53 protein-coding genes (1 of these 53 running past the window's edge) are annotated in these 57,671 nt (G+C 49.1%); 28 read left to right on the forward strand and 25 right to left on the reverse strand.

All coding sequences use genetic code 11. From position 1 onward, the window contains the following. A partial coding sequence (locus HQ41_RS08875; RefSeq protein WP_152567381.1) for a transposase occupies nt 1–387 on the forward strand: 387 nt, incomplete at its 5' end. 339 nt (nt 388–726) lie between these two features. Here HQ41_RS08875 and HQ41_RS08880 read toward each other — a convergent pair. The 11 genes from HQ41_RS08880 to nusB all read right to left on the reverse strand — a co-directional run bounded on the left by HQ41_RS08880 (nt 727) and on the right by nusB (nt 12,239). After that, nucleotides 727–1,989, reverse strand: coding sequence for a site-specific integrase (locus tag HQ41_RS08880; protein ID WP_044190697.1), 1,263 nt, complete (start codon nt 1,987–1,989; stop codon nt 727–729). 12 nt (nt 1,990–2,001) lie between these two features. Further along, nucleotides 2,002–2,556, reverse strand: coding sequence for a helix-turn-helix domain-containing protein (locus HQ41_RS08885; RefSeq protein WP_044190699.1), 555 nt, complete (start codon nt 2,554–2,556; stop codon nt 2,002–2,004). Between the two features lie 210 nt (nt 2,557–2,766). Next, on the reverse strand, nt 2,767–4,674 hold the full coding sequence (gene dnaK, locus HQ41_RS08890) for a molecular chaperone DnaK (RefSeq protein ID WP_044190701.1): 1,908 nt from the start codon (nt 4,672–4,674) through the stop codon (nt 2,767–2,769). A 275-nt stretch (nt 4,675–4,949) separates the two neighbouring features. Continuing rightward, entirely contained in the window at nt 4,950–5,648 is a 699-nt protein-coding gene (pgl, locus tag HQ41_RS08895) for a 6-phosphogluconolactonase (protein WP_044190703.1), read from the reverse strand. Nucleotides 5,649–5,652: 4 nt separating this feature from the next. Then, nucleotides 5,653–7,245 carry a glucose-6-phosphate dehydrogenase gene (gene zwf / locus HQ41_RS08900; protein WP_044190705.1) on the reverse strand — a complete coding sequence of 531 codons (1,593 nt, stop codon included), beginning with the start codon at nt 7,243–7,245 and terminating at the stop codon, nt 5,653–5,655. An 80-nt stretch (nt 7,246–7,325) separates the two neighbouring features. After that, nucleotides 7,326–8,423 carry an A/G-specific adenine glycosylase gene (gene mutY / locus HQ41_RS08905; RefSeq protein WP_044190837.1) on the reverse strand — a complete coding sequence of 366 codons (1,098 nt, stop codon included), beginning with the start codon at nt 8,421–8,423 and terminating at the stop codon, nt 7,326–7,328. A 6-nt stretch (nt 8,424–8,429) separates the two neighbouring features. Then, entirely contained in the window at nt 8,430–9,059 is a 630-nt protein-coding gene (locus HQ41_RS08910; RefSeq protein WP_044190707.1) for an HAD family phosphatase, read from the reverse strand. 97 nt (nt 9,060–9,156) lie between these two features. Then, nucleotides 9,157–9,756, reverse strand: a complete 600-nt coding sequence (gene coaE / locus HQ41_RS08915) for a dephospho-CoA kinase (protein WP_052405372.1) — start codon at nt 9,754–9,756, stop codon at nt 9,157–9,159. Between the two features lie 6 nt (nt 9,757–9,762). Then, entirely contained in the window at nt 9,763–10,785 is a 1,023-nt protein-coding gene (locus tag HQ41_RS08920; protein ID WP_044190708.1) for a YbbR-like domain-containing protein, read from the reverse strand. Between the two features lie 54 nt (nt 10,786–10,839). Then, nucleotides 10,840–11,142 carry a preprotein translocase subunit YajC gene (gene yajC, locus HQ41_RS08925; protein ID WP_044190711.1) on the reverse strand — a complete coding sequence of 101 codons (303 nt, stop codon included), beginning with the start codon at nt 11,140–11,142 and terminating at the stop codon, nt 10,840–10,842. A 50-nt stretch (nt 11,143–11,192) separates the two neighbouring features. Beyond that, nucleotides 11,193–12,239 (reverse strand): transcription antitermination factor NusB, encoded by a 1,047-nt coding sequence (gene nusB / locus HQ41_RS08930; protein WP_044190714.1) that lies wholly within the window; start codon nt 12,237–12,239, stop codon nt 11,193–11,195. A gap of 794 nt (nt 12,240–13,033) precedes the next feature. Between nusB and HQ41_RS08935 the strand changes: the two genes are divergently transcribed. The 13 genes from HQ41_RS08935 (at nt 13,034) to HQ41_RS08995 (ending at nt 23,352) form a co-directional block, all read left to right on the forward strand. Beyond that, entirely contained in the window at nt 13,034–13,687 is a 654-nt protein-coding gene (locus HQ41_RS08935; protein WP_044190717.1) for an O-methyltransferase, read from the forward strand. Nucleotides 13,688–13,749: 62 nt separating this feature from the next. Next, a complete protein-coding gene (hemB, locus tag HQ41_RS08940; RefSeq protein ID WP_044190721.1) occupies nt 13,750–14,724 on the forward strand; it encodes a porphobilinogen synthase in 975 nt (324 codons plus the stop codon). A gap of 1 nt (nt 14,725) precedes the next feature. After that, entirely contained in the window at nt 14,726–15,238 is a 513-nt protein-coding gene (locus HQ41_RS08945) for a bifunctional adenosylcobinamide kinase/adenosylcobinamide-phosphate guanylyltransferase (RefSeq protein WP_044190723.1), read from the forward strand. Between the two features lie 26 nt (nt 15,239–15,264). Continuing rightward, the gene (gene cobT, locus HQ41_RS08950) at nt 15,265–16,305 is read left to right on the forward strand and encodes a nicotinate-nucleotide--dimethylbenzimidazole phosphoribosyltransferase (protein ID WP_044190726.1); all 1,041 of its coding nucleotides are present in this window, start codon (nt 15,265–15,267) and stop codon (nt 16,303–16,305) included. Beyond that, complete coding sequence (locus HQ41_RS08955; protein ID WP_044190729.1) at nt 16,305–17,075, forward strand: adenosylcobinamide-GDP ribazoletransferase; 771 nt, start codon at nt 16,305–16,307, stop codon at nt 17,073–17,075. Before cobT ends, HQ41_RS08955 begins: the two co-directional genes overlap by 1 nt. A gap of 230 nt (nt 17,076–17,305) precedes the next feature. Further along, the gene (locus HQ41_RS09585) at nt 17,306–17,725 is read left to right on the forward strand and encodes a SoxR reducing system RseC family protein (RefSeq protein ID WP_161780604.1); all 420 of its coding nucleotides are present in this window, start codon (nt 17,306–17,308) and stop codon (nt 17,723–17,725) included. Nucleotides 17,726–17,731: 6 nt separating this feature from the next. Next, complete coding sequence (locus tag HQ41_RS08965) at nt 17,732–18,703, forward strand: Fe-S cluster domain-containing protein (protein ID WP_044190733.1); 972 nt, start codon at nt 17,732–17,734, stop codon at nt 18,701–18,703. Between the two features lie 31 nt (nt 18,704–18,734). Then, nucleotides 18,735–20,069, forward strand: a complete 1,335-nt coding sequence (gene rsxC, locus HQ41_RS08970; protein WP_044190736.1) for an electron transport complex subunit RsxC — start codon at nt 18,735–18,737, stop codon at nt 20,067–20,069. Nucleotides 20,070–20,074: 5 nt separating this feature from the next. Further along, a complete protein-coding gene (locus HQ41_RS08975; RefSeq protein ID WP_044190842.1) occupies nt 20,075–21,052 on the forward strand; it encodes an RnfABCDGE type electron transport complex subunit D in 978 nt (325 codons plus the stop codon). 3 nt (nt 21,053–21,055) lie between these two features. Next, on the forward strand, nt 21,056–21,733 hold the full coding sequence (locus HQ41_RS08980; protein WP_044190739.1) for an RnfABCDGE type electron transport complex subunit G: 678 nt from the start codon (nt 21,056–21,058) through the stop codon (nt 21,731–21,733). A gap of 3 nt (nt 21,734–21,736) precedes the next feature. After that, nucleotides 21,737–22,330: an RnfABCDGE type electron transport complex subunit E gene (locus HQ41_RS08985; protein ID WP_044190741.1), complete on the forward strand. Its 594-nt coding sequence runs from the start codon at nt 21,737–21,739 to the stop codon at nt 22,328–22,330. A gap of 30 nt (nt 22,331–22,360) precedes the next feature. Then, nucleotides 22,361–22,942 (forward strand): electron transport complex subunit RsxA, encoded by a 582-nt coding sequence (gene rsxA, locus HQ41_RS08990; RefSeq protein WP_044190742.1) that lies wholly within the window; start codon nt 22,361–22,363, stop codon nt 22,940–22,942. A gap of 146 nt (nt 22,943–23,088) precedes the next feature. Beyond that, nucleotides 23,089–23,352, forward strand: a complete 264-nt coding sequence (locus tag HQ41_RS08995; RefSeq protein ID WP_044190745.1) for an HU family DNA-binding protein — start codon at nt 23,089–23,091, stop codon at nt 23,350–23,352. Between the two features lie 154 nt (nt 23,353–23,506). Here HQ41_RS08995 and HQ41_RS09000 read toward each other — a convergent pair whose 3' ends face one another. The 5 genes from HQ41_RS09000 to HQ41_RS09020 are packed head-to-tail and all read right to left on the reverse strand — an operon-like array spanning nt 23,507 to nt 29,279. Further along, nucleotides 23,507–24,865 carry a TolC family protein gene (locus HQ41_RS09000; protein WP_044190748.1) on the reverse strand — a complete coding sequence of 453 codons (1,359 nt, stop codon included), beginning with the start codon at nt 24,863–24,865 and terminating at the stop codon, nt 23,507–23,509. An 11-nt stretch (nt 24,866–24,876) separates the two neighbouring features. Beyond that, nucleotides 24,877–25,983, reverse strand: a complete 1,107-nt coding sequence (locus HQ41_RS09005) for an efflux RND transporter periplasmic adaptor subunit (protein WP_044190751.1) — start codon at nt 25,981–25,983, stop codon at nt 24,877–24,879. A gap of 27 nt (nt 25,984–26,010) precedes the next feature. Next, complete coding sequence (locus HQ41_RS09010; RefSeq protein WP_044190845.1) at nt 26,011–27,285, reverse strand: ABC transporter permease; 1,275 nt, start codon at nt 27,283–27,285, stop codon at nt 26,011–26,013. 22 nt (nt 27,286–27,307) lie between these two features. Beyond that, complete coding sequence (locus tag HQ41_RS09015) at nt 27,308–28,597, reverse strand: ABC transporter permease (protein WP_044190754.1); 1,290 nt, start codon at nt 28,595–28,597, stop codon at nt 27,308–27,310. 25 nt (nt 28,598–28,622) lie between these two features. After that, complete coding sequence (locus HQ41_RS09020; protein WP_044190757.1) at nt 28,623–29,279, reverse strand: ABC transporter ATP-binding protein; 657 nt, start codon at nt 29,277–29,279, stop codon at nt 28,623–28,625. Between the two features lie 1,176 nt (nt 29,280–30,455). On the opposite strand from HQ41_RS09020, the gene lon reads away from it, so the two are divergent. The 8 genes from lon (at nt 30,456) to HQ41_RS09060 (ending at nt 38,337) form a co-directional block, all read left to right on the forward strand. Continuing rightward, nucleotides 30,456–32,843, forward strand: coding sequence for an endopeptidase La (gene lon, locus HQ41_RS09025; RefSeq protein WP_235316962.1), 2,388 nt, complete (start codon nt 30,456–30,458; stop codon nt 32,841–32,843). Nucleotides 32,844–32,849: 6 nt separating this feature from the next. Further along, complete coding sequence (locus HQ41_RS09030) at nt 32,850–33,395, forward strand: DUF1599 domain-containing protein (protein ID WP_044190760.1); 546 nt, start codon at nt 32,850–32,852, stop codon at nt 33,393–33,395. Further along, nucleotides 33,392–34,687 (forward strand): BT_3928 family protein, encoded by a 1,296-nt coding sequence (locus tag HQ41_RS09035; RefSeq protein ID WP_044190763.1) that lies wholly within the window; start codon nt 33,392–33,394, stop codon nt 34,685–34,687. The genes HQ41_RS09030 and HQ41_RS09035 overlap by 4 nt, the downstream gene beginning before the upstream one ends. 33 nt (nt 34,688–34,720) lie before the next feature. Next, entirely contained in the window at nt 34,721–35,470 is a 750-nt protein-coding gene (gene tpiA, locus HQ41_RS09040) for a triose-phosphate isomerase (RefSeq protein WP_044190767.1), read from the forward strand. A 142-nt stretch (nt 35,471–35,612) separates the two neighbouring features. After that, a complete protein-coding gene (locus tag HQ41_RS09045) occupies nt 35,613–36,140 on the forward strand; it encodes an SPOR domain-containing protein (RefSeq protein ID WP_044190770.1) in 528 nt (175 codons plus the stop codon). Continuing rightward, a complete protein-coding gene (folE, locus tag HQ41_RS09050; protein ID WP_044190773.1) occupies nt 36,133–36,729 on the forward strand; it encodes a GTP cyclohydrolase I FolE in 597 nt (198 codons plus the stop codon). Before HQ41_RS09045 ends, folE begins: the two co-directional genes overlap by 8 nt. A 15-nt stretch (nt 36,730–36,744) precedes the next feature. Further along, nucleotides 36,745–37,365: a methylated-DNA--[protein]-cysteine S-methyltransferase gene (locus tag HQ41_RS09055; RefSeq protein WP_052405376.1), complete on the forward strand. Its 621-nt coding sequence runs from the start codon at nt 36,745–36,747 to the stop codon at nt 37,363–37,365. Between the two features lie 9 nt (nt 37,366–37,374). Then, nucleotides 37,375–38,337 (forward strand): hypothetical protein, encoded by a 963-nt coding sequence (locus HQ41_RS09060; protein WP_044190776.1) that lies wholly within the window; start codon nt 37,375–37,377, stop codon nt 38,335–38,337. A 7-nt stretch (nt 38,338–38,344) separates the two neighbouring features. Here the strand turns inward: HQ41_RS09060 and HQ41_RS09065 are convergent, their stop codons facing one another. The 3 genes from HQ41_RS09065 to HQ41_RS09075 form a co-directional block, all read right to left on the reverse strand. Next, complete coding sequence (locus tag HQ41_RS09065; RefSeq protein WP_044190778.1) at nt 38,345–39,091, reverse strand: CPBP family intramembrane glutamic endopeptidase; 747 nt, start codon at nt 39,089–39,091, stop codon at nt 38,345–38,347. A gap of 1 nt (nt 39,092) precedes the next feature. Then, a complete protein-coding gene (locus HQ41_RS09590) occupies nt 39,093–39,722 on the reverse strand; it encodes a helix-turn-helix transcriptional regulator (RefSeq protein ID WP_161780605.1) in 630 nt (209 codons plus the stop codon). Nucleotides 39,723–40,342: 620 nt separating this feature from the next. After that, nucleotides 40,343–43,144 (reverse strand): TonB-dependent receptor, encoded by a 2,802-nt coding sequence (locus HQ41_RS09075; protein ID WP_044190783.1) that lies wholly within the window; start codon nt 43,142–43,144, stop codon nt 40,343–40,345. Between the two features lie 672 nt (nt 43,145–43,816). Between HQ41_RS09075 and HQ41_RS09080 the strand changes: the two genes are divergently transcribed. Beyond that, the gene (locus HQ41_RS09080; protein WP_044190785.1) at nt 43,817–44,275 is read left to right on the forward strand and encodes a helix-turn-helix transcriptional regulator; all 459 of its coding nucleotides are present in this window, start codon (nt 43,817–43,819) and stop codon (nt 44,273–44,275) included. A 134-nt stretch (nt 44,276–44,409) separates the two neighbouring features. Here the strand turns inward: HQ41_RS09080 and HQ41_RS09085 are convergent, their stop codons facing one another. Beyond that, nucleotides 44,410–45,441, reverse strand: coding sequence for a branched-chain amino acid aminotransferase (locus HQ41_RS09085; protein WP_044190788.1), 1,032 nt, complete (start codon nt 45,439–45,441; stop codon nt 44,410–44,412). Nucleotides 45,442–45,716: 275 nt separating this feature from the next. Here HQ41_RS09085 and HQ41_RS09090 point away from each other — a divergent pair, with 275 nt between their 5' ends. The 5 genes from HQ41_RS09090 to HQ41_RS09110 all read left to right on the forward strand — a co-directional run bounded on the left by HQ41_RS09090 (nt 45,717) and on the right by HQ41_RS09110 (nt 50,382). Further along, nucleotides 45,717–45,965 (forward strand): hypothetical protein, encoded by a 249-nt coding sequence (locus HQ41_RS09090; protein ID WP_044190791.1) that lies wholly within the window; start codon nt 45,717–45,719, stop codon nt 45,963–45,965. Between the two features lie 590 nt (nt 45,966–46,555). Next, nucleotides 46,556–46,846 carry a hypothetical protein gene (locus HQ41_RS09095; protein ID WP_044190793.1) on the forward strand — a complete coding sequence of 97 codons (291 nt, stop codon included), beginning with the start codon at nt 46,556–46,558 and terminating at the stop codon, nt 46,844–46,846. Nucleotides 46,847–46,958: 112 nt separating this feature from the next. After that, the gene (locus HQ41_RS09100; RefSeq protein ID WP_044190794.1) at nt 46,959–47,942 is read left to right on the forward strand and encodes a hypothetical protein; all 984 of its coding nucleotides are present in this window, start codon (nt 46,959–46,961) and stop codon (nt 47,940–47,942) included. Nucleotides 47,943–47,977: 35 nt separating this feature from the next. Further along, a complete protein-coding gene (locus HQ41_RS09105; protein ID WP_044190796.1) occupies nt 47,978–49,645 on the forward strand; it encodes a formate--tetrahydrofolate ligase in 1,668 nt (555 codons plus the stop codon). 227 nt (nt 49,646–49,872) lie between these two features. After that, the gene (locus HQ41_RS09110; protein ID WP_044190798.1) at nt 49,873–50,382 is read left to right on the forward strand and encodes a hypothetical protein; all 510 of its coding nucleotides are present in this window, start codon (nt 49,873–49,875) and stop codon (nt 50,380–50,382) included. A 123-nt stretch (nt 50,383–50,505) separates the two neighbouring features. On the opposite strand, the gene HQ41_RS09115 is transcribed toward HQ41_RS09110, so the two are convergent. From HQ41_RS09115 to HQ41_RS09135, 5 genes are all read right to left on the reverse strand, one after another. Then, the gene (locus HQ41_RS09115; RefSeq protein ID WP_052405378.1) at nt 50,506–52,521 is read right to left on the reverse strand and encodes an OmpA family protein; all 2,016 of its coding nucleotides are present in this window, start codon (nt 52,519–52,521) and stop codon (nt 50,506–50,508) included. Between the two features lie 12 nt (nt 52,522–52,533). After that, nucleotides 52,534–53,127 (reverse strand): radical SAM protein, encoded by a 594-nt coding sequence (locus HQ41_RS09120; protein ID WP_044190800.1) that lies wholly within the window; start codon nt 53,125–53,127, stop codon nt 52,534–52,536. Nucleotides 53,128–53,899: 772 nt separating this feature from the next. Beyond that, entirely contained in the window at nt 53,900–55,954 is a 2,055-nt protein-coding gene (locus HQ41_RS09125; protein WP_044190803.1) for a TonB-dependent receptor domain-containing protein, read from the reverse strand. Nucleotides 55,955–55,989: 35 nt separating this feature from the next. Beyond that, a complete protein-coding gene (locus tag HQ41_RS09130) occupies nt 55,990–57,465 on the reverse strand; it encodes a transglycosylase SLT domain-containing protein (protein ID WP_052405379.1) in 1,476 nt (491 codons plus the stop codon). Nucleotides 57,466–57,491: 26 nt separating this feature from the next. Then, a protein-coding gene (locus HQ41_RS09135) for a metallophosphoesterase family protein (protein ID WP_044190806.1) crosses the window boundary here: on the reverse strand, nt 57,492–57,671 show its final stretch. Its footprint extends 1,257 nt past the window's final position; only the last 180 of its 1,437 coding nucleotides appear in the window; the start codon falls outside the window, past its right edge; it ends in the stop codon at nt 57,492–57,494.

A 57,671-nucleotide genomic window follows, 5' to 3' on the forward strand; every position in this document is an offset into this window, starting at 1 on the left:
ACCCCCGCTAATTGTGCAGATACGGTTGCTTTGCCCGCCTTAATCGAGCAGTCCGAGTTGTCATCAGGGGTAAGTGTACTAGCCGACAAAGGCTATTGCAGCAAAAAGAATTCGGAGTACTTGGCTGGTCGTGGCTTGGTGGACGGCATTATGCTCAAGGCTATTCGTGGGAAGACTCTTAGCGAGAGTCAGAAGGCATTCAACCGTGTGATCAGTAAGACAAGGTGCTTGATAGAACGCACCTTTGGCAGTATTCGTCGGTGGTTCTTGGGGGGACGCTGTCGCTACCGAGGGTTAGAGCGAACGCATACACAGAATATCCTTGAAGCTATGGCGTACAATCTCAAACGTATGCCAGGGCTGCTTGTAATTGAAGGTGTCAAATAACCGTAAAATCCCCATCCCTGAGGGAAATATCCCTCAGGGATGGGGATAGGGGGATAGTATTCAAGGCTCCCCAAGCGGCTCAAACACTCAAAAAACANACCGTAAAATCCCCATCCCTGAGGGAAATATCCCTCAGGGATGGGGATAGGGGGATAGTATTCAAGGCTCCCCAAGCGGCTCAAACACTCAAAAAACATCGAGAAAGATACAAGAAACTTTGAGCGGTGCATTGCGCAATAGTCTCAATTATACCAATTAAGGCACACGCCAGCAAGACGGATAAATAAACAATTATATATTCAAAGTACTTAGACTGCATCTTTATTCATTTTTGTGAGGTTATTCCTGACTCTTTGTCTCTATCGTATCCAATTTTATGGCTTGAGCCGCCTTGTTTTTCTTTTCATCGACCACCTTTGCATAGATTTGCGTTGTCTTCACATTCGTGTGTCCCAGCATCTTACTTACGGTATAAATATCTGTACCGCTGGCAAGCTGCAGAGTCGCGTAGGAGTGGCGGAAGCAATGAAAGCTTATGGACTTTTTGATGCCTGCAGCCTCTATCCAACGCTTTAGGGGTTTAGAAATCCATGACGGATTAGGCAGGTCTTCAAAAACCAATTGTTCTGGCAATCTTCGTTCTCCACATAGTTGTAAGGCTTGTTCCGAAATAGGCATATACTCCACTCCCTTGGTTTTCTTTTGAGTGAAATGTAACCTCGGCTGCTCTCCATCCATGTTGATCTCTTTCCACTTTAGTTTCTGAATATCACAGTGGCGTAATCCTGTCAGAGCAGAGAAAAGAGCTGCCCGTTTCATCACCTCACGATCACAAGGGGTTGAAGCAAGCGTATTTAACTCCTCTACGGTAAGGTATTCACGGCGAGACTCCTGTTCCTGAATACCTTTTATTTTGGCGGATATATCAACGGTTAGGTAACCATCTATAAATGCCTGTTTAAGAGCTGCCTTGAAAATAGAAAAATAAGTGGATGCCGTATTGTGAGAAATAGTACCACATTTATTCCCTCCACGAGGAGCTGTCAAAAGGAAACGTTTGTACTCTTCGGCAAAAGCATTGTCGATTTTGAAAAACGGCAAATTTTCTCCCGCATACATTTTAAGAAAATCCAGAGCTCTCTTCCAATTGACAAGAATAGAAGTGGAGCTGTTTTTGTGTCGTTTATACATCGCCTCTCGAAAATAAGCAATGAAATTTTGTTGTAAACGTTCCTTTTGCTCCGCCTGTGCCGTATCTGCATCGCTGTACAAATCGGCATTATCGTATTCTCTTTGACGGAGCTTTCGCACCTCATCGGCATAGATACAAGCTTCTTGATCGACCTCGCTTTTGCACTGTATTACTCCATTCAAATCTCGCTTGGGTTTGTACGATTTGCTCGAAGATGTTGTGCGTGCAGTCCGAGTTTTATCCCAGACTACGGTAGTTACTATGCGGTTAAGATACTCACGGACACGTTGTGGCTCGGATTTACCCGCAGTATAGACTGGATAACTCTCAATGTAGAGATACCACTCATTTCTATACGCACTCTTGCGAAGTCGCACAGTTACTTTCGTATTATGTAATTCTTTTCTCATGTATATCTAAGGTTATTTGTACAGTTGGTCTATCTCTGACTTTGGGGCATAGACATAATTGCCAATCTGCCTTATGGGAATGGAAAATTTCCTGATATGCTTATATACTGTCCCTTCCGTAACACCAAACTTGGCTGTTATTTCACCGATCGTGTAACAATACTCTGGCTCAAGGTTGTAAAGTTTAGCCTTATTTCTTGTTCTCGGCTTTTGCTCATCAATAGGCCTCAGATTGAAGTTGCGTTCTAAATCCTCTTTACAGATGCGAGTCATCCTTTTGCCCAAGTTATAACTTCGGAGAGCCTTACTTCTAACAAGTCGGTATAGCGTATCTCTGCAAACGTCGTATAGAGCAATAGCATCGGAGATAGAGAGGTAGGGTTGATCCTTGGGAATCTTTGCGGCCTTCTCTCGCCGTAGCTCTTCTAACTTTTCCTCTCGCTTCTTTTGTGAATACGCAGACCTTGAGCATTGTATAGAACAATACCTTGATGTGATTGTCTTGGCAAGAAAGGTCTTCCCACACAATTCACACTTTCGCTCAATCTGAAATTTTGCAGCTGGCATACGCTTTTCGTATCTATCTGATAATCAAATTATGTTTTTATTTAAGTCGCACTTTATACACTAATAAGTCGCGGCACAAATATGGTACAAATATACGACTAAAATCGATATAAAAAGAGGAAAAACGAGAAACTATCAAAAATAAAAATCGCAGTAAGTAATTAACTTACTGCGATTTAATATTTATTTGATGCTCTTTTATGAGCGTAATTACTTCACTTCTTCGAAGTCGGCGTCGGTGATGTCGGAGCCTTGGGTTGAGCTACCGCCAGTCTGTGCACCGCCTGCGTTAGGCTGAGCATCGGCTGTAGCACCACCTTGTGCCTTGTACATCTCTTCCGTAGCAGCGTGGAAAGCTGTATTCAGTTCGGCTGTAGCAGTGTCAATGGCTTCGATGTTCTGATCCTTGTGCACCGTGCGGAGCTTCTCGAGAGCAGCTTCGATAGGAGCTTTCTTGTCGGCTGGGAGCTTATCGCCCAGTTCCTTAAGCTGCTTCTCGGTCTGGAAGATCGTGCTGTCGGCGTGGTTCAGCTTCTGGATGCGTTCACTCTCGCGCTTGTCGGCCTCGGCATTGGCTTCGGCTTCGGCTTTCATGCGCTTGATCTCGTCATCGCTTAGACCGCTAGAGGCTTCGATGCGGATGTTCTGCTGCTTGCCCGTTGCCTTATCTACAGCCGTTACGCTAAGGATACCGTTGGCGTCGATGTCGAATGTTACCTCGATTTGAGGCGTCTGGCGAGGAGCTGGAGCGATACCGTCGAGGTTGAAACGACCGATGCTCTTATTGTCCTTAGCCATAGAACGCTCACCCTGTAGCACGTGGATCTCTACCGATGGCTGGTTGTCTACCGCCGTGGTGAAGATCTCGCTCTTCTTCGTTGGGATCGTCGTATTGGCTTCGATGAGCTTAGTCATCACACCACCCATCGTCTCGATACCGAGTGATAGAGGCGTTACGTCTAGTAGAAGCACGTCCTTGATTTCGCCCGTGAGCACACCGCCCTGGATCGCAGCACCTACGGCTACCACTTCGTCTGGGTTCACACCCTTGCTTGGAGTCTTGCCGAAGATCTTCTCTACGATTGCTTGAATAGCTGGGATACGTGTCGAACCACCTACGAGGATGACTTCGTCAATCTCGCTCTTGCCTAGACCAGCGTCGCGCATAGCCTGCTCACATGGAGCGATACAAGCCTGAATGAGACGATCGGCTAGTTGCTCAAACTTAGCACGAGTAAGCGTGCGCACGAGGTGCTTAGGAATACCATTTACTGGCATGATGTAGGGGAGGTTAATCTCCGTAGATGTAGAGCTAGAGAGCTCAATCTTGGCCTTTTCGGCAGCTTCCTTGAGACGCTGCATAGCCATAGGATCGAGGCGCAGGTCTAGACCTTCGTCAGCCTTAAACTCATCTGCAAGCCAGTCGATGATCACGTGGTCGAAGTCGTCGCCCCCTAGGTGCGTATCACCGTTGGTTGAGCGAACCTCAAACACTCCGTCACCAAGCTCGAGGATAGAAATATCAAACGTACCACCACCGAGGTCGAAGACTGCGATCTTCATATCCTTGTCACTCTTGTCTAGGCCGTAGGCGAGCGATGCAGCTGTTGGCTCATTGACAATGCGGCGGACGTTGAGCCCTGCGATCTCACCAGCTTCTTTGGTAGCCTGACGCTGAGCGTCGTTGAAGTAAGCAGGCACTGTGATCACAGCATCTGTAACCTCTGCACCGAGATAGTCTTCGGCTGTCTTCTTCATCTTCTGCAGAATGATCGCGGAGATCTCCTGTGGTGTATACAGACGACCGTCGATGTCTACTCGAGGCGTATCGTTGTCGCCCTTAACTACCTTATAAGGTACGCGGTCTAGCTCGCCAGCTACCTGTCCGAAGGTCTCACCCATGAAGCGCTTGATCGAATAGATCGTCTTCGTTGGGTTAGTGATAGCCTGACGCTTGGCAGGATCGCCCACCTTACGCTCGCCACCCTCGATGAATGCCACAACTGATGGAGTCGTGCGCTTACCTTCGCTGTTTGCGATAACGATTGGCTCGTTACCTTCTAGTACGGATACGCAAGAGTTTGTCGTACCCAAGTCAATTCCAATGATTCTTCCCATAATACTTATATTGTTTTATTGTTATTTCTTAATGAGTTCGATGAGGAGCCTTCCGCTCGAATACTCGCTCGACAAGGAGTTAAGCAAAGCATGTGCCACGATGAGAAGTAGCCTTGATGTCTGTCATAATGACTGACAATGTGTCGGAATACAATCTTATTTCGTGTCCGAGTCTGCCAAAGATGGCTGATGAGTAGGGCTAAAAAGCATAGCACCTAACTGGATTTGTCCAGTTAGGTGCTATACCATATATAATAATGTAGAGAGATGACTGCCTACAGGCTTTGGTCAGTATAGAGTTCTACATCGTCACGTCGCTCGAAGAAGTAGCTGGAGGGGTAGGCTTGAGCCTCTGGAGCTTGGTTGATTATCTGACGCAAGATGGTGCGCTTGCTCTCGCCGACGGCGTGGAAGAGGACGCGCTTGGCCGCCATAATCGTTGGCCCCGTCATCGCGATGCGCTTCTGCCCACTTGGATGTGTCGCCACAACGTATGGGGTGGGGGTCTCGAGGAGCTTCATCTGATGTGGGAAGATAGACGACGTATGCCCATCGTCGCCAATGCCTAGGATGACGGCATCGAAGACGGGGAGCTTGCGCTCGGAGGGTAGTTGCCCTCGCACCAGCTCGGTATAGCGGATAGCCTCTTTCTCGGGGATAGCCTCGCCCATGATGCGGTGCACCTGCTCGGCGGGTATAGGGACAGAGCTAAGCATCGCCTCCTTGGTCATACCATAATTGCTCTGCTCGTCGGTCGGGGGTACACATCGCTCGTCTACCCAGTATAGATGTACATGAGCCCAGTTAATCTCCTCTCTCAGGGGCGAACTAGCCATAAGCTCAAAAAGTAGCTTAGGCGTGCTACCACCAGATATGGCTACATGTATATCGCCTTGCTGAGTGCCACGGACGAATATCTCACGAGCTAGAGCTATGGCGACCTCATGTGGTGTCGGATACTGATAAATCTTCATAGGCTTATAGCTCGCAGTAGAGCTCCGAATTGGTTAGGTTCTTACACGGGTTAGTCCAGTTGTAGCAGTCGCCATCCATGATCTCGTCACTCTGCTTAGGCCCCCAAGTGCCAGCAGGGTAGCCATACAGAGGGAAGTGCTCATCTTGCCAAGCCCTGAGGATTGGGTCGAAGAATCGCCAGCTCATCTCCACAGCATCGCTGCGAGTGAAGAGGGTCGAGTCCCCGAGCATACTGTCCTCCAAGAGGCGTGAGTAGGCATCGCCAGAGGCTAGCCCCCCGAGCTGGTCGTAGGTAAAGTTCATCGATACTTTCTTCACCTCGAAGCCTGATCCGGGGACCTTAGCCCCGAACTTGAGGACAATACCTTCGTTGGGCTGTATGCGTATGATGAGTTGATTGGGGATAGAGCGTCCGTCTGCCCCAGCAAACATCTTGTGAGGAGTTGGCTTGAAGTGGATGACAATCTCCGTTACCTTGGTCGGCATCATCTTGCCTGTACGGATATAGAATGGGACACCGTGCCATCGCCAGTTGTCAATATGGAGCTTCATCGCCACAAAGGTTTCGGTACGGCTCTCGGGATTGATTTTATCCTCCTCACGATAGCCTCTGTGGTATTCGCCTTTCCATTCACTCTCTGTGTACTGACCTCGGATTACGCTACGGCTAATATCTTCTTCGCTCATCGGACGGAAGGCTTGATAAACCTTGACTACCTCGTTGCGAAATAGGTCGGCGTTGAACTGTACAGGTGGCTCCATGGCCACAAGTGCTACAAGCTGAGAGAGGTGATTCTGTACCATATCACGCAGAGCTCCCGTTTCGTCGTAGAATCCTCCACGACTCTCAACTCCCATATTCTCTACGGCTGTGACTTCTATGCGGTCGATATAGTTCCTATTCCACAGAGGCTCAAAAATTCCATTGGCAAAGCGAAGTGCCATGATGTCTTGCACGGTTTCTTTGCCTAGGAAATGATCTATACGGTAGAGCTGGTGTTCTCTGAAGCATGAGCGGTATATCTCATTGAGCTCCTCAGCACTTTTGAGGTCGTAGCCAAAGGGTTTCTCTATGATGATGCGTCGGATAGGGCGAGGCACGCCGTCTTCGCCCCTATGGGCATTGAGGTGGCATCTGCCGTCGGGGCTATCGCACTCCTCTCTGTTGAGACCAACGGAAGCTAGGTGTAGAGGCACAACGCCGTATAGCGAGGGTGGGGTAGAGAGATAATAGATATAGTTGGCAGGGTTGTCGATCTGCTCGTCTAGCTCCTGTAGTCTACTCTTGAGCTTGGGATACTCCTCCTCTAGAGCAGGATCCATAGATAGGTAGTGGACGCTAGCGAGGAACTGCTCGGCTAGAGAGGGATCGTACTCGCCCTCGGCAAGGTATTTCTTGAGGCTCTCGTCTAGGTGAGGGCGATACGAAGCACTATCGTAGGCGGTACGTCCGAGGCCTAGCACGGCAAATCGCTTGGGTAGCTTGGCCTGCTTAAAAAGCTGATAGAGCGAGGGTATGAGCTTGCGCTTGGTCAAGTCCCCAGATGCTCCGAAGATAACCAGTATGAGGCTGTCGGGTTTGGTTGGATTATTCATTGCTCTAGCTAATTTTCTTTACTATTTAGTCAAGTATGTATATAAGCCACTTCCTACCGGTTTTGTTTACCTGTGGCTCCTTATAGAGACGAGAGCATCTTGTCCAGTAAGATAGGCATACCATACTGTCCTCGTTGCTCTTCGTCTATCAAGAGGTAGCCCCCCTCTGTAGTCCTAGGGGTGTAGCTTCTAGCCTCTGCCAGATAGAGGTTGGCGTGTAGCAACCTATGGGTAAGGCGGTGCTTGAGCGTAGCCACTGGCTTGGGATGTACAACTAGCCCTTCTAGGCCCTCAAAGAGATTGCCGCAGTCTTGAGTACTGAATATCCCTTCTAGAGTTTGTGGCTCTGGAGTTTCTACTAGGGGTAACTCGTAGAGCCCCTCCCAGATATCGCCCTTGCCCCGACGACGAATGAGTGTATAGATGGAGCCTGCCGAGTGGATACGTACCAAGAAATAGTGTAAATAACGTTCTGTTACCTTGATTTTACCCTGCTTGACGGGGAGGCTAAGCTGATTGCCCTGTCTATGAGCCACACATAACTGAGCGAAAGGGCAGGCCTGGCAGCTTGGTCTGCGTGGTGTACAGCATAGAGCACCTAGCTCAATCATCGCCTGATTATGGCGCCCCGGCTCTTCTGGGTCGAGTAGCTCTTGAGCAAGTGCTCGGAATAGTTTCTGTCCACTAGGCGTATCAATGGGTTCGTCGATGCCGAGTAGCCGACTGACTACTCGATAGACATTGCCGTCTACGGCTGCATGTGGCAGGTTGTAGGCGAAAGAGAGTACTGCTGCTTGCGTGTAGGGCCCTACACCGGGGAGGCGTTTGATTTGCTCCAGCTCTCGTGGTATATTGCCACCGAACTCATCGACCACCATGCGTGCTGCACGCAGCAGGTTACGCCCTCGGGAATAATATCCTAGTCCCTGCCATAGGCGTAGCACATCGTCCTCGTTTGCTTTGGCTAAGTCTTGGATCGTAGGGAAGGCATCAATGAAGCGGTAATAGTACCCTAGACCCTGCACCACCTGCGTTTGCTGGAGAATAACCTCCGAGAGCCAGATGTGATATGGGTCTGTCGTTTCACGCCACGGTAGCGCACGTGCGTTTTGCCCGAACCATAGAGCGAGTGAAGCACGTAGATCCGCCAGCTCTGTTGTTGATAGTATGGTTCTCAATACCACCTATCTATTATGCTGCTTTAGGATCTGCCCAATCGCTTCACGCCAGTCCTCTCCATTGGCGGGGCAGTAGGTCACGAAGCCTAGTTCCTCGGCCATCTGTACGTTGGCTGGTCCGTCGTCGATGAATAGGGTTTCGCTCGGGAGCATACCAGTCTGCTCAATCATGAGCTCAAAAATGCCTCTGTGCGGCTTGACCATACCCATCTCGCAGCTAGCGAACTTGCGCTCGCAGTAGCTACTGAGCGGACGGCCATTTGGGAGGAAGCTGGTACTCTCGGCAAACTCCATAACGTAGGGGTTCGTATTGCTCAAGATGTGCACCATGTAGTCTTGGCGTAGTGTGTCGATGTAGTCAAACTTATAGCTCGCTACTTCCTCCAAGAATCCCATATAGGCATCATATATCTCCTCCTGTCGGAGCTCTCGACCAGCAAGCTGACTGAGAGCCGAGCGAAACTCTTCTTTGCTCATTCGTCCGTCTTCTATCTGCAAGAAGTAACCACTCTGCAGATACGGATCTAGCATCTTCTCTATGTCGGGTATGCCTAGGGCGGAGAAGCGTCTGAGCGCTTCATCTCTGTTGAGGTGGATCAGTACCCCTCCTAGGTCGAATACTATGGTCTTAATCATAATTGCACTTGTAAATAGTCTGTCTGCCGTGTCTCGGCTGATGGGTTAGTCGTTACTCAAAGCTTGGAGGCGACTCCCTCGGGCAGACAATGTCGCTTTAGTGAATAAAAGGTAATGCCTCTATCTGAGGTAATAGGGGTTGGCCGTCGTTGTTGTCGATGATCCAAGTAGCCGAGCATGTCATATCTGCTTGGCTCATCTGACTGCGTATGCGTGCCCGTATAGCCTCTTCCGCTGTCGCATCTCTATGCATAGCACGCCTGATGCGCACCTCGTCGTCGGCCATGACTACTAGTACACCGTCCACCATGCGCTCTAGGTCTCCTCCCACTAGCAGGGCACTCTCTATGGCACACACGCACACGCCACGCCGGATTAGCTCTTCTCTCCAATAAGAGAAGTCCCTACGGACAGCAGGGTGCACAAGGGCATTGATCTGCTCAAGTGCCGTGGTGTCGGAGAAGATGATAGAAGCTAGGCGAGGGGGATCGAGTCTACCGTCTGACGTGGCATAGAGCTCAGGGCCGAAGAGCTTGATGACCTCAGCCCTAAGCTCGGCGTCTGTGTCGTAGAGGGCTTTGGCCCTCTTGTCTGTATCGTAGATAGGTATACCGTAGGTGGCGAGTATTGTGCTGACGAGCGACTTGCCACTACCTATCCCACCAGTGATACCGATAGTCACGATCTTAGTCTGCATAAGGCTCTAGGGTGTTACCTTCTCCAAAACAAACTGGACAGCCTCGGGCTTGAGGCTGTATCGTTTGATCCAATCGGGCCGTTTGGTGAGCTGAACCGTCAGCTGACGAGGAGCTATAGTATCGCCACTCTGTCGGCTTGCCGTAGCCTCGGCATAATTGACGGATAGCTCTACATCGGCCTCTACTAGGTCGGCATAGCGAGATCTGGGCAGAGTGAGCAGGACGGTCACTGAGCTAGGCAGAGGGTGTAGGATATAGCCAACTGGTACGCCTCTAGTCTGTACTGGCAGAGTAAAGCTCTGCTCGGTAAGCTCCTCAATGGTTACGTGTACTCTAGCTTGGCGAGTCTGACAATAAGCCCCAGCGGGCATGATGAGGTCTACATTGCTGGAGATACTCTCTCGCAGCTCTCTCTGGCTGATAGCCCCGGTACTGATCTGCTGGATAGTATCTAGGCTCTCCTTGGTGCCAAAGATCACGACATCTGTGGGGTGTAGCTCCACAGCACTAGCCGTAAAACCCGCTGCTGTGCTAGGGTCAGAGCCTAGCACTATGGGTACTCGCTTGCTCACACGCTTCTGTAGCACCACGTGTATATCGCCTACAGACTGCTGCAAGACTTGGGCAGATGGAGATAGACGCTGCTCTATCTGTGCTTTGAGTTCCTGCTTACTGATGCCGATGTACTCACGCCCAGTAGCTTCTCGGCTGGTCTTGAGGACAATCGGCTCCATGCCATCTAGTGAGTAGCGTATATGCTCGAAGCCTTTGTCCTGCACTTGTAGCTCTAGGCTCTCTGGCACATCACCGCCGAGGGCGTTGTTTAGGGCGATAGAGTCGTAGGCTATGGGAATGGATATCGGTCTAGTGAAATCGCCTTGAAGGCGCTGCAAAATCCAAAATCCAAAAGCCACTCCTAGGAAAAAGATAAAAGTCAGCAGGCGGGAGCTACGTAAAATACGTTTGCTCCCTCTGGCTGACTTTTTTACCTTGTGGGACGAGTCGCTAGAGCCTAGGTTTAGCTTCATATATTATAGGTAGTAGAGAAACTAATCCGTAGATCCAAACTTGTTGGTAGGATGCTACTTCTTGCTACTATCCTCGGTAGCGAATACCGAGTTCTTGTCGATGCTTACTCGTACATTATCTGCGATCTCGATGACGAAGTCACGCTCATTGACGTGTTTGATCGTACCATAAATACCACCCGAAGTTACCACTCTGTCGCCTGCCTTGAGGGCATTACGCTTCTGCTCCACTTCTTTTTGTCGCTTCTGCTGGGGGCGGATCATGAAGAAGTAGAAAACAACAACGATAGCGATGATGGGCAAGAAGCTCATCCAAGAAGACTGTGCTCCTGCGGCTTGCAATAGGATTGGGTTCATCAGTTTTGTCTTTAGAGTTTAATATGAATTGATTTAGTTTGAGAGCTGGGTTACTGTTTGAGGATTTTACCCTCGGACTTGAGCGCTTTGGCCACGGCATCTAGAACGCCATTGACGAAGGAGGCACTTTTGGGGGTGGAGTAGATCTTGCTAAGCTCTACATATTCGTTTATAGAAACGTGCGTAGGGATACTTGGGAAGTGTAGGAACTCCACGATAGCCATTTGCATGAGGATCATATCCATATCAGCTAGACGCTCCTTATCCCAGCCGTCACTGATGTGCTGCTCGATAAGCTCGACATGCTTCTTGTGGCCGAGTAGTAGCTGGCGCATCAGGTGCTGGGCATAGACCTCGTCATCGGCATCACGGTAAGCTGGTAGTAACACTTCCTCCATCGAGAGCTCTTCGTCTATCCTCTTGAGCGTCTTGGCTACGAAATCCTTGACGATCTCCACGGCACCCATAGAGAGTTTGGTAGACGAGTATAGCTGACCACTGCGAGCCTCGGCGAAAGCAGTGTCTAGCTCCTCCCAACCGGGGTGCTCCTCAAACTCGGCTTTCTCTGTTTGTGATAGCTCGTCGTCCCAGTAGACGGACTGGCTCTCTAGATACTCGGCCAATAATGGGTGTGGAGCGATGATAGAGTTGAATACCTCAACCCAAAAGGTGCGATCGTTGGCGAAGCTGTCTTCTCGCTCTAGGTAACCCTTGTAGAGCTCGCTACCCTCTATTTGATTGATGAGCTGGCGTAGCAAAATATCCTCCTCACTCCACGCTAGAGGAAAAGAATTGTACCACAGCTCTATCGGTGCACACTCGTCGATCTTCTGAGCGAGTCTATTATTGACTAGACGCTTATTGGGGGTGCGCTCCTCGGGGCTGGCGAGATGTTTGGTGCGACGAACTTCTAGGATCGCATCGTATCGCTCTGTAAGCTCAGGGATCAACCTAAGGAGAAAAAGGTATAGGTCGTAGGTGCGGGTTAGGCTCACCTTCAGCTCGGCCTCCGCTGAGGTGAGCTTCTGTTCTTCTCTGTGAAAATGTGCGTAGGCCGTTTGCAATACGCGGGTACGAATAAGTAGTCTATTGATCATATTTCCAATTCCAATGCTACAAAGATACAACAAATATATGGCCTTATGTACCCTAGAGATTAGTGGGTTGATTCTCTGTGTATTTGTCTGCTTTAGTGCCAATCCTATGGCCTTATACATAGACGGTGCGAAGTGAGAAGTAAGACCTAAGAGCTCGATACCCTCTCGTCTTCTTTTTCTGTTAAGGGTTGTAAAGAAATATCCCCGAGTTTTGCCCCAATGAGAGAGATATTTTTTATGTCCTAATCAAGCTCTCAAGAAAATTGAAGGACCAATTACGGGAGATCGTAGGGCTAACTTGCTAGGGAGTGTCCTTCAACTTGGCAGGATTGATGGGAAGGAAATCGGAGATATCCGCCATATCTAGACGCAATCATGTAATATGTCTTTTTATTTGTTTGGTTTCCAGTAATTTGTAATTCTTGTGTTTTAGCTGGTCGTTTTCGTGCGACTGGGACTAAATGCCAAAATGAGGTCGAACTCAATCTAGAGCCCCCTAGAGCCCAAATACGAAGCCTGCCGTTTTTCGCCCTTGTTTGTGTCGTCTTTCCCAGCAACATTCTGAAATTTGAGCTAAAATATAAATCTTGGGCCTCTGGTACGAGGTAGGCGTATCAAGGGTAGCTTAACTCTTGCTCTAAGTAATGTTCGCAGAGGTCGCTGGTTAGAGGATTGAGAGTTGGCTAGAGGACTTCCCTAGTAGATTCTAGTCCGTATCTACAATTTAGCAGTACATTTGCTGGAGAGAAACAACAGAGTTGGTACTTATTAGAGCTAGATAATAGAATAAATTAATGGCAGTAATCATAGGAGAAGATCCACTAGAGCAGTATATTCTAGAGCACTCGTCGCCCGAGAGTCCTCTTCGTGCGGAGATTTACCGTGCTGCACATGTGCGGCTTATCCGCCCTCGAATGCTTTCGGGACACTTGCAGGGTAATTTGCTCAAGATGATTGCCCAGATGTGTCGAGCCAAGTTAGTATTGGAACTAGGGACTTATACGGGCTATGCTGCCCACTGCTTGGCCGAGGCACTGCCAGAAGATGGGCGAGTACATACGTTAGAGAGCGACGATGAGATGGAGGATTTCATTCGCCACTACATCAATCGAGCGGAGTATGGTCATAAGATCAAGCTACACATTGGAGATGCCATGAAGCTACTGCCAGAGTTGATGCGTCAGAACGACTTCGACCTAGTCTATATCGATGCCAATAAGCGACAGTACCCCGATTATTACAAATTGATCATCGATCATTTACATTCTGGTGCCGTCATTCTAGCGGACAATACCCTCTGGGACGGCAAAGTGGCTCTAGAACCTAAGCCCTCGGATGTGCAAACTCAGCGCATCCTAGAGTTTAATGCAATGGTGCAGGCCGACGAACGGGTGGAAAATCTTATCCTCCCCCTAAGGGACGGATTAACATTGATACGAGTCAAATGATCGCCTACCCAACTTGATTATAAGAATAAATAAGTATTACGATAATAATGTAGAATAGAATTATGTATCCTCTAACTAGACTACGCCGTCTGCGTCGCACCGAGAGCCTTCGCAGTCTGGTGCGTGAAACATCACTTAGCCCTAGAGATTTCATTGCTCCCTTGTTCGTTGTACACGGTACAGGTATTAGAGAAGAGATTGGTTCGATGCCGGGGCAGTATCGACTGTCGGTTGATTGTTTGCTTGAGGAATGCCGTACACTGGCGGAACTTGATGTGGCAGGCGTAATGCTATTTGGTATTCCAGAACACAAAGATGCTACGGGCAGTGAGGCCTACAGCGAGCAGGGAATCGTGCAGCAGGCCATTCGTGCTATCAAGCGTGAGCTACCCAAGCTTATCGTCATCGCAGATATCTGTATGTGCGAGTACACCGATCACGGGCACTGTGGCATCATACACGAGTGTGAGGTGGTCAATGACGAAACGCTTGTTTACCTATCTCGCCAAGCTGTATCGTTTGCAGAGGCTGGGGTAGATATGGTAGCCCCTAGCGATATGATGGACGGGCGCATCATCGCCATGCGTCGAGCCTTGGACGAAGCTGGCTTTAGCTCACTGCCTATCATGTCGTATGCGGCTAAGTTCAGCTCGGCTTTCTACGGCCCATTTAGAGACGCAGCCGACTCAGCCCCTAGCTTCGGCGACCGCAGGGCTTATCAGATGGATCCAGCCAATGGACGCGAAGCTCTTCGCGAGATAGAGTCCGATATAGAGGAGGGTGCGGATATCGTGATGGTTAAGCCTGCCTTGCCCTATCTTGATGTCATCAAAGAGGCTTCTATGCGTTACGACCTACCGATAGCGGCTTATCAGGTCAGCGGAGAGTACGCCATGATCAAGGCCGCTGCTGCCAATGGCTGGATCGATGAAGATCGCATCGTTATGGAGTCTCTACTCTCAATTCGCCGAGCTGGCGCTAAGATCATCATGACCTACTTCGCAGCCCATGCGGCTCGCCTTCTTAGAGAGAAGTAGTATGACAAGGGTACATCTGATTACCGGAGGCGAACGATCGGGCAAGAGTACATACGCCGAGCGTTTAGCCCTCGAGGCAAGCGATCACCCCGTCTACTTGGCTACGGCTCGTATCTGGGACGAGGAGTTTCGCCAAAGGGTTGATCTGCACCAACAGAGGCGTGGCGCATGCTGGGAGAACATAGAGGAGGAAAAACACCCCTCTCGGCACGACCTTTCGGGTCGGACGGTGCTTCTGGACTGCGTTACGCTTTGGGCGACTAACTTCTTCTTCGATCTAGACGCGCTTGTAGACGATGCACTTACCGCTCTCAAGCAGGAGTTTGATGCTCTGCTGAAGCAGCACGATCTTAATCTGATCATCGTAACCAACGAAATCGGAATGGGAGGTGTCTCTCCCGATGCGACACAGAGGCACTTTACCTCCCTGCAGGGGTGGTTCAATCAGTATATTGCCGAGAGAGCCGATCGGGTAACGCTCATGGTCAGTGGTATTCCTCTGCAGGTGAAATAAGTATAATATCTACACTACAAAGTACTATGATACACTTCTCTATCAAACCTCTAGACGAGAGCTATCGCCCACGCCTTGAGAGTAAAATAAACAATCTTGGTAAGCCCAAAGGCTCTCTCGGTAAGCTCGAGAAGCTCGCCTTACAGCTCGGTATGATACAGCGTAGCCTTACTCCTAAGCTTTGTAACCCATACAATATTATATTCTGTGCCGACCATGGCATCGTAGAGGAGGGCATCAGTCAGAGCCCCAAAGATGTGACGTGGCAGGTCGTGTATAATATGCTCTCGGGGGGGGCAGGGGTATGTTACCTCTCTAGGCAACATGGAGTCAAGCTCCTAATCGTAGACTCTGGAGTCGATCATGAGTTCGCTCCACGCCCCGACCTCATTGACCGAAAGATCGGGTGGGGGACTCGTAGCTATCTCTACGAGGCGGCCATGACTTGGGAGGAACTGGATATAGCACTAGAGGTAGGGGCGGAGATGGTCGATCGGGTTCATGCTCTGGGGTGCAATGTTATCAGTTTCGGCGAGATGGGTATTACCAATACGGCGGCATCGGCAGTATGGATGAGCTTGCTTGCTGGTATCCCTCTAGAGCAGTGTGTCGGTCGAGGTAGCGGACTCGATGATGTCGGTGTACGGCACAAGTATGATATCTTGAGCCGAGCGATCGCCAACTACTCTGGCGATGGACGAGCCGAGGACATTATTCGCTACTTCGGAGGCTACGAGATGGTTATGGCTGTGGGAGGCATGCTTCGTGCTGCAGAGCTTGGCATGGTGCTTCTTATCGACGGATTCATCATGACCGCTTGTTTGCTTGCAGCTTCCAAGCTATATCCCGAGGTACTAGCTTACGCTGTCTATGGGCATCAGGGAGATGAGGCAGGGCATGCTCGTCTACTTAGCCACCTAGGGGCTATGCCTCTACTACATCTAGATATGCGTTTGGGAGAGGGGAGTGGAGCTATTTGTGCTTATCCCATAGTGCAGTCTGCAGCGCTTATGCTCAGTGAGATGGCGTCATTCGAGAGGGCGAACGTAACCAAATACTTCGACTAATGGCTTTGGTAAGTCTTTGGCATTCCTTCTTGGCTGCCTCGTCGATGTTTACGTGCCTACCAGCATGGCGTTTGGCCAATCTAACCAAGGAGGACTATGAGCATACGATAGACTGGTGGCCCGTCATTGGGCTTATCACTGGCGGAGTAATGGCAGGAGTCTTCCTCGCTAGCTCGTATATCTACTCTTCCCTGATTGCTCTGCTACTGGCTATCGTGGCTCGGCTGTTACTCACGGGGGCATTTCACGAAGATGGGCTAGGGGACTTTTTCGATGGGTTCGGTGGAGGGCAAAGCAGAGAGCAAGTACTAAGCATTATGAAAGACAGCCACGTGGGGAGCTATGCCGTCATAGGTTATGTGCTGTACTACTTATTATTTGTTTCGGTTTGCCTATCACTCCCCGTTCATATTATTCCAGTGGTTTTACTTTCATCGGATGTCTTTGCCAAATTTGTATCAAGTCTTCAGGTACAGTTCCTACCATACGCCCGCACGAGTGAAACGAGCAAAACGGGGGTGGTCTACAAACCAAGTAGGCTAATCCCACTAGTGCTGTCTGTCGTCTTGGCTATCGGCCTGCCTGCTCTTCTTCTATCGCCTTATATGCTCACCGCATTTATTCTCCCCCTGCTAGTAGGGGTGGCTCTGATGGGCTATATCCGTAGGCGTATAGGGGGCTATACAGGTGATTGTTGCGGGGCTATCTTCCTGCTGACCGAGCTGACGTGCTTGCTCTCAATAGTCTCTGTAATCCGCATTTATGGCTAAACAAAAGCGTAGCGCAATATAATAGGTCGCTTAATAAGGAACTTTATATACCTAAAAATATGGAGTTTCTTGATATAGATTTAACAGATTATACCTACATTTGCGGAGTGACGGATAGTCTTATAGGTAGAGATCGCTAGATGCTTTTGATGCTTTGAGGCTGTCTCAGAGAGATTTGTAATGATGAGCTGATAACTCCAGCTCCCCTACAATGATAATTTATGGTAAGTGTGCAGAGACGCGAAGGGACTGTTTGTGATATTAACCAAAACCAAGTAACAGTTCGGATTCAGCAGCTCAGTGCCTGCGCTGGCTGTCATGCTAAGGATTTCTGCTGTTCGACAGACTGTGCCGAGCGTTATGTTCGTGTACAGACATCTGCTACCGACTTTAAGGTCGGGGATGTCGTGTTTGTCGAGGGCGAAGATCGTTTGGGTCGCTTAGCTGTCTTCCTTTCTTTCATCTTACCTATCCTTATTCTTGTGATTTCTTTGGTATTGGGGTTGCAGGTGATGAAGCTAGGAGAGCTCTCGGCTATCCTACTATCATTCGCTCTACTAGGATTGTACTACGTGGGGCTCAAGCTTCTAGACCGTAGGCTTAGGCGCATCATTAAATTTAATATCCGCAAACTAGATCAAGCATCATAAGGAACTATGATTACCATTATTGTACTAGCACTATTGGGGGGTATCGGTGCCCTATTGCTATTTTTCGTATCCAAAAAGTTTGAGGTTAAAGAGGATCCACGTATTGGAGAGGTCAATGAGGTGCTACCGCAGGCCAACTGTGGGGGTTGTGGCTTCCCCGGTTGCTCGGCTTTTGCCTCGGCTTGCGTCAAAGGCGATAGTCTGGAGGGTTTGTATTGCCCAGTGGGTGGATCTCCCGTGATGGACAAAATTTCGGGTATTTTGGGGCTTGAGAGCGCCAAGAGCGATCCGCTTATTGCAGTCGTGCGATGCAACGGAAACTGTGAGGCTCGACCACGTACTAACCTATATGATGGCGCAACCAGCTGCCGCATTGCCTCGGCTCTGTACAAGGGCGACACAGACTGTAGCTTCGGTTGTCTTGGACATGGGGACTGTGTGGCAGCGTGTGCATTCGATGCCATACATATGAATACAGACACCCTGCTGCCAGAGGTCGTAGAGGACGCTTGTGTTGCTTGTGGAGCTTGTGTCACGGCTTGCCCCAAGAGTATCATAGAGCTACGCAAGAAAGGGCCTAAGGGCAGACGCATCTTCGTGAGCTGCGTCAATAAAGATAAGGGTGGTATTGCAATGAAAGCCTGTAAGAGTGCTTGCATCGGCTGCTCGAAGTGCTTCAAAGAATGTAAGTTCGAGGCCATCACTATGGCAGATAATCTTAGCTACATCGACCATACAAAGTGCCGTCTGTGCCGCAAGTGCGTCAGTGTCTGCCCTACGAATGCGATCCACGAACTAGGCTTCCCTCCCAAGAAGGAGGCTCCAGCAGAGCTCAAGGTAGAAGCCACAAGTAAACCTACCGCCGAGGCTCAGCCAACGGCTACCGTAGGTACACCTAAGGTAGAGCCTGCGCCTATGCCCAAGGTTGAGTCGGAGCAGAGTACTCCCTCGCAAGTTTCGGCACCTCAATCCAATTAGTCTAATCAAAACACCAGAATAATTGACCAATATGCTAAGGACATTTAGTCTGGGAGGTATTCATCCCCCCGAAAACAAACTATCAGCCGGTAAACCTATTCAGCCCGTAGCCTTACCCAAGGAGGTGATTATTCCGTTGGGGCAACATATCGGAGCTCCTGCTGTAGCTACAGTCCAGAAAGGCGATATCGTTAAGGTCGGCACAGTGATTGCCAAGAGTGGAGGCTTTATTTCTGCCAATATCCACTCCTCTGTGTCGGGGAAAGTGACCAAAATAGACTCTGTCTTCGATGCTAGTGGCTACAAGCGGCCTGCCATATTTATTGCGGTAGATGGCGAAGATACGTGGGAGGAGGGGATTGACCGCTCTGCGGATATCGTTCGAGGCTGTGATCTCGAGCCACGTGCTATCATCGACAAAATACTAGCCTCGGGGATCGTTGGCCTTGGTGGTGCTACATTCCCCACACACGTTAAGTTATCTCCACCTCCGGGGCAGACAGCCGAGGTACTCATCATCAATGCTGTAGAGTGCGAGCCATACCTCACGAGCGATGATATCCTGATGATGGAGCATGGAGAGGAGATTCTCGTCGGTGTGTCTATCTTAATGAAAGCCCTAGGCGTTGGGCGATGCGTTATTGGTATCGAGAATAATAAGCCCAAAGCCATCGCACACATGAGTAATATTGCCTCTGCCTACTCGGGCGTAGAAGTGATGCCTCTGAAGGTGCAATATCCGCAAGGGGGAGAGAAGCAGCTCATCGATGCAGTCCTCGGCAAGCAAATCAAGAGCGGTGCACTACCTATCTCCGCAGGGGCTGTGGTACAGAATGTCGGTACGGTCTTCGCGGTCTACGAAGCTGTACAGAAGAATAAGCCTCTAGTGGAGCGTGTCGTCACAGTAACGGGTAAGAAACTTAGCAACCCCTCCAACTTCCTCGCCCGTGTCGGCACGCCTCTCTCCGTGCTTATAGAGGCAGCAGGAGGTCTGCCAGAAGATACTGGTAAGATCATCGGCGGTGGCCCCATGATGGGTAAAGCCCTTTTGGGGGCTGATGTACCTGTGACGAAGGGAACGTCTGGAGTACTCATTTTGCCTAGAGAGGAGAGCGTACGTAAGCCTATGCGCAACTGTATTCGCTGTGCCAAGTGCGTTAATGTATGTCCCATGGGACTTAACCCAGCGTTCCTAATGCGTGATGTGCAGTATAAGGCTTGGGACGATGCCGAAAAAGGCTACATCGTAGACTGCATCGAGTGTGGTTCTTGTAGCTTTACTTGTCCATCTAGCCGCCCATTGCTCGACTATATCCGCATCGGCAAGCAGCAAGTCATGGGGATTATTCGCTCACGTAAAGTCTAATGTTTATGGAAAAGTTAATTATATCTCCTTCGCCTCACATTCACAGTGGGGATACGGTAGAGCGCAATATGTATGCCGTACTGCTGGCACTTATCCCAACGTGCTTGGTGTCGATCGCTCAGTTTGGTTTAGGTGCGTTAGTAGTCCTATCGGTAGCCGTAGGCGTATGCGTCTTAGCTGAGTGGCTAATCGTTAAGTATATCATGAAGTCCGAGGTGACTATCACGGACGGCTCAGCGGCACTCACGGGTATCCTTTTGGGGATGAATCTCCCAAGCAATCTCCCCGTGTGGATCATCGCCATAGGCGCTCTCGTGGCGATTGGTGTAGGCAAGATGAGCTTCGGCGGTTTGGGAGGCAATATTTTCAATCCTGCTTTGGTTGGGCGTGTCTTCTTGCTGATTGCTTATCCTGCACAAATGACCATTTGGCCAGAGGCAGGGCAGCTGACGAGCTACACAGATGCTACGACTGGTGCTACGCCTCTTGGTATCATGAAAGGCGTGATCAACTCAGCTCCGGGAGCATCTTGGGATCAACTTCCCTCATCGATAGATATGCTCTTGGGGGTACACGGCGGATCACTTGGGGAGGTTAGTGCTTTGGCCCTGCTATTAGGGCTGGCATACCTGCTCTACAAGCGCGTTATCACGTGGCATATCCCAGTATCTATACTAGTTTCGGCTTTTACTCTTGGCGGACTGATGTATCTAATCAACCCAGATATTTATCCTGCACCTTGGTTCCATTTGCTTACGGGAGGTATGCTTCTTGGTGCGGTCTTCATGGCTACTGACTATGTTACTAGCCCAATGAGCAAACGAGGTCAGCTTATCTATGGCTGTCTGATAGGGATTCTGACTGTGGCTATTCGTCTCTTCGGAGCCTATCCCGAGGGTATGAGCTTCGCTATCCTTATCATGAACGCCTTTACTCCGCTGATTAATATGTATGTGAAACCTAAACATTTTGGAGGGAAATAAGCCATGAAGAAGCTATCATCTACATTGCCCAATATGGTGCTATCCCTCGTGGGAATCTGCCTTGTAGTATCAGGGGTATTGGCCCTGCTCAACGACGTTACCAAAGCACCTATCGCAGAGGCTAAAGTACGTGCCAAGGTTGATGCAATCAAGCAAGTAACTCCAGAGTTTGACAATAATCCGTACGAGGATCGCTTCTCAATGCTTCTAGAGGGCGACAAGGATCCGCTTATGATTTACCCTGCACGTAAGGGAGAAACCAGCGTAGGTTATGCTATCGAAACCTATACCAATAATGGGTTTAATGGTCGCATTTCTCTGATGATGGGGCTAGACACAGCAGGCGTCTTGGTAGACTTCTCGGTCTTGGAGCTGAGCGAAACGCCGGGTCTTGGGACTAAGATTCCAGAGTGGTACCATACGCCTAGCAGTAAAGGGCACATACAAGATATGCGTGGCCTGAATATGTCTGATAAAGCTCCTCTGAAGGTAACCAAAGACGGAGGAGAGGTTGATGCGATCACTGCCGCTACAATCAGTAGCCGTGCCTTCCTTGATGCGGTTAATCGTGGATACAATGCATATCTTCAAATCAAGGGGCAAACCACGGATAGTGTAAGTAGTGCAACAGCTCGTGCCGATGAGCCAGTACAGGCAACCAACAAAGAAGTAACAGAATAGCTTATGAAACCACTAGATATCATTAAGAACGGCATTGTCAAAGAAAACCCCGTCTTCGTCTTGTTGCTTGGTATGTGTCCGACACTGGCGACCACAAGCTCTGCATCCAATGGACTTGCCATGGGGCTTGCGACGACTTTCGTATTGATTTGCTCCAACAGTGTGATCTCACTCATCAAGCATCTCATCCCAGATATGGTGCGCATCCCCGGCTACATCGTAGTGATTGCGGGCTTCGTGACCGTCGTACAGATGGTTATGCAGGCTTATCTACCCGATCTCTATGCTAGTCTTGGCTTGTTCATTCCTTTGATTGTGGTAAACTGCGTTGTGCTAGGACGTGCAGAGGCTGTAGCCTCCAAGAATACTTTGGGTCATTCGGCTCTTGACGGAGTCGGTATTGGCTTAGGTTTTACACTTTCGCTGACACTTCTAGGGGCAGTGCGTGAGTTTTTGGGCACGGGCAAGTTCTTTGGCATGGAGCTATTCTCCGAGAGTTTTGGGGCGCTTCTGTTTATCCTTGCTCCCGGAGCTTTCATCGTGCTAGGCTACTTGATTGCACTGATGAATACGCTCAAAGAGAAGAAAGCATCCTAATGATCCATCGCTTCAATAGACTATAAGATTATGGCACATTATATCATCATTTTCATAGCGGCTGTCTTCGTTAATAACGTTGTGCTGTCGCAGTTTTTGGGCATCTGTCCTTTCCTTGGCGTGTCCAAAAAGGTAGATACATCGGTAGGAATGGGGGCAGCTGTCGCATTCGTTCTGGCTATTGCAACCATCGTAACCTTTCTTTTACAGAAGTTTGTCCTAGAGCCTTTTGGTATTGCCTTCATGCAGACTATTTCGTTTATCCTTGTGATTGCAGCTCTAGTACAGATGGTAGAGATTATTTTGAAGAAAACTTCTCCTGCCCTCTATCAGGCTCTAGGGGTATTCCTCCCTTTGATTACCACTAACTGCTGTGTGCTTGGGGTAGCGATCCTAGTAATCCAAAAGGACTTCAACTTACTTGAGAGCGTTGTCTATGCGATTTCTACGGCTATCGGTTTTACCCTTGCTATGGTAGTTTTTGCGGGTATTCGTGAGCAACTAGATAGGACAATCCTACCACGTGCAATGCGTGGCATACCGATTGCTTTAATCTCTGCGGGCATTTTGGCGATGGCCTTTATGGGGTTCAGTGGATTGGTACGCTTGTAAACCCTTGATTCAACGCAAGCAAAAAAATAACTAGTTGTATATAATCGAAATATTTATTGTAATTTTGAAGCAAAGATACCGCAGGAGTTTATGCGGTTTGTTGCGGAACACTTTTTAGTATTTAACAATAAATTTCAAAGTCCGTTATGAATAAGACAGAGTTTATCGCTCGTGTGGCAGAGAAGGCTGGGCTAACTAAGGTTGATGCCCAGAAAGCTGTGAATGCTTTCGCTGATGTAGTGGCAGAACAGCTCAAGAAGGGCGACAAGGTAGCCCTACTAGGTTTTGGTACTTTCTCTGTAAATGACAAGCCAGCACGCACAGGTATTAACCCAAAGACCAAGGAAAAGATCAACATCCCAGCTCGTAAGGCTGTAAAGTTCAAACCGGGTTCAGCTCTAGAGATCTAATCCTATTGAGAAACATCTACTAGTGGTGAACGTTAGCCTCGATAAGTCTTAGGCATATTGGGCTATTCTGGTAAAAGAGTAAAGAAACAACTTAGGGAGTGATGCTATACTGCATCACTCCCTAAGTTGTTTTTGTATCTAGCCTCCTAAGCGTCTAGTCACTGATCGTGGTGTAGAACCCTAGCACTCGTGAGCGCAACACAAAGTCGTACTTAGATTTGAGTGCCTCTATCTCTGCCAGTAGATGCCTCGTTTTGGCTTCGGAGTATTCATTCATCGTTGCCTTACCAGCCATTAGCTTAGCTTCTACAAGCTGCAATGCCTCGTCAGAGGCAAGTAGAGAGGCTTCGCTTACCGAGATTTTACGCTCTGTTGCTAGTACATTGGCTCTAGCTTGAGCAATCTCTTTGTATAGCTTTTTCTTGGCTTGCTCTAGCTGTAGGGTGCGCTCCGTATAGTTGATTTTGGCCATTCTGATGCGGCTACGCGTCCTGAAGGCATCGAAGATAGGGATACTTAGGTTGAGGCCTATATAGCTTCTGCCATTGTGATCCCACTGGTCGGCTAGAGAGGGATTGAGAGCAGCGAATGCACCATATTGATAGTAGTAATTATTGCTATACCCAGTACTTAGAGATAGGGAGGGGTAGTAGCCACTACGGGCTGATAAGATGTTGTGCTTGGCTGAGCCTATTGCATTCTTAGCGATTTGCAACTCGGGTCGTATCTCTAGAGCACTATCGTAGATCTGATCTGCCGAGGCTATGGCATGCCCCAGACTCAAAGACTGTTGGGTTAGTTCTACACCTTGTATCTCTACATCAGTTGGGCTATCGATAGCCTGAGTTAGGTCTAGCTTGGCTAGATCTAGGCTGTTGAGTGCCTCCAGATGGCGTAGCTCCTCGGTGGCTAGTTGCGCTTCTGCTTCCGAGAGTTTGTCCTTCGACCAGCGACCAGAGGTTACCATTCCTCTAGTGTAATCACGCACTTGCTTTGTGCGCTCGCATTGCTCTGCCGTGGAGCGAGCCACTTCTCTGGCGAAAAGCCATGAGTAGTAGAGCTGTGTGACCTGAAGCGCTAAGTCCTCTTTGGCCTTTTGCAATTCGGCTGTCGCTCCTGCCACATCTAGCTGTGCAGCCTTGAGATCATGTAACCTCTGGAATCCGGAGAAGAGTGATAGGCTGCCCGAAACAGATACTGACGTAGTAGCAGACGAACGGTCTACATAGACTCCAGTTTTATCTTGAGATCGGCCGAAGCTAAAGCCCTGACCTGCATTCGCCGATAGGCTTGGGAGGAAGTCGCTACGTTTGGCCTCTAGCTGTACTCGAACCCTACCGATAGATAGCTCACGAGCCTTGAGCTCAAGGTTGCGCATCTTGGCTAGACGGATGCAGTCCTCTAGGGTAAGCGCCTTGGTTGGCTGTGCATCTGTGTTTACCTCTTGTGCTAGGGCTAGAGGAGAGCCTACTAGGCCTAGACTAAGGATATAGATGATGATTGATCTATTCATAAGGAGTTGTTTTACTGAATAATCTGATTGCCACGAACACGTTCCCCCACCTTGATGCCTTGCTTGACCTCGGCTTTCTGCCCGTCGGATAGGCCTATCTCGACGAATCGCTCCTCGGTCTGGAGTGGATTTTCTTGTGTTACAATCTGTACGAAGGTCGAGTCTCCTCGGTAGCTAAGACAAGACTCTGGTATGGTGATGACGTTGTCTGCCCTAGAGGTTGTGATCTTAGCATTGGCACTGTATCCCGAGCGGAAAAGAGCGATAAGCTCTGAGTTCAGATTTTTCATTGCTCCCTTGACCTCGAATAGTGTCGCCGCTTGGCTAGCCTTGCCTTGAGGCGAGATATACTCCACCTCTGCCTCGAACTTTTGGTTTGGTAGGGCGCCTAGGCTGATCTCCATGCTCTGTCCTAGCGCCAGCTTGCCTACTTCTGTTTCGTCAGCATTGCCAAGGAAAATAAGATCGCTCATGTTGGCGATTGTGGCGATTGTAGTCCCTTCGTTGAAGTTGTTGGCCTGTATCACGGAGCTACCTACCTTAACGGGGACGCTTAGTACCTTACCCGAGCGAGTCGCACGCACTAGGGTTGTACTCTCTTTACTACTCCGTGCACTCACGCCCTTGCGTATGATAAGCAGAGCGTCCTCTGTCGAGGCGAGCTGTAGCTTGCTTGTTTCGTAGTCGGCCTTGCTCTTCTCGTACTCTTCTGCCGAGATTAGGCCTTGGTCGTAGAGACCTTGGTTGCGCTGATGAACAGCCTTGATGCGCTCGTGCTGTACACGTGTCTGAGCGAGTTGAGCCTCTGCATTGTTGCTCTGCATCATCTCTGGGACTACAGCGATACGAGCTATGATGTCGCCAGTGGCAACCTCGTCACCGGGATTGACTAGTATCTCGGAGATGATGCCTGCTATCTGAGGTTTGATGGCGACCTCATCTCTGGGTACAATACTACCAGTGAGAACTAGATGCCGACGAATGGTATCGCCCGCTCGGGCTGTCTCGATCTGATAGCTGAGCGGATCGCCCTGCCCCCTGCGCCATAGGTAGACGAACGTGATAATCACTGCTAGGGCGAAGATAGCCCCGAGTAGCCATTTGATAAACTTCTTCATAATTGAGTGTTTTTATAATTGTTTCCTTTATTCTTCTCTGATTGCCTCGATGGCCTTGACTTCTATCGCCTTGATTGCTGGTAATAGACCTGCCACCAATCCAGAGGCAACTATGATGAGTACTGCCAATAGAGCTGTACTTATGCTGATAATCGGATTAACCAACCTTAGCCCATCGGAGGATCCCTCGCCTAAGGAACTGGTCGCCATGACGACGAGCGACATAACGCCCACGCCCAGTACTAGACCGAGTAGCCCCGATAGTGTGGTGAGCAGGCTTGACTCGAGCATGAGCTGGCGAAGAATATCTCTAGGCCTTGCCCCGAGTGCTCGGCGCACGCCAATCTCCTGTGTCCGCTCGCGCACCGTGACGAGCAGGATATTGCTCACACCAATGATACCAGTGAGCAGAGTGCCAATCCCGACAATCCAGACGAGTATCGCTAGTGCGATATTGATGCCATCGAAAGTAGCGAAGATCTCATTGGTGTCGAATATGCGCACGGCCGTCTCGTCGGTTGGGGCGATGTGATGCTCTGCCCTGATAAGGTCTTTAATCTTTTCACTGGCTCGCTTACTATGCTCGGGGTGATGTGTCGTAACGTAGAGCAAGTCTACCTCTTCGGGGCGATTGCTTAGCGAGGAGACTATCCCTAGAGGAGCAAAAGCGGTGTGGCTGACCGGAACTACCATACTGAAGTTCTCACTCTTGGCCGATACGACTCCTACGATCGTGTAGTAGTGCCCCCCTATGAGTATGGATTTACCTACTGCCTGCGTAGCACTAATGCCCATCTTCTCTGTAGCGACACGCTTGCCGATGATGCACACCTTGCGGTGCTCTCGCTCATCTTGTAGGCTAAGATGACGACCAGCGATAAGGTTGACTAGTGTGATGTCGAAGAACTCGGGGGTTACCCCAGCCAAAATCTGCCTATCCTTCTTGCCTTCGTACTCGATCGTTGATCCCCAATCCTGTAGAGAGGCACCAATCGCCTTGATCTCGGGTACACGAGCGCGTAGAATGTCTATATCTCGCGGGCTCATATCCCATCTGCGACCTTTGCCGAAGCCCGAATAGGGGAGGCTAGTTTCACTTGTATAGATCTGTAGCATATTGGGAGCGACTGACGAGGTCATCTCCTTGATGCCGTTCTGCAGCCCTTTGCTCAGGGATAATAGGATAACGAGCATAAATATGCCCCAAAACACCCCGAACGATGTGACGATGCTTCGACGTTTATTTCTGCCTAGCGTATGCCCCACCTCACGTAGAGTCTCGCGGTCTAATAGCCTTTTCATAATCATCTCTCCTGTGAATTCATTACTGCCTCATAGCCTCGACTGTAGGGATGCGAAGCGCTTTGCGGGCTGGTAGATAGCCAGCAAGCAGTCCGCCTAGCATCATTACGAGGATCGCGCCGATAGCTGTGCTTACCGTTATATTGGGATTGATGAATAGGTAACTCTTAAAAGAGCCAATCTCCTTGACGCCCCATCCATTGACCACCATGATGTAGTCTACCAGTGCCATAATCCCTACACCGACCACTAGCCCCATAAGCCCAGAGATTAGGGTGATGAATACAGACTCTGTGAGGACCATGCCGATGATATCCTTGGTCTTGGCGCCTAGTGCCTTGCGAATGCCAATCTCTCGCTTGCGCTCGGTGACGGCAATCTGCATGATGTTGATTACCCCAACGACTCCTATAATCAAGGTGCTTAGCCCAATAAGCCACAGAAATAGATCGATGCCGAAGAAGACCTGCTTCATAGTTCCGAGCATGGCGGCTTGAGAATCGACACGGATCGCACGCTCGTCGCTAGGGGAGAAGCCCTTCATGCCCGCACAGATCTGCGTTAATGCTTGGTCGAATGCCTCTTCCGCCTCGTCGCTATCTATGCTAGGGCATAGAGCCTGCATACCCCAGACTTGATTAGCTCGATGATCCGAACCGCTTAACCTCATGATCTGCATAGTCGATAGAGGAATGTAGCTCTTGCCATTCTCCCCATAGCTATCCTCGTGTACCCCAATCACCGTGTAGCCACTACCCGAGATCATCACTTGCTTACCTAGAGCAGCCTCTTCGGTATTGAATAGACTCCGAGCTAGATAGTCGTTGAGGACGATGACTTTGCGGATCTCACGTTCGTCTCTTGTATTGATAAATCGACTTGACGAAACTTTATATTTAAGATGTCTAACCTGACTGTAGGCCTCTGTGACGCCGAATAGATAAGTTTCGCCAGCTCGATCTGCATACGACACTCGGATGCCCCAGCGGTTGTTGTATGGTGCTACGAGCTGTATTTGGGGCATCTGTCGCTGTATCTCGTAGCAGTCGTCTATGTGGTAGGCGGGCTCGTACCAGCGAGGTAAGCCATTATAAGGCTCAGATAGATAGCCGAAGGATATGTCTACCGCGGAGTTATTAAGACCTTGAGCAGATATATTCCTCATGATACCTCGGCTGATACCCGTACCAGAGCTAAGCAAGATGACTAGGATCAGTACGCCCCAGCCTACAGCTAGCCCTGTGAGTATCGTTCGGAGTTTATTCATCGAGAGTGTTGCCACGATCTCTCGTATTTGTTCTCGTCCCAGCATAGCTAGATGATTATTGATGTAGTAGTTAGCAGATCAATCCGTCCTTGATGTTTATGGTGCGGCTACATTGGTCGGCTACGGCTTGCTCATGAGTTACGATGATCATAGTTCGTCCCTCGGCATTCATTTCTTTGAGTAGCTGCATCACCTCTTCTGTTGTCTGGCTATCGAGGGCCCCAGTGGGCTCATCTGCCAAGATTATGGCAGGCTCGGTAACGAGTGCTCGTGCTATGGCGACACGTTGTTTCTGACCTCCAGATAGCTCACTTGGTAGATGGTGTGCCCAGTTGGAGAGGCCCACTCGCTCTAGATACTGAGCTGCTCTACACATACGCTCGGCATATGGGACACCCCGATAGTAGAGGGGTAGGGCAATGTTTTCTAGTGCGTTCTTGAAAGGGATAAGGTTGAAGGACTGGAATATGAAGCCGATTTTGTGGTTGCGCATATCAGCGGCTTCGTTCTCGGTCAGATCCCTAACGATCTTACTGTCGAGCAGGTATTCCCCTTCGTCGTAGGTGTCTAGGATACCGAGGATGTTGAGTAGGGTGCTCTTGCCAGATCCCGATGCGCCCATGATGGCGACCAGCTCTCCTGCTCCGATCTCAAGATCTATGCCCTTGAGTACATGTAGCGGTTGAGCTCCCGGGTAGGTCTTATGTATGTTTCTTAATTTAATCATCTCTAGGTTATTATAATGATGTTAAGTAATCTGCTTCTATCTCCTGTTTATGTTTATTGGTGTATTACTTATCTATTACACCGCAAATGTAGTGCTTTTTAGTGAACAGACAACTCTTAGCCTAGATTTTTTTCAAAACTTCTCCGCTTGACGGTACTATTTGGTGTGCATCTATGGTCTTCTACCATACTATATATAGCAAGAGAGATAGTCTCTTGCTACCCTTGCGCCTTCCATGTTTGATAGAAGTCGGCTATGCTCCTAAACTGTAAATAAGTGTTGTCTTTTTTCTTTTCACAGCGCTATCTCTGAGCTTTGCGATGAGCCGAAGTATTGAAATCGAAGGGCTAATTTGTTTCAGTTGGTGGAGTAACTTGCTCGGGTATGTCCATCAATCCGACAAGATTGATGGGAATAAATATCTCTTAGAGTGCCTTGAAGATGTAAAAACTATTGCTGTTTAGATATATGTGTTTGAAATATAGCTGCTTGTGAAGCGCTCGTTTTGGCTGGGTCTATGAGAGGAGCTGGTCGTGAGTGCCAAAATGGGGTCGGGCGCCGTGTAGAGCCTCCTAGAGGCCAAATACGCGGTCTGCCGTTTTTTGCCCACTACAGATAAAATCTCTCATCGACATTCTGAAATTTGAGCTAAAATATAAATCTAGGGGTACAGAAGTAGCCTTATCTCAATCGTTGCCAAAGCCTGCCATTTTCCCCACATCCCAATAGGATAAATTCTGCTTGTGGCGCCGCCACGCAATGGGTGGAACGAATGGGCGTAACACAACAAGAACCATGAGAAAACGCTTCGCCAATCCATGTCATCGGCGAGTAGGCACGTATTATCTGGTGGCGACTATCCGTTGTCGGAGTCTCATCAGCATAAGGAGATATGCGTACAACTCGTATCCGAGAAAAAAACAAATAATGATTATACTGCTATCATCGTTCGAAGATTCAGGTCACTTTGATACGACTGCCCTACACCGCACGTTGCTAGCTTAGGCATTTTATTGTAATTTTGTGCGATTAAACGGAGTATTTTCGTAATCTATTGACCACTTATATTAAACTGTGGTATAAATAGTGAATCAGTATCTAAAGTAGAACATGATAGAAATCAACGAACTGGAGGCATTTTTTGATGCAAGCCAGTCACAGATAAGTAGTTCGGTAATGCCTATCATCGGCGATATTGACCCGAATGAGGATTTTACGCTCTCGGACGAAGAGCTTGGAGCGACGATGCCCATATTGCCTCTACGCAATATGGTACTTTTCCCGGGTCAGATTATGCCCGTATTGGTAGGGCGTGAGAAATCACGCAACCTAATTCGCTGGGCAGAGAGTAGTAAAGCTCTCTTTGCCGCAGTAGCTCAGCGTGATGCAGAGGTGGAGGATCCCACCATCTCCGATCTGTATGAGGTGGGCGTGGTAGCTACACTTGAGCAAGTGCTAGAGATGCCCGATGGCTCTCTGACGGCAATCATCAGAGGTAGCCAGCGTGTACGTATCGGGGCAGAACATAGCCTTATTCCTCACCTCTCTGCCGAGGTAAGTCTACTCTCGGAGATCATGCCTCGTAGAAACAACCCAGAGTTTAAGGTGCTCGCAGCTTCGATCAAGGAAAACTACCTCACGCAGTTTAAGTTGATACACAATGCGATGCCTAAGCAGATGCAGGAGAGCTTCCAGCGTAATAAGAATGGCATCTATCTGATCAATAACTCGATCGGGCTCTTGAGTATCAACATACAAGCCAAGCAAGCCCTACTCGAGCTAGACGACATACGTGATAGAGGGCTCAAGGTGTTGGGCTTCCAGCAGTCCGAGCTACAGATGCTACGCCTAAAAGCAAGTCTGACCAATAAGACCCAGAGGGAGATGGACAGACAGCAGAAGGAATACTTCTTGCAGCAACAGATCCGTACCTTCCAAGAGGAACTAGGTGGTAGTGCCCACGATCTAGAGATTGCAGAGCTACGTGAGCAGGCAGGTAAGATGCTCTGGAGCGAGGCAGTAGGTGAGATCTTCGAGAAGGAGGTGCGCAAGGCCGAACGACTCAATCCGCAGAGCCCAGACTATGCAGTGCAGGTGCAGTATCTGCGTACCATACTATCATTGCCTTGGGGTGTCTACAGCCAAGACAACTTCGATCTGAAGAATGCTCAGAAGAAGCTCGACGAGGAGCACTTCGGCCTAGAGAAAGTCAAGGAGCGCATCCTTGAGCACCTAGCTGTACTCAAGCTCAAGGGAGATATGAAGTCGCCTATTATCTGCCTCTATGGCCCCCCGGGAGTCGGCAAAACCTCTCTAGGGCGTAGTATAGCCGATAGTCTAGGACGCAAATATGTGCGCATCTCTCTAGGTGGAGTACACGACGAGGCAGAGATACGAGGCCACCGCCGCACCTATATTGGGGCTATGAGTGGGCGTATCATACAGAGCTTGCAGAAGGCTGGCACCTCAAACCCTGTCTTTGTCCTCGATGAGATTGATAAGATCTCGGGCGACTATAAGGGGGATCCCGCAGCTGCTCTGCTCGAGGTGTTGGACCCAGAGCAGAATGGTACCTTCCACGACAACTACCTAGATATAGACTACGATCTAAGCAAGGTGCTCTTCATAGCCACTGCCAATAACATTGGGGCGATCTCACAGCCCTTGAGAGATCGCATGGAGCTAATAGAGGTGTCGGGCTATATCGCCGAGGAGAAGATGCAGATCGCCAAGCGCCATCTGATCCCAAAGATCGCTCAAGATCACGGATTAGGGGAGCGCAACATTCGCTTCACACCAAAGGCTATCGAGACCATCATCGAGCAATACACACGTGAGAGCGGAGTGCGTGCTTTGAGCAAGAAAATAGCTGCCATTATGCGTAAAATCGCTTGGCAGGAGGCCTCCAACGCAGAGGCCAAAACCGAGGTAACCCCAGCTCTAGTCAAGGAGTATCTTGGCAAACCTATCTTCTCAAGAGATAAGTACCAAGGCAATGAACATCCGGGAGTAGTGGTTGGTCTGGCTTGGACAAGTGTAGGAGGAGAGATCCTCTTCATCGAGAGCAGCTTGCATCGTGGGCAGGAGTTTAAGCTCAGCCTGACCGGTAGCCTCGGTGATGTGATGAAGGAGAGTGCCGTGCTAGCGCTCGACTATATCAGAGCGCACCGTGACGAACTCGGTATAGAGGATACTGCTATCAAGGATAAGGAAGTACACATACACGTCCCCGAGGGAGCTGTGCCCAAGGACGGCCCTAGTGCAGGCATCACGATTGTGACCTCTCTAGTATCTACTATGACGGGGCGCCTCGTGCGTCCACATATCGCTATGACGGGTGAGATTACTCTGCGTGGCAAGGTACTGCCCGTCGGTGGTATCAAGGAGAAGATATTAGCAGCCAAGCGCTCGGGCATCAAGGAGATTATTCTCTGCAAGGAGAACGAGAAGGATATCGCTGAGATCAAGGAACTGTATGTGCGTGGCCTCAAGTTTCACTATGTCGAGGAGATCAGCCAAGTGCTTGATCTAGCCTTGGAGCCAGTAACGCCCCAAGCAAAGTAATCCCTTATGAACGAAGTATCACAGACAGCCCTAGAGGTAGAGCGAGTGGTCGGGCAGTGCCGTAGCCTCTTCGCCTCCAAGCTCCACGACTATGGAGCAGCTTGGCGCATCATGCGTCCAGCCTCTCTGACCGACCAGATCTACATCAAAGCCGGTCGCATACGTACGCTACAAACCAAGGGCATGAACCGTGTGAATGAGGGCATCGAACCTGAGTTCGTCGGTATCGTCAATTACGGTATTGTAGCTATGATACAACTAGACCTAGGAGCTGTGGATCAGCCCGATATAGACGCCACTAGAGCCCTAGCTCTATATGATGAGAAGCTGTCTGCTACACTAGAGCTTATGGCAGCCAAAAATCATGACTATGGCGAGGCTTGGCGCTCTATGCGCCTAGGCTCTATCGTAGACTTGATACTCTCCAAGGTCTATCGGACTAAGCAGATTGAGGATTTGGGGGGTGATACTTTGGTATCTGAGGGCATCGAAGCTAACTATATGGATATGGTTAATTATGCCATATTCGCATTAATCAAGATGCAGGAATGAGCCTCAAGCGTACACTTCTAGAGGCCTCCCGCATAGTTCTCGGTCTCGTCTTCGTTATATCAGGCCTACTCAAGGCAGTAGACCCAATGGGCGGAGCAATCAAGGTCGGGGAATACTTTGGTTCCATTCTTGGATCCAAGTTTTTGTGGATTTCGCACACTTTCCTGCCCCTGTCTGTACTGCTGTGTATGGTGGAGTTCTTGCTGGGGGCGTTTCTCTTGATGGGGATTTATCGACGTATTGCCTCGCGTATGACTTTTGTGATGATGGTCTTTATGACTATCGTCACGATTTACATATCGATTACTGACTCGGTCGGTGACTGTGGTTGCTTTGGGGACTTAATTAAGCTCACCAATGTACAGAGCTTGATCAAGAATATCATCCTCTTGCCGATGTCCTACTTCGTGATGCGCTACGCCAGACAGATGAGCCATCTCTACACGCGCCGTGAGCGTTGGGTACCAGCCGCACTAGCCTTCATCGGCATCTCTCAGTTTACTTACTGCAATCAACGATATCTCCCTTATAGGGATTTTCGACCTTATCAGATTGGATTCGACCTCAACAAGAAGATACAAGAGGCTGACTCTACCTATCAGGCAGAGCTGCTTGAGGGGACAAGGTTTATCTATCGCAAGGGTGATAGGGTAGAGAGCTTCACAGTACACAACCTCCCTGATACTACTTGGACCTACGAGAGGCAGGAACAGAGCTCCGAACTCAAGAACCGCAAGCTGACCTACAGCTTCGAGATGCAGAACTCCGAGGGAGAGGCGATGGAACACCAGATCCTCAACGATCAGACGGGAGTCTTGCTCCTTTTCTCCCTCAACTGGAATGACGCCAATCAAGACAATATAGATGAGATCAACGAGCTCTACCGCTATGCTCAAGAGTATGGGTATAAGTTCTACGGTGTGTCGGCATCGACACCCGAGGAAGAGTCGGAGTGGCGCTACCAGACAGGTGCAGATTACCCAATCCTATTTATGGACGCCACGACTATTAAGACTATCATTCGAGCTAATCCGGGGTTAATCGTGATGAAGTCGGGGGTCGTAATCGACAAAATTTCGTCGGAGATGCTCCCCAGCATAGACAAAATCCCCTCTTATATCCATAGCCGTATGAAGCTAGGGCAGGGGACGGTCCCATCGCCTATGCGCCTTTTGCTGCTTGGACTCTGGGCCTCCATCTTACTGCTTGGCCTCCTTAGACTGTTGGCTAGGCGCATCAATGCCCGTGGATATATCATCGGTCGCAAGAACCGAGTAGAAAAAGAGTTGTAAATAATTTATTAATGTATAATTCAAGACAAAGAAATGAGAAAAAACATTGTAGCAGGGAACTGGAAAATGAATAAGACCCTTGCAGAGGGTGTTGCTTTCGTTGAGGAGCTCAGCCAAGCTCTCAAGGGTAAGAGTCCTAAGTGTGATGTAGTTATTGCTGCTCCTTTTGTGCATTTAGCCACGCTAGCTGCCAAGGCAGAGGGCTTCGCTATCTCCGCAGAGAACTGCGCAGACAAGGATAAGGGTGCATACACTGGAGAGGTTTCCGCTGCTATGGTTGCCTCTACTGGAGCCAAGTATGTGATTCTCGGCCACAGCGAGCGTCGTGCCTACTATGGCGAAACAGACGCTATCCTTACAGACAAGGTAAACCTAGCTCTAGGCAATGGTCTAACTCCTATCTTCTGTATCGGTGAGGTTAAGGAAGAGCGTGAGGCTGGTGAGCACTTCCGAGTAGTGGAGCAGCAGATCTCTAACGCTCTATTTGGCCTATCGGCAGAAGATTTTGGTAAGCTAGTCATCGCCTACGAACCAGTTTGGGCCATTGGTACGGGGCTTACTGCTACGGCAGATCAAGCACAAGAGATTCATGCCCACATTCGTTCGTTCATCGCTGGCAAGTATGGTCAGCAGATCGCAGATGACTGCACAATCCTCTATGGCGGTAGCATGAATAAGAAGAATGCAGCCGATCTCCTGAGCCGTCCCGATGTAGATGGTGGCCTCATTGGTGGAGCCTCTCTAGTTGTAGAGGACTTCCTGCCAATCATTGAGGCTGTTTAGTCCCAAGATAGTCGAGGCCAGAGGCGGAGGGTCTTTCTAGTGCTCTCTCCTTTGGCCTGTATCTTCGTAGTTCCTACCACTCGTAGAGATAAGGGGTGTGCTAGGTGCTAGTGGTTTCAGTATTACTTAAAGAATGAGTATTATGTCTAAGTTGTTAATGGCTACAGGGCTGTATCTATCTATGGTGGCGGGTGTATGCGCTCAGCAGACTACTCCATCTGCAGCTACGAGGGCAGTACCGAAGAATATCTTCGAGGCACTTGAGGGCGAGGCTCCCGGCCAAGGACATGTAGTGATCTATCAGTCCGACGAGCTCAGGCGTCTAGTAGGCGTTGTGTCTGGCCGTTATGGAGCTGTCCTTGGACGTGAGGGCAATACTTCTCTGCTTATGGGGTACCGCATTCAGTTTTTCAGTGGCAATACACCATCGTCCAAGGCGGAGGCTCAGTCACGTGCTGCACTTATTCGCCAGCTTGTACCAGAGTACAACTGCTACATCAGCTTCAATGCTCCTTTTTGGCGCCTCGTGGTAGGTGACTTCCTCTCCATGGCTCAGGCAAGAGAGGTGCGCAACCGCCTACTAGGCGTACTCCCTGCTTGGAGCAAGGAGTCCTATGTGATCAAAGATAAAGTGCGTATACTCAACTATGACCCCACCGCAGATGAATAACCTTGATATCAACACCACCGATAGCTTACAGATCCAGCAAGCCCTAGAGCAACACTACCTTCAAGTACTTAGCCTCATAGGCGAAGACCCTACAAGAGAGGGATTGGTCAAAACCCCCGAGCGTGTAGCCAAGGCTATGCAGTTCCTTACTCAAGGCTATCGGCAAGATCCATCCGAGATCCTTCGCTCAGCAATGTTTCGAGAGGATTACAGACAGATGGTCATTGTGCGTGATATAGACTTCTACTCCATGTGTGAGCATCACATGCTCCCTTTCTTTGGTAAGGCACATATAGGCTATATCCCCAATGGCTACATTACGGGGCTATCCAAGCTCCCTCGTGTTGTTGATGTTTTCTCTAGGCGCCTACAAGTACAGGAGCGTCTTACGACGCAAATCAAGGAATGCATTCAAGAAACACTCAATCCTCTAGGTGTGATCGTCGTGATAGAGGCACAGCACATGTGTATGCAAATCAGAGGAGTAGAGAAACAGCACTCCCTAACCACGACGAGCGACTTCACGGGGGCTTTTAAGGAAGCCAAGACTCGTGAGGAGTTTATGCAGCTCATCTCACGAAATAAATAAATTCCCAGCCTACGTATGCGGAGGAGCAATGCGGAAGCCTCTTGCCTAGAGAGCACTTTCGTCTGTGCCCCCATGGGTTATGCCCGTCATGTTGCTTTGTATCCAATGAATGGCGATGACATCTCTTGCCTAAGAATAGACTACGATCTCTATACGACAGATTACGGTGATTTGCTCATTGCTTCGACCTATTTGGGAGTGTGTTACAGCACATTTTGTTCGTCTGTAGAAGCAGCCGAAGCCATTCTCCGGGGGGCCTTCCCCGGAGCAGAGCTATTTCGTCGCTCCTCAGAGTGGCAGGTCAGGTTGCTCTCTTGGCTTAAGCCTAACACTCCTACAGATCAGCATATAGCACTTCATCTTATGGGTACAGATTTTAGGTTGAAGGTTTGGCGTGCGTTGCTGGAGGTGCCTATGGGATATGTGGCTACATACTCAGACCTTGCTCAAGCCATAGACAATCCTCGGGCCGTACGAGCCGTTGGTTCCGCCGTAGGGAGCAATCCCATTGTCCCGTTTATTCCATGTCATCGCATCATTCGTCGTGATGGCTCACTTGGGAATTATAGTGCAGAGGGAGGAATAGAGCAGAAGGCTGCGCTCCTAGCCAGAGAGAAAGTGGTCTTGTCAATTTGATGTTTAACTATGAGTAAGTCAAAGTATTACACGGCCGAGAGTGTCTCTGCTCAGCACTACGAGGCTCTTTTGCATGGACATAGCTATCCCCTTTATTATGCGCCTTGGTGGCTCTCCACGGCTAGTCGAGGTAAAGCTGTCTATGTGGCGAGTTTTCGTGCCGACCGATGCGTAGCTGTGTTTGCTGCTGCCCTTAGCTATGGACGATTGATTACACCCTCTTTTTGCCAGTATAGTGGTATTCTGTTCCTTGACGAGGGGCTTACTCTGTATGAAAAGCAATTGATTAGTCAGGCTATTCATCAACAACTGCCCAAACACACGTATTATCAAGTCAATTATCCGCCTAGCTATACTGATTGGTTAGGGCTACATTGGCTGTCATATAAGCAGACCACACGTTACAATTATATTTGGGACATCACTGGGATTACCTCTAGGGAGGAATTGCTTCAATCTATTAGCCCGACTCTACGTAAAAATCTCAAGGCCAGCGAGCGAGCAGGGTTCGTGTATGCCTCAAATGTGTCGATAGGAGAGGCTATAGCACTGCTGAGGCTAACGGCTAGTCATAAGAAGTATAGGAGTGATTTTGTCTTGCAGGAGCAACTGATTAGTCAGAGTATCGAGCGAGGGCAAGGACAACTTGTCGGTTTACGAACGCCAGATACGGGACAGTTAGCGATGGTTTCGTTCTTCGTCAAGCACCAAAGAGTGGCTTATCTGATAGGAGAGGGCAACGATCGTGCGCTCAGTGGGCGCTATCAGCTCAAGGCATTAGTTCTGATGCACTATATTCTACAGGAGCAGGTAGGTATAGACTTGATCGATTTTGAGGGATCTATGCTTGAGCCAATTGCCAAAATCTATCAAGCGCTAGGAGCCTATCAGCAGTCCTATATGACCATAAGTAAGGGGAGTAAGTATAGTTTAGCCGGATTGCGAGCTCGCCTCTTGAGGCGTAAGGGCTAATGTAAGGCTAAGCGGAATAGATGAGGAGCTGCCAAGCAACGAAGTTGTTGATTAGATGCAGCAATATAGGTATGCCAATTCGGCTAGTATAGTGATAGCTGTATCCGAGGACGAATCCAATAGTGAGGCGAGAGAGGAAACCGACCAAGGATAGATGCACTAGACTAAAGATCACACTCGTGACTCCAATCGCCAGCAATGGCCGATGTCTGTCGGCTGCAATAAAGAGGCTTTGCATAGTTCCTCTGAAAAATAGCTCTTCCACTAAGGCAGGCGTTAGGCAGATGACCACAAACTCCAAGAGTCTGCTACCCCAGCCCGACTGAAGTAGCTCTTTGATCTGTTGGGATACGGTATCTTCTATATCAATCCCCCAGCTACTAGGGAGTATACCGATGAGCCACTCGGACACGAAGCTAAGTGATGTAGAAGCTGCGACCATGCCACCAGCCACAGCAAATAGAAGCAGAAGAGAGAATGGGGAGCAAAATATCTCCCGCATCTCTCTGTACAGCCTCCTTGGTGTGGCTTGACGCAATAGCTGCCGCCCCTTGGGGTGGAACAATAGGGGCAGTAGAAATATGCCAATAGAGGACCACAGCATCGAATACATCAGAGCACTCTTGCTCTCGAGAATAGAGAACCCGAGCACCGAGGAGAGCGAGGCCACTCCTATCCCCACCAGCAGAGTACAGGCGAAGGTTAAGCCGATGAGGTATGCAATACTCAAGTATATGTCTGTCCTATTTGTCATGTCAATGCTGCTCGTAGGCAGGGAGGCGATTGCTCTTCCTGATTTGCTGCGGGGTGTAGCCAAAATTCTTGCGACAGAACTGGCACAAGTAGCTTATGCTAGAGAACCCATAGCGCTTGACGATATCTTGTAGCGTGAGCTCCTGCTGCAGAATATCATTGTAAATGTACCTGCACTTCTGCTGCATCATCCATTTCTGAGGCGATAGACCAAACTCCTCTACAAACATTCGCTTGAGGGTCGTAGGTGATAGTTTGAAGTGCTGGCCTAGCTCATCGATCGTTGCATTGCTATAGCCTAGATGGAATACTTTGGTTCGGAAGCCCGTATTCTTGCAGTGATAAAATCTAAGAAACTCCTCGGCCATCTGCCTCGTGTAGTCCAATCGTAGGAGTAAGAAGAACTCTTGGAGCTTGATGTCAAACACATTGACGTCAATGTGGGGAAACTTGAGATACAGCCCCACAGTTTTTCCCCACAACTCTACGCCAGATGACATCGGCATTGACCGCATAACGCATGGTTGATTGAGCTTATTCCGACAAGAATGCTTGCGCTTTTTGCCGCCGTCCTGACTAGTTTGATCGGGGCATTCGCCTAGACATAGATGAGTGCTAGGATGAAAGCGCATAGATAAACATGTCAAGCCGCTGGTTGTGCTCTCGAGAGAGAGAAAGCCTCCCATCGGAACTAAATAAATATGGTTACCACTGTTCGTTTGGAGTGTCTGCTTCTCATCTCCAATTATGTGCTCTCCTCCCATCACCCAAAGAAGAATGAAATATCCTTCACTTCGATAAATGCGTCTGTCGCCTTGCTTTAAGGTTGCTACTTCTGGTAAACGAAAGAGTGATGTTGGACATTGCTTAAAAGCCGAATGAGTAAAAAATATCTCGGACTTATTTGCTTTCTCCTCCCCTAATAGTAATTCCTTTCCCATATATCCTTCTCATTATAAATATTCTGCGAAGTTACAAAAAACAATAATTATATAATCATATAAGTCAGCCCTAGGCATTTTCGGGGGAGCTAGTAGAGGGGATATGATTATCTTTGTTAGATATTATTTATTTCTTGATTATCAGGTTGATATATCCTTGTCTTAGTGTATCCTAGGGCACGTATTGTAGTAAGTAATAGTATCGGATATATGTATAATCCCCTCCAATTTAAGTGCATATTTGTATTAAATTGGAGGGGATTAATGAGTTTGTGGGTCTAGATTGAGCAATATAATGAACTCATCGCTTATCAGAAAGGGTGACGCCTGCTATCAAACCTCTTCATATCTGAGACAGAAGCATTACCCGTGAACTGATTGAAGCGATAGATAAAGTGGAGCATAACGTATCGTCCTAGAGTATTGGTTTCTAGCATTGAACTGCTTAAAGCATTGCTCTCTCTGTAGATGTTGTTTTGCTGGGCTAGTACGTCGTATGACTTGAGGCGAATAGTCGCACTGTTGTTCTTGAGGAAGGTGTACGAGAGGCCGATATTAATCAGGGTTTGATCTCGATCGTAGCTTGATGTATACCCAGAGCTTGTGCGATAAGCAAGCAGAGCCTCTAGAGAGAAGCCTAGAGGTAGTTTGACATTCGTGTCCCAGTCTATACGGTAGTCCTGCGTGCTCTGCTGAGCTGTTTGTGGGAGTGTATTCCAAACATTGTAGTAGGCCCAAGTGCCTTTGATGCTGGAGTCTAGGCCGGCGTGTCTATAGGCCAGTGTTAGGCTTTCATTCAGTCTAATGGAACGAGCATCGTTACGCTCTTCGTCCACAAAGCCAATTTGATTGGATAGGCTATTGAAGCTATTGATGCGTAGCGAAAACCGCTTACCGGGGAGTGGTGTAGTGTAGAAACCACCAAGCCCCACACGAGCATTGCCGTCGGCATTGGTGTAGCTAATGGTACGTACGCCTGTAGCAGGGTTGTATCTCGTACGGCTGACAATGTCGTTTTGGATATACTGTAGATGAGCGAAGATATTTAGAGAGCTCTGGCTACTTGGGTTAAATTGGCTAAATCGCCCAAATAGATTATGCATATACGCAGTTTTGAGGTTAGGGTTGCCCTCGTAGACAACGAGCTGATTGGTCTTATCTCTCACGGGGGCTAGCTGGTCGCTGCTGGGCTGGAAGCTGCGGCCTCGGTAGTCTAAGTTTAGGCTAAGAGCTTTGCGAGGGGTATATCTTAGCCTGAATGTGGGGGAGTAGTTCAGTACGCTTTGGTTGATCTGTCGATCTTCCCGACCAATCTTGGTGTAGTTACTCAGGTGCGATGGGTCTAGGTTGATACCTGCTGTAACGTCTAGTTTGTCGGTAGCCTTCTTCAGTGCTAACCCGATACGATGGGATAGGAAGTGCGAGCGTAGCTCATTGCTGTACTCTGGGTTCACCAGATCGTATAGCCCAGTAGCGACTTGCTTCTCTCTGGCCACTCGATCAGACTTGACCTCTTCGCCCTTGATCTGATACTGTCCTTGTAGAGCAAAGCCACGACCTAGGGGTTCGACATAGCTTATCCTAGCTCGGTAGTTGATTTTGTTCGTCTTCGTTTCTAGATATTGGTCTATGTCTGTTATTTGTCCATCTAAATGATTGGTTAGTGTGCTCTGGTAGACCCCTGTAGCGTCATCTGTATTGATCCCTGCTAGTAGAGAAAGAGCTAGTGTACGCCCTTTATTCCCGAGTTTTTGGCTCAGGTCGATATGGATCCGAGAGTTTGATACCTTGCTATCCATAGACTGCTTGAGGCTACTGGTGTTTATCGTTTCGGTTCCCTGACCTCTAAAGGTTGTAGAGGATGAAGTCTTGTTTCCAGCACCTATACCATAGTTTACGTTTGGAGCCACGATAAGGGTGGTTTTGTCTGTTGGCTTCCACTCTAGGCGTAGGTTGGCTCCTGTATTGTATTTGTCATTGTGCTCCACAGATCGTCCTCGCTCGGTTGTATTGCCCGAGGCGATAATATCTGTTCGTTCGTATGCACTCTCTTTGAGCTTATCGCTGTTTCCGATGAAGGCACCAGAGGAGAGCTCCCCTTGTTTACCCAATGTGTAGCCTAGGTTGCCTCCAAGCACCTTACTGGTGCTAATGCCATCATTGCTATTGCCTCCGCCACTAGCCCCTCTAGCCCCTCTAGGCCCTCTAGTGTTCCCTCCGAATATATTATTCATCAGACCAAGATCAGAGGTAATATCACTGAATCCTGAGTTATTAGTATTGTTTGCCCCTGCCACAATGCTCCACTGTGAGCTATCTGAGAAGCGATTAAGCGTGGCATTGGCCTCGTATCTCCGATTTGGAACGCCAGTTCCAGCATACGCGGTGCCAAATAACCCTCTTTTATTGCTCTTCTTAATCGTTAGGTTGATGACTGTTTCTTCATCGCCATCCGAGAAACCGGTCATGCGTGAGGCATCGCTCTCTCTGTCTAGTACTTGGATTTTGTCTATTGCATCAGCAGGAAGATTCTTTAGAGCGACCTTGGGATCGCTCTCGAAAAAACGTTTTCCGTCTACCATGATCTTGGAGATATTCTTCCCATTGATCGTGATCTGTCCGGCCTCATTAATCTCTGCTCCGGGCAGCTTTTTCACGAGCTCCTCTAGAGCCGCTCCCTCACTTGTCCTGTAGCTCCCTGCATTGTACTCTAGGGTGTCACCCTTGACCACGACCTCATTAGCCTTGCCTACGACAGTGATTTCCTGCAGAGTTTTTTTGTCTTCGTGCAAGATGATGTCGTTTAGGAGTAGGGTATTCTTATGCTCCGTGAGGGATAGCTCTTGTTTGTGGGTGATAAACCCGATGAAGCTAACCTCTAGAGTGTATCTACCTGCGGGGAGTTTGAACAAGCTAAATCGACCTGAAGTATCTGTCGATATACCTGCTTGAGTCTGACCATTGGGGCGTAGTAGCCGTACACTGGCCTGTGGGAGGCTTTGCTTTGACTCGTCTAGTACCCGTCCTCTAATGTTGATGTTGCCTGCAGATAGTCCAAAAGCCAATCCCATAAGGAGGCAGAATAGGCTCAACCTTAATCTATAATTAACCATTTAGTGACTCTTGTGAATTTATGTTCTTGTTTTTACTTAGAATCAGGCGTAGAGCAAAAGTTTAATCTTCATCCTCGGGAGCGACCTCGCTGTATGCTCTCTGGTGTGCCCAAATGGTTGCTGTCGTATTCATAGCCCAACGGCTAAGAGAAGTCCTCAAATTTGAGAAAGTGAATATGCGCCATTTTGGCGTGTTTCTGAAGTTTGAATTCAATCCTCAGGAAAATGATTCTGGTTAACGAATTTGTGTTCCCGAATAAGAATTAGCGGCTCTCGGCCAAAAGTGAGGGTAGTATAGGGTAGGGTAGTACTCGGGTATTTCAGTTTATGAACTTCATGATCTCATAAATCTTTTGTAATGTTCTGTAACTTTCTAGTTATGTATGTTTTGTGCATGTGTTTTGTGATTGATAGTTTCGATTTATATACATGGTGTAACCTTAAGGCAATTACATGATTGCCAGATCTATTATAAGTAGCTTGTAACTAGTGCTTTTATGAGATTTTTGTAAGTAAGACATCCCGTTTTTTATGCTAATGAGTCTATGTGATTCGTGCTCAAGGTTGCCTTTTAGAGTTTTGAATTTCAATTTTAAAACTTCTTGTTTTTGAATTTGGAATTTTGATTTGTATATTTGTATCCAAATCTAGAATACAAACATCTCGGACAATATGACAGACTTTATCAATCTCGAGGCAATATCTACACGACTAAAAGAGCTACTAGAGAGAAGTGAGATGAGTGCTAAAGACTTCTCTACACAGACGGGAATTGCTCCGTCTACACTCTCGCAGATACTCAATGGAAAGACGATGATCAACATCGACAGCATCAACAAGATTATTTCTCGTTGGCAGGGGGACCCCAACTTCGATCCGATGTGGTTTGTCCTTGGCGAAGCCTGCGCACGCCTTGTAGATCAAGCGAACGCTTCGGAAGCAGCGTCGTATAAGGGCAGCTCGGCTAATGCCCATGACAAAGCTCTAGAACTTGCCCTCTCAAGTAAAATCGAAGAGGTGGGACGCCTCAAGGCTAGCTTAGAGGGTATGAAACCCAAGGTAATTGATCACATTACAGTTTTCTATACAGATAGGAGCTTCGAAACCTATCGACTTAGTGCTGACGAGTAGAGATATGGGATAGACAGGTAGCCAAGAGGAGCTGGAGTTGCTCCTACATGTACACAAAAAGCCCCGAAGCTGTGCCAAAAATGGCGCTTAGCTTCAGGGCTTTGGCTTTGTTTAAGCCTATGGATCAGCAAGTGCTAGAAGTCGTAGACGGTTACCCAGCCATGGGTGTCTGGCTCATCTCCATACTGGATAGCACGTAGCTTATTGTACATCTTCTCGCTGATTGGCCCTGCCTTGCCGTCTGGGCAGAACATATAGCTAGTACCCTCGTCTAGGTCGTCTACACGCTCGATGGGGCTGATGACGGCTGCGGTACCACAGGCACCTGCTTCTTGGAATGTGGCTAGCTCCTCCACGTGAATAGGTCTGCGCTCTACCTTCATACCCATGTCTTGGGCAATCTGCATGAGGCTCTTGTTGGTGATAGAGGGTAGGATAGATGTGCTCTCAGGGGTTACATACACGCCATCCTTAATCCCGAAGAAGTTGGCTGGTCCGCATTCATCGATAAACTCCTTGTGCTTGGCATCTAGGTAGATAACAGCCGAGTAACCTTTGGAGTGAGCAAGCTGACCAGAGTAGAGGCTGGCTGCATAGTTACCGCCGACCTTGTATGTACCCGTCCCTAGAGGTGCAGCACGGTCATAGCCACGCATGATAGCCATAGGGGTTGGTCGGAAGCCCTCCTTGAAGTAAGGCCCTACGGGAGTAACAAAGATCATGAACATGTATTCTGTCGCAGGCTTAACCCCTACCTGTTGCCCAAGACCAATCATTAGGGGGCGGAGATAAAGTGATGCGCCGGAGCCGTATGGAGGTACGAAGCGACGATTGAGCTTGATGACTTTCTCTACAGCTTCCAAAAACAGCTCTGTAGGCATCTCTGGCATCATGATACCCCGGCTGGTGTGTTGCATACGGTAGGCATTTTCTTCAGGTCTAAATACTCTCACTTTGCCATCCTTGCCCTCGAAAGCTTTCAAACCCTCAAACGACTCTTGCCCATAATGAAGACAAGTCGCTGCCATCGGGATGTTGATAGTTTCTGATGAGGAAATTTCTAGTTCGCCCCAAGCGCCATTGCGGTAGTAGCAACGGATGTTGTAGTCTGTGGGCACATAGCCGAAGGTCAAAGAAGACCAATCGAGATTAGCTTTGCTTCCCATTGTTTGTTTTATTTAAGTGTTTGTAAAATGAGGAATGGTTTTACAATCCCACGAGCAAAGTTAGGCTTTTGTTTTGGATAAAATGGGGCAATTAAGGACTATTTTCACAAATTGCTAGGGTATTACCTCTTAGGGCTTGACCGAGTGCTTCGGGCTAATTCTCCAGATTTGGTCAAATTCCATATCTTTGAGATAGTTAAACTCATGGCTGATGGCCAAGGTCTTTGCGATCATTTTCGTCGGATCACTATCAACCATAATTGGATTTAAAAACAATGAAAGAAACTATCCATGGTCTTCTGATTGCGCTGGTCGTTGTTTCCATAACGATTGCCTCGGTTATTTATTTCATTAAGCTCTTGATATTTATCATTAAGTTGATTTACAGAAAGACAAAAATCTATCTCATAAAGCGGGAGGAAGAGCGTAAAAAGCGTAAGCTTGAACCTAAGCCGATACATTTTACCCTACATATCACGATAAATCAAGTCGATAAGGGAGGTAAGAATATCCGTGCTAGATGAACAGCTTTGAGGATTTTGTAATATTTACATTTTAGATGACGTTTTGATGTATTGCTAAGCCCGCTCTCGTTCGGTAGCACAAAAATACCATAACCTCGTATTTGCCGCCTAGGAGGCTCTACACGGCAGTTGGCCTCGTTTCGGTACTTGTCCTCCAGCTAATGCAAAATACCCCGCTTAAACTCAATAATTACAACTTGCTGATAACAAGAGGATTTAACTCTGTGTCCGAGCAGTTTTATCCATTTGGAGTGAAGAAGTTTTGATTTCTTCCCATCAACCTTTTAGGATTAGTGGACATATCTCAGAGAATTAATGGGGCAGTCTTCTGAGATGTGTCCTCCAATTTTTCGTAGAAGTCGTACTAAGCCTTTCAGATCACCTCGACTGCCCCCAAGTTTAAGCCCGCTTTCTTTATAGATCTTAACAGAAATAGAGCAATTTCGTTGCCTCAAGTCAAGGATCTTAGGGTTCAACTCTGATGGATTTAATATAAGAAATTGGTGGCTAATTCTTATCTTTGTCCTAGCACTGTTGCTCAAGGTGAGGCAGTGCAACTTCATCAATCAATTCTAAGGTATTAAAGTATTATGGCAAGTAAGCGTAGACTAAAAAAGGGTGTTGTGGCTCTAGCGGCAGCATTATTCGACGAGGCTCTTCTATTCCGTGCCTTTGCTTCGGGTGAACAGGTCGATGAGCTAGAGGCCCTTATGGACGATATTATGGTATGGACAGATGATACGATCCGCCGTGTCGCTCGTCCCGACGGCAAGGACAATCCTAAGTTGGTACGTGCCTACTACACCAAGCTCCGCAGAGATATCAACGAAACTGCAGAGAAGTTCGACGAGCGCCTAGTTAAGGTGCTGGAGTCGTTGTAGTGCATCAAGCTGATTCATTACCCCTATCACCCAGCTGGTCGCATTCTCTTTGTTTGATTGGAGAATCGAGTGGCTGGGTGATTTTTTCGTGATTTCATAGCTCCGACTTACTATGTACGCTCCATCAAGAAGACTATCCTCGCAGGGGATCATTGCACTCTCACTGCTGCTCTATACCCTAGGTCTGCTTCTCTATGCACTACCTCTAGACCCATGGCGCACGGCTCTCTATGAGCAGATGGGTTGGCGCCTGCCAGTGCCTCTAGATCTCTCGTATAGCTCCCTGCTAGAGTTTGCCGTGTTGGTGCCTGCTTTATCCATGATTTCCATCAGACTGACCGACTTCTTCTTCCTACACGACAAGTACGAGCAGCGTCTTAGCCTGCTTATTCTGCCACTGATCATGTATGCTGGTTTGTATCAGTCTGGGAGCTACGACGGCCTTGTCATAGCAGGCTCGCTCGGGGTGCTTTGGCTGCTGCTAGGGAGTTATCAAGACACTGAATGCCCCTCTCGCATGGTGCTAGTCGGTGCCCTGCTTGGAGGGCTTGGACTCTATCATGCCAAAGCACTATTGCTGCTACCTGTGCTCGTCCTGATGCTCTACCGACTGCGCTGCCTTTCTCTTCGCAATCTGCTCGCTACGCTCCACGGGCTTGCGCTTACCGCCTTCATTGCTCTACCTATATTCTATTTACTAGATCAAGATCTGCTCTTCTGGCACCTCGGGCAGTGGGTACACTCATGGGGCGTTTGGGGCTGGACTATGGAGGCTAGCGGCACTTCTTACTCAGATCTCCTCCCTCTCATTGTGCTTGTTGTGTTTTTGCTCGTCGGTGTGGGTATGCACTATGTGCGTGCTCAAGGAGAAAATGTTCGCCAGCGTGAACAAGAAGCCTCGCTTATACAGTTATCTATTGGAGGGATTGCTTGCGCTATCCTCTCGTCCGAGAGCGTAGCGGTTCTGTACCTCGTGATCTGTGTACCGATTGTCACACTCCTGACTAGGGGTATTGGTCAGCTTCGGGGGCGAGCTCAGCGTATAGCACTCTCTACAATAGCTGTTTTGTTGTTACTGACAGCAATATTTCATTAGTATCCACTCACTAACTCTAAACATATTTCAACAAGATGAAAACAGACATCGAAATCGCACGTGGCGTCAAGCTACGCCCCATCTCCGAGATAGCACAGAAACTAGGTATTGATACCGACAAACTAGAGCCATACGGCAGGCATATCGCCAAAGTACCTCTATCGGTACTGGAGGGTAAATCTCCTAAGTCGAAGCTGATCCTCGTTACCGCCATTACCCCGACGAAGAGCGGACTGGGCAAAACGACCGTCTCCATCGGCCTATCGCTAGGGCTGAATAAAATAGGCAAGCGAGCTATCGTTGCCCTGCGTGAGCCTTCTCTGGGGCCTTGTTTCGGTATGAAGGGTGGCGCTGCTGGAGGTGGCTATGCTCAGGTGTTGCCTATGGAGAAAATCAACCTGCACTTCACTGGCGACTTCCACGCTATTACTTCAGCACACAATATGATCACGGCGTTGCTAGACAACTACATCTATCAGCACCGCTCGGACGCAAGCAAGGGACTAGCCGAGGTCCTCTGGAAGCGTGTGCTAGACGTCAATGATCGTTCTCTAAGGCAGGTAATCACGGGTCTGGGAGGCTCGGCCAATGGTCTGCCTACGGAGTCGGGTTTCGACATTACGCCTGCTAGCGAGATCATGGCGATTCTATGCCTCTCACGTGATATGCAGGACTTGCGCCGCCGCATCGAGAATATCTTGCTCGGCTACACGCACGCTGGCGCTCCATTTACGGTTAAGGATCTAGGTGTAGCAGGTGCGATCACTGTGCTACTACAAGATGCTATCGCGCCCAACCTCGTACAAACGACAGAGCATACTCCTGCATTCATTCACGGAGGGCCATTTGCCAACATTGCTCACGGCTGCAACTCTATCCTAGCTACTCGTATGGCTATGGCACATGGCGAATACACGATTACGGAGGCTGGCTTCGGTGCCGACCTAGGAGCAGAGAAGTTCTTCAATATCAAGTGTCGCACTGCAGGGCTCAAGCCAGACTTGACTGTCCTCGTAGCCACAATCGGTGGGCTCAAGATGCACGGCGGTGTGCCCGAAACAGACCTCAAGAGCGAGAACCTCGAGGGGGTACGCACTGGGCTAGCCAACCTAGACAGACACATCGACAATTTGCAAAGCTTTGGTCAGTCGGTTGTCGTATCCTTCAATAAATTTGCGACCGACACCGATGCCGAGATTGAGCTGGTACGTGAGCACTGCGCCACTCGTGGAGTTGGCTTCGCTATCAACACCGCCTTTGGTGAGGGGGGCGAGGGAGCAGTAGAGTTGGCTAAGCTCGTTGTCGATACGATCGAGAGCAATCCGTCGAAGCCACTCGTGCACACCTATGAGCTGGAGGCGAGCATCGAGGACAAAGCCAATGCCGTAGCGAAGAAAATTTATGGTGCCGACAAGATCACTTTCTCAGCTAAGGCCAAGAAGCAGCTCAAGCGCATCTCGGAGCATGGTTGGGAACGTTTCCCAATCTGTATCGCCAAGACGCAGTACTCATTCTCGCAGAACCCGACGGCTTATGGTAGTGTACGTGGTTTCTCTATGGAAGTAGCCGATATTGTGATCAATACAGGTTCGGAGATGATTGTGCTCGTTATGGGTACCATTATGCGCATGCCCGGTCTACCCAAGAGCCCACAAGCTCTACGCATCGACATCGTCAATGGCGAAATCGAAGGCCTGAGCTAGTCGGTAGATATGCTCAAAATGACAACTCTAGGGGCTATGCCACAGTGGCGTAGCCCCTAGTTTTTTCGCTATTCGGGAGAAATATATTACCTTTGTTGCTCGTTCACAATAGACAAGCGGTTGATTTGTGACGATCTACAGCCCCGAAAGACGGGAACCAGCCACAATGCTTAGGTTGCATAAGCCTTCGTCTGAGCGGTTGGTATGTTGGATTTAATAAAAACTGTATGAATTTTAAAGGCATTCTTTTCGGTATTGCTGCCGCCTCAGTCGTTATGACTATTGGTACATCAGCCGTTCGCCCAGCCGACCGCACTAGCGGCCTTGAAGCAGGTGACGTACTACCGGAAATGAAGGTAACAGCCGAGCGTGCATACGACCTTGTACCAGCAGAAAACTCTAATCGCTACACCCTCGTACACTTCTGGGCAGCTTATGATGCCGAGAGCCGTGCGGAGAATGTAGTTTGGGACAGGTTCTTTGCTAGCACTGTGAGTGATAAAATCGCCTATCGAGGCATCTGCCTAGATCCCGATGAGGAAGTATTCACCCAGACGCTGACGCTCGATGGCGTAGATGCATTAGACCAGTATAGCACTCCTAGGGACAAGCGCTTGGATCTGATGAGATCCTATGGTCTGGAGCAGAAGTTTCACTCATACCTCGTCGATGATAGAGGAGTAATCCTGAGTGTAGACCCTACGCCCGAAGAACTTGAAAGATTCTATTTACTTTAATCTGTCTGTACTCTGCGACATCATTTGTCTAGATTGGACAGCAACAAAAATGGCTACCAGTAGCAGCACTTCGCTCGCTGGTAGCCATTGTTTTTGTCGAGATCCCTATCGATTGAGAGATAACTATTGCTCTGGGACTACGACAAACTCCGTACGTCTATTGAGAGCATCACACACAGCCTGCTGCTCCTCGCTTAGAGCAGCCACAAACTCGGGCGTAAGCTGATCACCCTCCGTGAGGAATGGATACTGCTCTGCCTGCCTCTGAGATACGGTAACGGGTTTTTGCTGCCCATAACCACGAGAGAGCAGTCGCTCCGAGGCGATACCCTGCTCAATGAGGTAGGTCACTACTGACTGCGCTCTGCGTTCGGATAGACGCAGGTTATATTCCTGCACTCCGTGCCTATCGGCATGAGCCGATAGCTCGATACGGATCTCGGGATTCTCTTGCATGATACGTATCAGCTCCCCTAGAGGCTCGGCACTCTCGGGCAGTAGCTCTGCACTGTCGAAAGCATAGTACACATGGCGCAGAGCCTCGTGCTCTTCTCGAGAGGCTAGCCGAAAGTCCACAACGTACTGCTCGCTACGCTGCGCCACCTCTGTGCGGAAACGTGCGTACTGGTTGAGGTAGCCGGGTGCCGAGGCGAGCATCACGTAGCTGACATCGCCTCTAGCTTTGATGCGGTAGCTACCGTCCTGCTTCGTAGTGGCGACAACCTCCGAGGCATCTTTGCTATTACCCACCAGTCTGACCGTTGCTCCTGCGATTGCATAGTCGTCCCGATCCATCACATAGCCTTCAATAATTGTCACAATCTGAGGGAGGGAGAAGTGGTATAAGTGTGGTCTACCTCGCCCGTCATCTCTAGATGAGGAGATAATGCCTCTTACGGCTAGGCTCTCTTCGTCGGGTCTTTGGTTCAGCCGAGGGTCAAAAGCGATACCAAAATCGTCGGCATGGCTATTGAGGGGCTTCGGCAGTTGCTGTACATGCCACTGCCCAGAGGGGAGGAGTATGGCCTTGTAGACATCTAGCCCGCCATAGCTTGGGTGTCCGTCCGAGGAGAAATATAATAGGCTATCGCTCTGGCAGTAGGGGAATAGCTCGTCAGCTGGAGTGTTGATTGGCAAGCCTAGATTCTCCACCGCACCATAGCTATTGTTGTCGATGCTCACACGATAGATGTCTTTGCCGCCATAGCCCCCGGAGATGTCGCTCACAAAGAACATAGTCTTGCCACTTGGGCTGATGCTTGGGTGAGCCGCCATGATCGTACTATCACGCCAAATATCTACCAAATTGCCCTTGCTCCAGCCTTGCTCACCAGATTTACTCGCTCGCCAGATCTGCGCCGTTCGCATATATTGGTCCGATCGCTCGGCTAGGGTGTAGTACATTGTAGCGCCATCTGCCGTTAGTGACGGAGTACCCTCGTCTGCAAGCGTGTTGAGTGCGCCTACCAACGTGTCAGGCTTGCTCGACCATTGCCCATGCTGATCTCTCGACAGACGATACAGATTGCCGTCTAGCTCTCCCGTAATATCGTTTTTATCTCCCTCTCTGCCTCGATTGCTCCCGAAATACAGCTCCGAGCCATCTGGTGCGAAGGCTGGTGCATAGTCACTGGCACTAGAGCTCCAGCTATCGGCTCTCTGTAGACGGAACCTCTGTACATCGGCGGTATCGGTAAGGGCCAGACGACAGCCTTCTATCCCCACACGTGCCAAATGGCTTAGGCTATCTACAGCCAAGTATCGCTGATAATACTCGATTGCTTCAGGATAGGCCTGAGCCATCTGAGTAGCTTGCCCCAGTCTAAGCAAGAGGAGCGAGTCGGGATAGCCATATCGCTCTGCACTGCGGTAGTAGTTGAGTGCTCGTTGGCTCTGCCTCAAGGTGCGATAAGCCTCCGCCGTATGCCATGCATAGTAGGCTCGTAGCTCTAGAGCTCGTGGCGGAGTACGCCGATAGAGCTGACTATATAGCGTGGCAGCACGCAGATATTCACCTCTCGCCTCGGCCTCGGCCGCTTCCTTGCGAGAGGTGCCACAGCTCGTATGGACCAACACTCCAGAGAGCATGAGCACACCTACGAGATGCTTTGACCAAGATAACCCAATGAAACGATCCATATTAACTAAATACTAGCGAATGTCTATGAGCTTATGTGTCTGTAGGCTGAGCCTCCATTGTGGATGTTTGAGGACGAACTCAACGCAGCGCTCTACCGAGGCTTTGTCTAGCTGCATAGCATCATCGCCTACGAAAATAGGACTAACCAAATAGGCCGAGGCCTTGGGGAGCTCCGAGATAGGCGGGGGGAGGGGGCCATCGGCCGAGATAGGGAAGCGGAACTCCGATACGCCCTCGGGGAAACTCTTGTGTAGTAGCTTCAGAGCCTCTGGCTTAGGGCTACAAGTGATGTAGTCTAGGCCTCGTGGTGGACGACGTGTGCCGTTCGTTTCGATAGCTTGAGTATATCCTTTGCTATGAAAAAACTCAACAGCTTGCTCCGAAAGCTGGAGGGTGGGCTCTCCTCCCGTCCAAATGATGAAGCGGGCAGGGTAATCCGCTATGGCCTGCCAGATCTTCTCTAGGCTCATCTCATCGCCGTGGTCGAAGTCTGTATCGCAAAATGAGCAGCGCAGATTACACTTGGCCAAACGAATGAAAATGGCAGCCTTACCTGTATTGATGCCTTCACCCTGAAGGCTATAGAATATCTCATTAATCAACATAGTCCTACAAAGATATGGGATATCCGAGCACCAATCGTATGCTTGGAGCTATTTTGTCATAGGTAGGTGATGTCACTGACGACAAAAAACTTGCTTTTAGACGTCTGAAAAGTTTCGTTGAGACGTCTAAAAACTTTGGTTAAGACGTCTCAATTCTACTAACCAAGCCTTGAAATATACATCTCAAATCTTGAAATATATAACTCAAACCTAGAAATATATATTTCCAGCCTTGAAATGTAATTTTGAGACGTCTCAATCGAACTTTTGAGACGTCTCAACGAAAGTTTTTAGACGTCTAAACAGAAGTTTTATGACGACTCAACTTACCACAACGTAATACTAAGGATTTGGCTACTGCAGAGTAGAGCGATACGAAGCATTATCTCAGCGGTTATATTGGCTTAGACCTATGGGGGCGAACAAGTGTGTTGATTGGGAGAGGAATATGGCAGCTCCAAGTATCTTATACGTGCTGGAAGGATTTGCACAAACGTATAAGATTGGGCGCTATAAAGGCTCCGATAAATCGTTAGGACAGATATACTTCGCCTAATATGCTTGATAGATCGGGCTTATAGAGCCTAATGAGTCTTAGGAGAGATGTGTGTTATCGGCCAGAGTGTAGCAGGTGAGTAAGCGTTAGCTCGCAAGGACCTCAATCAATAGTCGTATATTAATTGAACATAACACCTGTTATAAATTTATATATCTGATATACAATATCATATATTGCATTCCTTATTATATATACCTACGCCTGCGATGGAGATTAGAGGCGTTCGCTTTCCGTTGTCCCAGCGGCTCCGCCTCGGTACTTCTTAGTCTTGGTATTATTAAATCGGTAACTGACAGACAAACTTAGGTCGGGATAATCGGAATTAACTAGATGATATAGCTGGCCTGCTCGTGCGGCTAATCGGTACTCTTCTTGGCCAGTAGTCAGCATATCGTCAGCTCTCAAAGTGATGCTCCAGTGCCTGCCGATGCTTTTAGACACGGAGGTATCAATCTGCCAAACGTTGTAGAGCTTCTTGGAGAGCTGACTGCCTCCTATGGCTCCACTTAACCCAACGGTGCATACGATACCCCAAGGCAGATTGATGAGATTGTCCCAGCTGGCCTCTATTGTTGGCCTATGTTGGTAGCCCTTGGCGATGTACCACACGCTAGAGAGCGTCCACGAGGGTTGCCACACCTCCCAATTGGGGGTATAAGCTAACTGAGCCCGATAGATCTGAGCATCAATGTTTTTGTGGATAAGCATCAAACTGCTATTGTAGTAAGCGTGTCGCTCAATATCCTCCATCTGCAAATCCTCTGCTACCTGACCGCTTAGCTCAAGACTGAGGTCGTGATAGCTGGCTCCTAACGTCAAAGTGTGATCGACACGAGGCCGTAAGAGTGGATTGCCCGCTTCTAGTGCATACTCGTGGACGTATAGAGCCGAGTTTTGTAGCCATCGATAGCTAGGGCGTGTGACGGCGGAGCTATATTGCAGAGAGATGGCTCCATCACTATGCGAATAGGTAATGCCAGCAGACGGAAGCAAATACCATGTGCGACGTACAGCAATCTCTCGGTCAGTCTGCATGTCTTTCGTCCTCTGTTGTGTTTGCTCGAGACGAATGCCTAGATGAGCAGCATAATGCTCTGCGAAACTATTGGACCAATGAGCATAGACCGAGTTGCTGCGTTCTAGATTCAGCTGCTGGCTATTGGGGAGTAGCCTTAGAGCTTCTGGGGTTAATGTCTTGGCTTGTTGGTTGATTTGGCTCAAGTTGCCGTCCCACCCCAGCTGGATACTCCCCCATTGGTCCGATCGCTCTGCGTATATCCTCCAAGCCAATACTTGCCCAAGCGTTGAGTATTGTGCTTCAATACTACGTGTCGCAGGAGCAGGCTTGAGATCCTTTACTATGGCAGAGAGCTGACTATTCGCTTGATTATAGATGTAGCTACCCTCAGCGTGTAGCGTCCACTCCGATGCGATTAGAGCGTGGTAGTAGCCGTTTATCTTGTGATTGGTGTGTGGTCGTATCAATGCATTAACCTTCTCGGCTTGGTAGCTCCGACGGAGGATATCGCTCTGCTTCACTGTAGCCTCAATAGATCTAGTCTGTGAGCTGGTTGCCTCTCTGTGGTAGCGGTAGCTTAGACCGAATTCTTGCCCTACACGAGGTTGGTAGACCAAGTCTGTATAGGCATCGTAGCCAATCTCTCGATCCTCGCCTTGCGCCTTTGCTTCATTGATCAGATTGTCAATGGCTATTTCGTTGTCTTGCTCAAAGTTGTTGGTGCGGCCATAAGTACTTCCCGAGATCTTTAGGCTGAGCTTGTCGCCATGCCAGTAGAGCTCTCCAAGGGTATTGTACCCCATCTCTTGCTGTTTAAGTAGATCCATGCCAACGTATCCTCCCAAGTTATTGTCAGTTTGCTTCTTAGGAACAATCCGTATAGTGGCACGAGCAGGTGTGTTGGCACTAAGCTCATCGTTCATGACAAGCTCTATGCGCTCAATCTCCTTGGGGCTAATGTGTTCGAGATCTCCTCGATTAATCCTTCGCTCTGCGAAATACAGACTAGGCTCTCCCCCACCCTGAATCCGAAGGCTATTGGCGGAGGCTTCTACCAAAGGAAATTGGTCGAGCACCTGCCACAGTCGAGGTAGATCCGCCAAAGGGGTATCTACAACATGACGGACTAATCGCCCCTGCTCGATCTCTCGGCTTGTCCCTCTGTGCCGGAACATCTGTGCATCGACTGAGGTTGCGCCCAAGCCGATACAAGCGATAACAAGGCTTAGCTTACGGACAACAGCTTTCATAGAAGTTGAGTTGTGGGGTTAGCACTGTATAGAGGTTACTCTGCAGCAGTAGAGGTCTTGCTTCGGTATAGCTCATAGCGAGCCATAACCTCACGCACATATTTGTAAGTTTCTCTCCCTCGCAAATAGCCGTATTTGCACACGGGATCTGTATAGTATTTAGGGTCGCTCTTCAGTCGTATAAACTCCTCTACATGGCCGTCCCAGCGATTGGGGTCGGAGCCATACTTGCGTGCTAAGCGCTGAGCGTCTTGTATGTGGGCGACTCCTGCATTGTAGCCAGCTAGAGTGAGCCTTATGCGTTGCTCCACGTCCTCCACCGAGCGGAAATATTTCTCTGTCGCAAGTAGGCAATCTACCGACACACGAACCGATACGACGGGATTGAGCAGCTCCGCTTTGCTCGCACCGAAGCTCTGTCCAGTACGAGGCATAATGCCCATAAGGCCACGAGCGCCAGACCAACCGATGATCTCGGCTTTGAAGTTAGACTCCTGATAGGCGATAGAAGCTAGGATCTGCCACGGCCAACCGAGGCGTGGGGCTTCCTTTTGGAATAACGCGTCGTAGGGCGACAGATGCCCAGCGCCTAGGTGCAGCATCTCTCCACGCCAGTCGTAGGGCTTAGAGGAGGGCTCTTGGCTGTCTTCTGTTTGCTCCTCCTCGAAGTATCTTTTGTACAGCTGCTTGTAAGCCTCAACCTCTGGAGCCTGCTCTGCCCAGCGGTCTATAGCTTCGGCTAGGCCGACACGCTCGGGAGAGGTAATCCAGCGCAGACGCTGTGGGAACCCAATCTCTAGCTTGATGTCGATACTGGGGTAATATCTCTTGGTGAGCCGAGCGAGCTCTTGGTCTACTACGGTATAGTCGATCTCTCGGTTGGCCACTTGAGCCATGAGATCCTCACTATTGATCGTGTCGTCAGAGAGAGCGACGATGTCGATGTCGCCTCCAAGCTGCTGCTCTAGGTTAAGTAGTCGCTGTTCGTAGCGGGATTCGGCTGGTACGTGTATTCGCTTGCCTAGTAGCTGAGTAACATTGCTGACATACATGCCTTGTTGCCCTTGCTGTCGTGAGGATCTGCGCTGTACCAAGACTAGACCGCTTCGCTCCTCTAGCCCCGTATATCGGTAGCGTTGTTTCCCTGTGCCGCTGACAGCCTCTGGAGTAATACTTAGATCCATCAGTCCACTATCTATCAGATTATGGATCGCCTCAAGATTGGGGGCTATATGCAGCGTCATAGGCAGACCTAGACTATCTGCCATTAGCTTGACCAGCTCGTATTGGTAGCCCATCTCCTCATCTCGATAAGTGAAGTAGGTCGTTGCTCCAGAGAGAGTGACTACCCGCAGTGTATCGGGCAGAGCCATACGCCGAGCATAGAGCGTGCCCTGCTCTTTCTGTTTCGTACGTCGATAGCCTAAGGCAATACTTGCTCCTGCTATGGCTAAACCAAGCAAGAGTAAGATCAGAAGCATTGGCAGGGACTTGGGTTTGGCGACAGTCATAGCCTAAGGGAATTGAAGATGACTAATTAGTTCGATTGGTGGCTCTGAGCTCTTCGCTGTATCGCTTCTCGATATTGATTCGCTTTTTTCTGAGCCTTGCTGGAGGAGCCGAAGGCATTGAACTCAAATCGCTCAGGCAGATCTCTCGCCCAGTCGATAGCCCGATTGGGCTTCTGCCCCGATCCGCTGTGGAGAAGCTCTACGTC

The sequence above is a fragment of the Porphyromonas sp. COT-290 OH860 genome (assembly GCF_000768935.1).
Classification (GTDB): Bacteria; Bacteroidota; Bacteroidia; order Bacteroidales; family Porphyromonadaceae; genus Porphyromonas.

Bases quoted from the DNA above. Each gene is read 5' to 3' on its own strand.
- HQ41_RS08880 (WP_044190697.1), bottom strand. From the start codon at position 1,989: ATGAGAAAAGAATTACATAATACGAAAGTAACTGTGCGACTTCGCAAG.
- HQ41_RS08885 (WP_044190699.1), bottom strand. From the start codon at position 2,556: ATGCCAGCTGCAAAATTTCAGATTGAGCGAAAGTGTGAATTGTGTGGG.
- dnaK (WP_044190701.1), bottom strand. From the start codon at position 4,674: ATGGGAAGAATCATTGGAATTGACTTGGGTACGACAAACTCTTGCGTA.
- pgl (WP_044190703.1), bottom strand. From the start codon at position 5,648: ATGAAGATTTATCAGTATCCGACACCACATGAGGTCGCCATAGCTCTA.
- zwf (WP_044190705.1), bottom strand. From the start codon at position 7,245: ATGAATAATCCAACCAAACCCGACAGCCTCATACTGGTTATCTTCGGA.
- HQ41_RS08910 (WP_044190707.1), bottom strand. From the start codon at position 9,059: ATGATTAAGACCATAGTATTCGACCTAGGAGGGGTACTGATCCACCTC.
- coaE (WP_052405372.1), bottom strand. From the start codon at position 9,756: ATGCAGACTAAGATCGTGACTATCGGTATCACTGGTGGGATAGGTAGT.
- HQ41_RS08920 (WP_044190708.1), bottom strand. From the start codon at position 10,785: ATGAAGCTAAACCTAGGCTCTAGCGACTCGTCCCACAAGGTAAAAAAG.
- yajC (WP_044190711.1), bottom strand. From the start codon at position 11,142: ATGAACCCAATCCTATTGCAAGCCGCAGGAGCACAGTCTTCTTGGATG.
- nusB (WP_044190714.1), bottom strand. From the start codon at position 12,239: ATGATCAATAGACTACTTATTCGTACCCGCGTATTGCAAACGGCCTAC.
- HQ41_RS08935 (WP_044190717.1), top strand. From the start codon at position 13,034: ATGGCAGTAATCATAGGAGAAGATCCACTAGAGCAGTATATTCTAGAG.
- hemB (WP_044190721.1), top strand. From the start codon at position 13,750: ATGTATCCTCTAACTAGACTACGCCGTCTGCGTCGCACCGAGAGCCTT.
- HQ41_RS08945 (WP_044190723.1), top strand. From the start codon at position 14,726: ATGACAAGGGTACATCTGATTACCGGAGGCGAACGATCGGGCAAGAGT.
- cobT (WP_044190726.1), top strand. From the start codon at position 15,265: ATGATACACTTCTCTATCAAACCTCTAGACGAGAGCTATCGCCCACGC.
- HQ41_RS08955 (WP_044190729.1), top strand. From the start codon at position 16,305: ATGGCTTTGGTAAGTCTTTGGCATTCCTTCTTGGCTGCCTCGTCGATG.
- HQ41_RS08965 (WP_044190733.1), top strand. From the start codon at position 17,732: ATGATTACCATTATTGTACTAGCACTATTGGGGGGTATCGGTGCCCTA.
- rsxC (WP_044190736.1), top strand. From the start codon at position 18,735: ATGCTAAGGACATTTAGTCTGGGAGGTATTCATCCCCCCGAAAACAAA.
- HQ41_RS08975 (WP_044190842.1), top strand. From the start codon at position 20,075: ATGGAAAAGTTAATTATATCTCCTTCGCCTCACATTCACAGTGGGGAT.
- HQ41_RS08980 (WP_044190739.1), top strand. From the start codon at position 21,056: ATGAAGAAGCTATCATCTACATTGCCCAATATGGTGCTATCCCTCGTG.
- HQ41_RS08985 (WP_044190741.1), top strand. From the start codon at position 21,737: ATGAAACCACTAGATATCATTAAGAACGGCATTGTCAAAGAAAACCCC.
- rsxA (WP_044190742.1), top strand. From the start codon at position 22,361: ATGGCACATTATATCATCATTTTCATAGCGGCTGTCTTCGTTAATAAC.
- HQ41_RS08995 (WP_044190745.1), top strand. From the start codon at position 23,089: ATGAATAAGACAGAGTTTATCGCTCGTGTGGCAGAGAAGGCTGGGCTA.
- HQ41_RS09000 (WP_044190748.1), bottom strand. From the start codon at position 24,865: ATGAATAGATCAATCATCATCTATATCCTTAGTCTAGGCCTAGTAGGC.
- HQ41_RS09005 (WP_044190751.1), bottom strand. From the start codon at position 25,983: ATGAAGAAGTTTATCAAATGGCTACTCGGGGCTATCTTCGCCCTAGCA.
- HQ41_RS09010 (WP_044190845.1), bottom strand. From the start codon at position 27,285: ATGAAAAGGCTATTAGACCGCGAGACTCTACGTGAGGTGGGGCATACG.
- HQ41_RS09015 (WP_044190754.1), bottom strand. From the start codon at position 28,597: ATGCTGGGACGAGAACAAATACGAGAGATCGTGGCAACACTCTCGATG.
- HQ41_RS09020 (WP_044190757.1), bottom strand. From the start codon at position 29,279: ATGATTAAATTAAGAAACATACATAAGACCTACCCGGGAGCTCAACCG.
- lon (WP_235316962.1), top strand. From the start codon at position 30,456: ATGCCTATCATCGGCGATATTGACCCGAATGAGGATTTTACGCTCTCG.
- HQ41_RS09030 (WP_044190760.1), top strand. From the start codon at position 32,850: ATGAACGAAGTATCACAGACAGCCCTAGAGGTAGAGCGAGTGGTCGGG.
- HQ41_RS09035 (WP_044190763.1), top strand. From the start codon at position 33,392: ATGAGCCTCAAGCGTACACTTCTAGAGGCCTCCCGCATAGTTCTCGGT.
- tpiA (WP_044190767.1), top strand. From the start codon at position 34,721: ATGAGAAAAAACATTGTAGCAGGGAACTGGAAAATGAATAAGACCCTT.
- HQ41_RS09045 (WP_044190770.1), top strand. From the start codon at position 35,613: ATGTCTAAGTTGTTAATGGCTACAGGGCTGTATCTATCTATGGTGGCG.
- folE (WP_044190773.1), top strand. From the start codon at position 36,133: ATGAATAACCTTGATATCAACACCACCGATAGCTTACAGATCCAGCAA.
- HQ41_RS09055 (WP_052405376.1), top strand. From the start codon at position 36,745: ATGCGGAGGAGCAATGCGGAAGCCTCTTGCCTAGAGAGCACTTTCGTC.
- HQ41_RS09060 (WP_044190776.1), top strand. From the start codon at position 37,375: ATGAGTAAGTCAAAGTATTACACGGCCGAGAGTGTCTCTGCTCAGCAC.
- HQ41_RS09065 (WP_044190778.1), bottom strand. From the start codon at position 39,091: ATGACAAATAGGACAGACATATACTTGAGTATTGCATACCTCATCGGC.
- HQ41_RS09590 (WP_161780605.1), bottom strand. From the start codon at position 39,722: ATGCGCTTTCATCCTAGCACTCATCTATGTCTAGGCGAATGCCCCGAT.
- HQ41_RS09075 (WP_044190783.1), bottom strand. From the start codon at position 43,144: ATGGTTAATTATAGATTAAGGTTGAGCCTATTCTGCCTCCTTATGGGA.
- HQ41_RS09080 (WP_044190785.1), top strand. From the start codon at position 43,817: ATGACAGACTTTATCAATCTCGAGGCAATATCTACACGACTAAAAGAG.
- HQ41_RS09085 (WP_044190788.1), bottom strand. From the start codon at position 45,441: ATGGGAAGCAAAGCTAATCTCGATTGGTCTTCTTTGACCTTCGGCTAT.
- HQ41_RS09090 (WP_044190791.1), top strand. From the start codon at position 45,717: ATGAAAGAAACTATCCATGGTCTTCTGATTGCGCTGGTCGTTGTTTCC.
- HQ41_RS09095 (WP_044190793.1), top strand. From the start codon at position 46,556: ATGGCAAGTAAGCGTAGACTAAAAAAGGGTGTTGTGGCTCTAGCGGCA.
- HQ41_RS09100 (WP_044190794.1), top strand. From the start codon at position 46,959: ATGTACGCTCCATCAAGAAGACTATCCTCGCAGGGGATCATTGCACTC.
- HQ41_RS09105 (WP_044190796.1), top strand. From the start codon at position 47,978: ATGAAAACAGACATCGAAATCGCACGTGGCGTCAAGCTACGCCCCATC.
- HQ41_RS09110 (WP_044190798.1), top strand. From the start codon at position 49,873: ATGAATTTTAAAGGCATTCTTTTCGGTATTGCTGCCGCCTCAGTCGTT.
- HQ41_RS09115 (WP_052405378.1), bottom strand. From the start codon at position 52,521: ATGGATCGTTTCATTGGGTTATCTTGGTCAAAGCATCTCGTAGGTGTG.
- HQ41_RS09120 (WP_044190800.1), bottom strand. From the start codon at position 53,127: ATGTTGATTAATGAGATATTCTATAGCCTTCAGGGTGAAGGCATCAAT.
- HQ41_RS09125 (WP_044190803.1), bottom strand. From the start codon at position 55,954: ATGAAAGCTGTTGTCCGTAAGCTAAGCCTTGTTATCGCTTGTATCGGC.
- HQ41_RS09130 (WP_052405379.1), bottom strand. From the start codon at position 57,465: ATGACTGTCGCCAAACCCAAGTCCCTGCCAATGCTTCTGATCTTACTC.